Source organism: Neokomagataea anthophila (genome assembly GCF_018122595.1).
GTDB lineage: Bacteria > Pseudomonadota > Alphaproteobacteria > Acetobacterales > Acetobacteraceae > Gluconobacter > Gluconobacter anthophilus.
The window spans coordinates 1-57671 of the sequence record NZ_JAGRQH010000009.1; the positions used below are offsets into that span (position 1 = coordinate 1).

Below are 57671 nucleotides of genomic sequence, written 5' to 3' on the forward strand. Positions count from 1 at the left end.
CCTCTCCCCTCTCCCGCTGCGGGTGAGCCGTGACCCGTAAGGGCCAAGACCCGCGCGCGGGGCTTGGTGGAGCTTGGTGCCTTTGGCACCTAGCGCAAGAGAGCGATACGCACCCGAAGGGCCGCCCGTCCTCCTATGAAGGTTTCGCCAAGACGGTCCAAAATGGACACATCATGCGATTACGGCGCTATCGGCCAAGTTGAGCAGTGAGAGGCTAGCTTAGACGGTTCAGGCGCAGCCCCCCTTTGGGGGGCGAGCATTGGGGGGACAAGAGAGCGCCACGCCAAAGGCGTGCCCGTTTACTCTGCGCCGAACCCCGTGAACCTGACGCCCCTTCCCCTTAGAGCACGATGTGCAGAGCGCATCCCATCATAAAACACATCGCATTGAAGCACGCACTCAGGGTCATGAGTCGAGGAGGTGTCTGTCCTGAACGTAGGGCAAAGCGTATGCCTTCGGAGAGCAAGGTCAGACACAGTAACACCACGCCCCACCAGAGGATGCCCCCATGAAAATGGGCCTCGGCCCCCATCGTGATCATGTGCGCGTCCCGCACCTGATCATACGACAAATACCCACCCGCTGATGCGAGGAAACTCCCACTCCCCAATAAGAGCGGACGATAGGCTTGCGGGTTTGGTCGCCACGGTCGTTTCCGCAGACACCCAGACAATGCAGGGTGCACATAACGGATCTGTTTTGCCGTCACAGCATGGGTCCAGGACAAGCGAAAACGCTCCCGATAGCCTCGCGATGCGGCGCGCATAAAACCCTGATCCCGCGCCAGCATAGGATCATCGCGACGGTCAGCCTGCGGCATGTGCTCACATCCCTAAGGCGCGGCGATAGATATCGAGCAGTGTTTCCTGCTCTTCGATCTCTGCGGGTTGTTGTTTACGCATTTTGATAATCTGACGAATAATTTTCACGTCAAACCCTGCGGATTTCGCTTCGGAGAAAATATCTTTGATGTCACCCGCCAAGGCTTTGCGCTCTTCCTCTAAGCGCTCAACACGCTCAATCAGTGAACGCAAACGATCCGCTGCGATGCCCCCTGTAGCGGCGTCTTCGGGTGTGGTGTGTAGCGTGGTCATTCTCTTATCTTTCTTGTGTTAAATGTCGTAAATCGGGCATGGGGCGATCACGATGCCCTTGTGCCAAAAGCTCAACCCAGCGACTAAAGCGTAACGGAATACGCGCCTCTCCACTGAGCATCCGGCGTAATGTTGTGCGGTGTTCCAAAGCGCGCTCCGCCAACATACGCTCTGACCATCCAATGTCGATCATGCCCCGCATCACCCCATAGGGACATAATAACGGGCTATTGCCCAGTGTCAGAGAGGCGGCCAAAGGGTGCGGATAAACGTGATGGAGTTGTGCCAAGCTGCGCAACCATCCCATCAAAACGGGGTCATGCGCCAGCCGATCCAATTGACGATGACTGACCCCCATCCTACGGGCGAGAGGCCGTAAATTCCAGCCAATACGTTTCAATAAACGGCGTAATTCCTGATGGGCCGGCATTATGTCGCCTCCCGCAAGGGCGGCGGCATATCCGGCAGCGTGTCAGGAGAATGTGTCACATCCCATGACCACCATCCTTCATCGCCATAGGCCTGCGTGTAATACGTGATCTTTTCCTCCTTGCGCATTTGATACGCAGGCGTGTCCATCCCAAACACTTCCATCGGCAGCCCTCCGGGTACACCGGCATCGTGCAACAGAAAATCGGGATGCACAGGGGAAGCGTCCGGCTGGTAGCGCAATGGCTTTTCAAAGAGGCGCTTCTCACGCACTAAGGCCTGTGCCAAGCGGAGCTCATGCGCGCTCTCCACGGGAATAGACTCCAAGCTCACACGCATCAGCGCATAATCATCGGCTGCGAGATAAAAGCGGCCATCTTTCCCAATCTTCACCGCGCCTGAGACAATAGCGATGACGCGCGATGTCGGAAAACGACGCTTCTGGTCGCGCGCAATCGTATCATCATATCGGTCCGCACGCGCTTGTTGAAAGTGCTCTATGACGCGCATTTCAGACGTATAAGAACGCCGTAAATGTGCAAGTTTCTCATAAGGCGCTTCAATGGTGAGGATTGGCGCCCGCCCCGATGTTGGGCGGGGTTGATCCACCATAATCTTGGTGTACCGCTTTTCTCCTCTCCACGCCGCGGGGCGCTCTGCTGCCGCGATGGACTGGACCTGAGCAAGACACACACAGCGCAATGATTGCTCATGGCAAAACGTCAAACGTTCCCGCAACGCCTGCTCGTTCTCCCCATCGCGATAGCCGGGAGCAATGATACAGCGTTCCAACGGATACGTACCCACCATAATGTTCTGAGCGGCGCGCATTAAGTGCATACGGTTAAAGGACCAGTGTTGACGCTGTTCCGTATCAGCCGGATCCCACCGGTGTAATCCGGCCCTCTCCCATAAAAACTGCAACAACCCAAGCAAGCGCATCGCGGGTTGCTGCGCAGAACGCTGCGCACGCTGTGACCGATCTTGTGACGGAGTATCGGCCTCCTGAGCGGTTTTTACCGTCCCGAGACATTTCAGCCCATAGTCTAAGCGCAGTGCAACATGGCCATCTGCCCTATGCTGCACCACCGGTATCGCTTCCGTCAGATTAATCTGATGTGTTGTCTCACGCGCATAAAAAGGACAGGTCGCATCATGACGGGGCCCATCCTTCGGTAAACGCGCCAACCAATAACGATACACATCAGTTCCACGATGACGCACCGGGTGGCGCTTGACTACGAGGCCCAGACGCTGCCCGTGAGAACAACATGTGCAGACAGGACGCTCTGCCTGCCCCCAAGCGGCCTTCAGCAGAATTTGCCATTGGGGGTAAAAAGCAGCATTCCTGATCTGTGCATGAGAGACATGCCTTCCGTTAGGGAAATGGACGCCCTTAGACATGCGAGTCCTCATCATCACACCGTGGCGGCACCGCTAAATCCACGAATACACGTTCCGAGGCGCCTTTGCGGATCAAACGAGCGACGGCGGGCCGCGTTATCGTGTAGTCGTCACTCTTCCAATTGTAATGGACAAATCCTGTATCCCGCAGGGCTTCTAAAGTGCCGCGCACGGTCGGCTCAGGCAAACCAAGCCATGCAATAATCTGGCTGGCTTTCCGGTACAAAGCGACCGCATTAAACACCAAATCCGTCAACGGCTCGGCCGCAACGGGTTTGGCCGCCTGGCACCACGGTACCAGCGTATAGACGGAGTGACCGAGTGACGCGACTTCCCCTGCATTAACCATGAGCGTTAAGACTGACAACAACGCCGAGGCGTTTTGCGGGTCTAAGGCTGCACGGATTTCACCGAGTGTAATGGGTCCTTTGCGCAGAATGGCCATCACTTCTTGACGCACATCCCGGCACATCTCGTCACGCTGCGTTTGCGTCCGATCTTGCCAGGGTGTCACCGCCAAGGCGCCCTTACGGCTGCGCTGCGGCTCTTGTAACATGACACGCTCTCCTTCCTCTGCTTTGAGGATACGGAGCCTGCGTGTGAGTGCCGCACGGTTTCTGCGGTTTATCTGAAATTATTACTCTGCCCCACACACATGATCTCAAAAGCGTTTCCGTCATCATAAGGGGGGAAGCTTTCTTATGGGCGGGAAAAGGAGAAATGATGAAAAGGTTATATCAATAACCTTTAATAAGGATATAATGCGGTATCGTATGATAAAGGTTATTCCTCATGAAACGAACGGACCTCTCCGGCGGTGTGCGCGAACGTCTTGTGCGGCTCCCTCCGCCTTATGAGCATCATTATGGGGTCCGCCCACAACCACTTCCGGAAACAAGCATCCCGTTAGACGATGTCACGGCATTGCACGCGCAAGCCCAACGCGCCTTGGGACAAGCAGATGACATCGCTCAATCGCTACCGGACCCTTACCAGATCACCCGTATTCTCAGTCGCCGTGAGGCGGTCAGCAGTTCAGCAATGGAAGGGACACACAGCACACTCGATGAGTTGCTAATCGCCGATGAAAATGAGGACCATGCAGGGCATACCGTGCGGCAAGTCCGTGATTATGCTTTGGCTTTAGAACATTTTCTGCCTGCCGCTCGCCTCAGAGGGCGAGAGATCTTTCAAACGGATCTCATCCAGAGCTTGCACCGTCATGTCCTTGGCCATGATCCCTCTTATCGCGATGTTCCGGGCGCATTCCGCAACGATGTCGTTTGGATTGGCGGCAATGGGCACATTGCCTATTCCATTTATAATCCTCCCCCTCCCGCCGAGGTCCCTCACTGTTTAGACCATACTCTTGATTATATGCGCGAAGATGGGCTGCATATGATGACCCAGTCCCTGATCAGCCGAATGGCATTGGCCCATGCTCATTTTGAAGCTGTGCACCCTTTCCGGGATGGGAATGGCCGCGTGGGTCGACTGCTACTGCCGTTAATGATGGCCGCTGAGCATCATGTCCCTCTTTATCTCTCACCGTATATCGAACAACACAAAGACGCGTATTACGCGGCTCTCAAACACGCTCAACAGCGTGTTCATTGGCTGCCCCTAATCGGTTTTATTGCGCGCGCGATTATCGAGACTGTTCAGGAATTACGGGTAAGCCGTGAAGCGCTTCAAACACTACATCGCGTTTGGTTGACGCGTCGTTCCTTTCGCAAAGGGTCGGCATCACTACGAGCACTCGATGTTCTGACAGCGTATCCTGTCCTTACAGCACAACGTCTCGGTACGTTACTGGCCATTACGCCGCCAGCAGCTCTCACAGCAATTCATCAATTATGTCAGGCCGGTATATTAAGGGAACGCACCGGCTATGCCCGCAACAGAATCTATGCCGCAGATGACGTTCTGACCATTCTCAATCGGCCTTTTGCTGAAGAGCCTGTCCTGCCGGAAACATAGAGCATGAATAAATCAACGCGTAAGCCATCTGTCCTATTCACAAGAGACAGACGGCTTACGCCTCATTTCAGACAACCAAGGGTTACAGCCGTTGCCTGAAAGCCGACATTGCTAGAGGAGCCGCGATAGACCGAGTTCGGAACGGGTGCGATGATGCGTCCCCATCTCGTACGACCATCAGGGATCATAATGAACGGTTTCTCTATCGACCTCGCTGCCGATAGCATCATCGACACGCATAGCCGACTGTGCGAGCAGCGCGTTCTTTCCAAAATGCAGGCGACTGAAAAGTTTCTTAAATGTCATGACCCGAAAACCATCAATCACATAGCGTGGTATAGTCAGAAGGATACTGCCTGACGATATCCGTTGCCACCCCACTGATCCCAGCGATGAGATCGGTGATCCTCCTGCAATCGCTTCTGCCGCAGTCTCTCGAAGGAAAACTGTTTCGCCGCTAGGACCGTGGTATCGTTTCATTTGGCGTCCGCGGCACATGTCCATTGATATGGAGTCCTATGAAATCAGCGCAACGGGACTTGTGCTGGCTACTCCGTTTCGGCTGTGGCGGAAGCCAACCTTCATAAGATCCGCTATGGAGGCAGTTGCAAGCTACTGGCCAGCTATGTGGTCGTAATGCTAGATATATTTAGCATTCGGGCAGAGCATAGGCCATCTATTTCTGCCGACACACGCGGAGGGGCAATGATCGGTATAGGTTCGCAGTGGCAGCGTTGGGAGCCGCATATCCATGCGCCAGGGACGGTCCTCAACAATCAGTTCGGCGGTGGCGATCCCTGGGACGCTTACCTCACATCACTGGAAACTTGCACGCCCGCTATTGGTGCAATAGCGGTCACCGATTACTACGTTACGGACACCTATGAGGAGGTCCTGCGTCGCAAACAGGCCGGGCGCTTGCCCAACGTGCAGCTTATCTTCCCTAATGTCGAACTGCGGCTCGACATCGCCGCCAAGACCGGTTTCGTTAACCTACACCTGCTTGTCAGTCCGGAAGATAAAAACCATCTAAGTGAGTTGCATCGTATTCTCCATCGATTGCAATTCCAGGCACATGGCGACACGTACAACTGCACGCGCAAAGATCTGATCATTCTGGGCAAGCGCGCCGATAACACCATCGTTGATGATGGCGCGGCACTCCGCCATGGTGCCACGCAGGTCAAAGTGAACTTCGATCAATTGCGCCGCGTGCTGCGTGAAAGCAATTGGGCAAAGGCGAACATTTTGGTTGCTGTCGCGGGTGCCACAGGCGACGGGATGGCGGCTCTACGACAGGCAGCGGATGCGACGATGCGTCAGGAAATCGAGCGGTTCGCCCACATCATCTTTTCAAGCAGTCCGGCACAGCGCGCATTCTGGTTCGGCAAGAAAAGCGTGAGCGTCGAGCAGCTCCGCGAACGCTACGATGGCTGCAAGCCCTGCCTGCATGGAAGTGACGCCCACGATCAGAAGAGCGTAGGGAAACCCGTCGAGGGGCGCTTTTCTTGGATCAAGGGAGGCCTGGAGTTCGACGCCCTACGCCAAGCCTGCATCAACCCGGAAGGTCGGGCCTATGTCGGGACGGAACCGCCACGAACGGCAATTCCCTCGCAAGTGATCTCGCACATCTCCATTGCCGATGCAGATTGGGCGGCTACTCCAGAAATTCCGCTCAACCCCGGCTTGGTAGCTATCATCGGCGCCCGCGGTTCTGGCAAGACGGCCCTCGCCGATATGATTGCTGCCGGTTGTGATGCCATCACGCCATCTGGATGGAGAGCTAGCGAGAATGCTAGTCCCTCCTTTCTCGTCCGCGCTAGCAAGCTGCTCGGCGATGCGACCGCCACGTTGACCTGGGGAGGCGGCGCCACTGTTACGCGCGCGCTCGATGGTCGGGATACCAACGACCACCTGTCCTTCCCACGCGCCCGATATCTGTCGCAGCAATTCGTCGAAGAGCTCTGCTCGTCCGGCGGCTTCTCAGACGGCCTCATCGCCGAGATCGAACGGGTGATCTTCGCCTCTCATTCCGATGATCAACGAGACGGCGCAATCGACTTCGCCGAGTTACGCAGCCACAGCACCAGTCGCTTCCAGCAGTCCCGTAAGCGAGAAGCCGACGCCATCGCCGACATTTCCGATCGCATCGCCACAGAGATGGAAAAAGAGAGTTCGGTCTCACCCCTTACTGCTCAGGCGGACCAGAAGACCGGCTTGATCAAAAGCTACAACGAAGATCTCGCAAAACTCGTCGTCAAGGGAACCGAAGCACAGGCACTACGCCACAGCCAAATTAGTCAAGCAGTCCAGGCTATACGCGGCAGAATTCAGGGTTTCGGCAACCAGCGACGGACCTTCATCGCCCTGCAAGATGAAGTAAAAAGCACCCGTGCGACGAAGGCGCCCGAATTGTTGCGCCAAGCCAGGGAACGCTATCAGCAAAGCCATATGACCGATCAGCAGTGGGACGAATTTCTGCTGGTCTACAAAGGCGATGTCGACAAGAGTCTGGCGAATTATGTAGCATGGGCGGATCAACAGATCACCTCACTCAACGGCCCTCCTCTGCCACCGAGCATCCCCACACCACCCATTGCCGACAGCGCCAATCTATCGACATTAACCCTCAATGTTCTTCAAGCCGAGATGACGCGGCTCGAAGCCTTGGTCAGCGCGGACAAACTCGTCCGGGATCAATATTCCGCACTTTCACTCCGCATTGCGCAGGAAAACACCGCCCTTCAGAGCCTGCAAGCGCGTCTAACCGATGCGCAGGGTGCCACTGCCCGTAAGAAGGCGCTGCAAACCGAACGTGATGCCGCCTATGGCCGTGTGTTCGAAGCCATCATCAACGAACAGACGGCGCTCGCTAGTCTCTACGCGCCGCTTATGAGCCGTCTGGCAGCATCGTCGGGATCCCTGAAAAAGCTTAGTTTTTCAGTGCGCCGTATCGTTGACGTCGAAGCTTGGGGAACGATTGCCGAAGAGAAACTTCTCGACCGCAGAAAGACCGGCCCCTTCAATGGCCGTGGATCGCTAATCCAGTTGGCCAATACAGCGCTCAAACCGGCTTGGGAAAATGGAACGGCAGCGGATGTGCAGACCGCAATGGCCACTTTCATCTCAACCTACCTGAAAGACTTGCTCGGGCACGCCCCTATCGCTCCAACGCAACAGACGGAGTTTCGATCTTGGCTCAAAGAGTTTGCCCATTGGCTCTTTGCGACCGACCATATCTCAGTGCGCTACGAGATCGTCTATGACGGTATCGATATCCGCAAGCTCTCACCCGGTACGCGAGGCATCGTTCTCCTTCTTCTCTACCTAGCTTTGGACGATGCCGATGATCGCCCACTCATCATCGATCAGCCCGAGGAAAACCTCGATCCCAAGTCCGTCTTCGAAGAACTTGTCCCGCTATTCATAGCCGCGAAGTCCAAACGGCAGGTTATAATGGTCACCCACAATGCGAACCTTGTGATCAATACGGACGCAGATCAGATTATCGTTGCAGAAATAAGCCCGCATCAGATCGGCGGCTTGCCTCCAATCACCTATCGAGCTGGGGGGCTGGAAAATGCTGATATTAGGAAAGCAGTTTGTGACATCCTCGAAGGTGGCGAAGAGGCTTTTCGTGAGCGGGCGCGGCGCCTGCGCGTCAGACTGGAAAGATGAAATGTGTCTACCGGGTTTCCGGTTTTTAGGCACTGCACAAAACCGGCTTTGCGGGAAAACCTTCCTCCCGGCAGGCGCCGAGATCGTTGGCTATTCGCCGGACCGCATCCTCGCAGCCTAGCCGAACCTCGATGTCGAAAAGGTTGGGATCGCCTATCTACACGGAGGCCAGCCCGCTGCGCGGTCGTCCTTGCGAATCACCCGATCTTACAACGACGATGGACCGCAATGACGGTAACAACGAAAGATGGACATCCCATGACCGACGCGGTTCGACAGGATGAAATCGTGCAGAAAGCAATCCGAAACCTGTTCATCGGTTCCGTGCCGGAACGGGCGGACGAGCTTTCTTCACTCTGGGAAAACCTCGACCTGGTGTTTCAGCTCTTTCCTGATGACCACGAAGATGGTCGGCTTATCATGGACGCTGGCAGCTATCGTTACATCCGGTTCAATCACCGCGTTGTGCGATCTTTCTGGATCGGCGCTTTCGCTGCCTGGGAGGGCTACAGGGCGATCGCGGAGAGCAAGGACTTCCCTACGGTGGACCTGACCCGGTTTAAGGAACTGATCACGGCATTTGACGCTGCCCTTCAGAACGATCAGTCGGACGAATCTCCCTTGCCAGATGGCGTCCCCGAACCCGGCAAACTTCCCAACAAGAACGAATATCCTCAAGGCCGGGCAGCTTCGGAACTGTCCATCATCGCGGTGGCTTGGGCCTTGCTGCACGAGGCACGACACATCCGACACCAACGGGAAGCCACGAGTGCGAGTGTCCATGGAAACACACAGGAGGCGCAGCATGGGGAGGAATTCTCTTGCGATGAATTTGCGACCCGGTTCATTCTGGAGCACTCGCAGCGTTATTCCAATGAAAACGACGTTGACCTTGCCCTTGTCCGTCGCAAGCGAGAAACGGCGATCTATTTCGCCCTGTTCACGCTGACCCTTCTTGCTCAGAACCAGTGGTCAGCATCCAACACGCACCCTTCGGTTCAGGATCGTATCGTCGCGGTGTGCAGATTGATGGGAAATAACCGTGACGAATTGGCCGAGGCTATTGCTCATACCGCGTTTGCGGCGCTACGGACGTTGTGGCCGTCGGCACCAATGATCGTGGTGGGCGAGCATTCTGCTTAATTCACTTTGTGTCGTAGGTTGGTAAGCATCGGAGAATTGCACGACTGACGACTCTTACGTCTATTTTTAGACGTCCAAGCGCCTGTAGTTATAATCCCGAAAGTCTACTTTATCACAAGGGCTGCGATAGACCGTGCTTGATGCTTTCCTGCCGTTCAGGGGTGATAGACGGAACGACAGAGAAGAATTCTATATTCCCCCGGGCGGCATTGTATAGCGCCAGAAGAGAGGTCGTTGGTGAACTGGTAGCTTGTGGAGCGCAGGCTCAAAAACAGACTTTCTTTCAGAAAGCCAATGACACGCGCGCAGAATTGCGGTTGATTCCCAACTCAGGAAACCTTGTCACCGGCATCATACGTAGCGATGGAATTAATTGGCAGTCGCTTCGAGCCGGTGCGGACCGACTTTGACTTGACTGCTCTTTGTTCTCCTGCATCCTCTCTAAATTAAGAAATGGGGGCTGGGCGGACGATGCTTGAAATCACTGGTGATCAAATCGCCAACTTGAACGATACCGATCTACGGACGCTCGTCGCGCGCCTCGCTTTGGCAGAACTGCGTGCGCAGGGTTGCCCCAGTTCTTCGGTAACCGCTGGCGGCAATCAAGATGCAGCCGATGGCGGGCTTGATGTGAGGGTCGAATGCCCTTCTAGCCTGAATACGCCGGATTTCGTGCCGCGCCAGCACACCGGATTTCAAGTTAAAAAGCCCAATATGCCAGCAAGCGCGATCAAAGGTGAGATGCGTCCCGGCGGTGTATTGCGGCCGGTAATTGCCGATCTCGCCGCCCGCTCGGGCGCCTATATCATCGTCAGCGCACAAGGGTCAGTTGCGGACAAGCCGCTGAACGACCGCCGCGAAGCGATCCGTAAGCAGTTCGCCGACCTTCCTGATGCCAGTCAGCTGTATAGCGACTTCTACGACCGCCACCGGCTAGAAGCCTGGGTCCGTCACTATCCCGGAATTGCGGCCTGGATCCGCACTCGACTCGGCATCGGTATGTCAGGCTGGAGTAGCATCGGTGACTGGTACGGTGTCGAAGTGAAAGAGAAGACGCCCTACCTCTTCAACGACAAAGCCTGCCTGACGGATGAGCGAACGAGCGAACGCAGGCAACTCACGATCTGCGAGGGCATTGTTCAGCTTCGCGCTGCCCTGACTCAACCCCGTCAGTGTATCCGCCTTATCGGGTTGTCCGGCCTCGGAAAGACCCGTCTCGTGCATGCCTTGTTCGAGAATGATGTCGGCGAGAATCCGCTCGATCCGGGACTCACCGTCTATACCGACCATTCGGAGGAAACAGCCCCGACCGCCTGGGCAATGGCGCATCATCTGGTGAGCAAACGGCAGCGAGCGATTCTGATCGTCGATAACTGCAAGCCGGCAACGCATGGCGATCTCGCTCGCATCTGTTCAGAAGAGAAAAGCCAGGTCAGCCTCCTTACGGTCGAATATGACGTGCGCGATGACGAACCCGAGCGAACTGGGGTTTTCCGCTTGCAGTCCGCGTCATTCGAAATAGTGGCGCTGTGGCTGGAAAAAACTTTTCCTGATGTAACGCAGGTTGACCGACGCCGGATATCGGAGTTCAGCGACGGTAATTTTCGTGTGGCGCGCGCGCTCGCCGAGACGCTTGGAAAAGGCGAAACCCTGGGAAAGCTCAAAAACTGCGACCTCTTCGATCGAATCGTCCAGCAACGCAATGCACCAGACCCGGGTCTAATCTCCGCCGCTCAAGAGGTTGCCTTGCTTTATTCGATCAATGGGAAGGGGACCTCGGAAGATGATGACGAACTCGTTCTGGTTGCCGCAATTCGCGGAGTTGCTGTCACAACTATATATGCGGCGTTGGATACGCTCAGACAGCGTGGGATCGTGCAGTTGCGAGGACAGTGGCGCGCGATCTTGCCACATGCGATCGCTAATCACCTCGCCAGCTGTGCTCTCGCACGCATACCACCCTCAAATTTTGATCATTTCTGTGCGTCGCTGACGCCGAGGATGCAGAAGTCCCTCTCACGGCGCTTGGGTTATCTGCACGACAGCTCCGAGGCACAGGAAACGGTCGAGCGCTGGCTCCGGGCGGATGGGCTACTCGGCGATCTAACAGCATTAGAGGAGGACGGCCTTCAGATTATTACTAATATCGCACCGGTGGCGCCGGGTGCCGTGCTCGCAAGGATCGAGCAAGAAATAGACGGATCTCGCAGCGCCGAGATACTCGATCCGTATTCAAGTAACCGGAGGAAATGGATACGGCTGATCAAGCTTCTCGCCTACGATCAATCATTATTTGAGCAAGCGGCGACATTGCTTGCCAAGTTCCTCGCAGCCGAGCCACCCGACCATAATATTAATTCGGCGTCGGACATGTTCGCCGAGTTGTTTCACTTGCAGCTGTCGGGCACCCAGGCACTACCCGATCAGCGACGAGCGGTGGTGCGCCAACTCGCCCAATCCGGTGATCCGGCTTTGGCGCTCTGCGCCAGCGTCGCCCTCAATGCGCTGTTGAAGGACGAAAACTTCGCTTCATCGAGTTACTTCGATTTCGGCGCTCGGTCACGCGACGATGGCTGGCACCCGTCGAGTTGCAGCGACATTTTGGCCTGGCACAACGGCACGATCGACCTAGCCATCGAGCTTTCGCCGGTCATCGAAGAGGCGCGGGACCATCTTGCCCACAGCGTAGGAAGGTTGTGGCATTTTGACGCTTGTCACGATTCACTCGAACGTGCGGCAATCCAATTTTCGGCTGAACGACCCTGGATCAAAGGGTGGATCGGCTTCAGGACGTTACAGCTCTTGAAAGGCAGCACAATGTCTAATGACATGCGAGCGCGTCTTATAGCCCTCATCGAACGCCTGGAGCCAGCCAATCTTCTTAATAAAGCACGTGCGATCGTTATTGGATGTATCAATTTCGATATTTGTGGCGTTGACGGCGGTGCCGATGGTGTCATGCTAGCGAAAGAGATCGGAACTCAGCTCGCTCATGATCAGAATACGCGCGGCGCATTCATCGCCGAACTGCTTATCCAACCGTATCATAGTCGCGCGTATGAATGCGGTATCGGCTTGTCGGATGGTGCCGCAGATCTCGATGTGATGTGGCGGGAATTGCTGGGTCTCTTCTCCACAGCTAATGCCGACCGAGGGAATCCAAAGCTGCTAGGCGGATTCATCCATGGTGCGCACACCAAAGATTCGGCTTTTGCGGATACGGCGCTCGAGGACGTCATTCAAAATCCCGATCTGGCCGCAAAATTACCCTACCTTCAGGCCCAAGTTGCAGTAGATACTCAGGGTATAGCGCGCCTCCGACGGGCGATCGAACAGGGCGTACTTTCGGCGCAGGACTTTCACAGTATCGCCAATGTTTACTTCAGGGAGTCGCCTCCCGAGGCGCTCGGTCCGCTTCTCACTGATATTGCCAGCCTTTCCGACGGCGTGGAGATCGCACTCAATATACTGAATAGTCGCTTTCTCTGCGATCTTAAGGGCGGTCGCCAATGCGCGCCACCCTTGATTGTCATCGGGCAGGACTTGCTACCGCGCGGCACTTACTTCGGTGACCTGCAGTCTAAGTTTGATTTCCAACTGGATACTGTTATTCACGTGTGCTGCGCTGGCCCTGGTGGTGAGGCGACGTTGCGTGGAATATGCGCGCGCATCCGGGCCGATCTGGCAGACGTCTACCTCTCACCCTGTGGCGTCCCCGATGCTTCATTCAATGACTTCGCCAACGTCTTGGAAACGCTCTTCGAGACGTACTCGCTTATTGCGCTCGACGAATTCTTACTCCCCGAGCTTATGCCAACAAATAGCAAGTTTTTTGAAGGCAATTTCGACTTGGGCGAGCTGATGGAAAATGTCGGTGTCGAATCCCTTGTTCAATGGGCTGCTGTCGACCCGAACCAGCGTTATCCGTTGCTCGGCAAGAGCATCCCAATGTTCAAGATGACGGAGGGTGAAAGGGAGAACGATGTATCCAACCTTTTCAAAGAGATTTTAGTCCAGGCGCCGGATCAGCGCGCCTTCCTCGGCGATATTCGGTCACACCTACATCCCTTCATCTTGAGCGGCTCTCTTGTCGATGCTCTGGAGCAGAGACTTGTGGCGATCAGGAAGCTGGGGCAAGATCTCGGTGGCGATGTTCGGCAGTGGGTCGTCGAGATGACGCCCGAACTTAGCAACAGGATCCAGCGTGAAAGAGAACAGAGCTTCGAATAAGCGATGCATAAGTCAATGCAGAGATGGCCCCTAAAAACTAGACAATGAGCTAAGCTCGTTTTTCCTGCTGTAAGGAAGACGAACGAGATGAAAGTATCGCGCAAGAACCACTCGGCTGAGTTCAAGTCCCGCGTTGCGTTGGAGGCGTTGAAAGAGACGCGCACAACGGCAGAGTTGGGGTCGTTTGCGGTAGGGGGGGATGCGCTGTTCTATATTCCGGATGCTGCACACGTGTCTGCTGGGTTAGGGATCGCCGCAGAAACACTGGTGCTCATCAACGATCGAAGGCAGCAAAAGAGGAAGAGTGTTCCTCTGAAATAGGTGCCTTACAAACCGTGAGTCAGGACTTCGGGGATGTCTGCTATCTTGCGATTACTGTCAGATACCAGACTGTCGTCTGTCCCCCCATAGCAGCCCCCCACCGTGAAGCCCGCTATATCTTCAGGCCCACTAAAACCCCAAGGCTTCACGCTACGCCCGTCGGGTCTGTGCGTGATGATCGGCCGCGTACCCTCCGCCAAAAGCACGATAAGCACTGGCCGGAAAGTCACTCAAAAACGGTGACGGCGCAGTTTCCTGACCGTAGCGATACCCAACCCACGTGATCACAGCCCGACGTTTCGCGCGGGTCAACGCCACATAGGCTAAACGCCGTTCTTCGCCTTGATCCGTGTTGGTCGTGCTGGGGAAAGCACCATCTTCCCAGCCCATCAAATAAACATGCTCGAACTCCAGCCCCTTCGCCGCATGAATGGTGCTCAAACGCACACAGCCCAAACCTTGATCGGCTTTGGGCAATGACCCGAGCGCCGCATGATCTAAAAGCTCTTCAACGCTCTCAAACCCTTGCGCCAGATCATACAGCTCCGCCAAATTCTCAAAGGCAACCTGACCTTTTTCGCCCTCACTGCGTAGCTTCTCGGCATAGCCGGTCATCTCACACCCCATTTGCAAACGTGCCGCAAGGCGAATATCCGGATGACACTCGATCTCACGGATTGCATCCAAAAACGCACGTAATTTTTGCCCGGCTTTGCTGGTCGCTTTCTCCGTTAAGGCTTCCGCTGCGGCAAAGAGCGAAAACCCCGTCTCGGCGGCTTTCTCTTCAATCCGCGCCATGGCCTTAGGACCAACACCGCGCGTCGGCACATTCACCACACGCCGAAACGCATCATTGGATTGCCATTCATCCGGTCGGGTACTTAACGACAGAAAGGCTAAAGCATCCTTGATCGTCGCACGCTGCCAAAAGGCCGTATCATTGACCAGTTCATAGGGAATATGCGCGCGGATAAGTTCTTCTTCGACTTTGCGTGAGAGATAATTGTAGCGATAGAGCAGCGCCATGGAATCATAAGACATGCCCGCCATCGCACGCTGAGTGATCTGCGTCACAATCGTCTGTGCTTCATGCTCTGCGCCTGTGCAGCGGATAATATCGATAGGACGTCCCTGCCCGGATGTGGTATAAAGCTTTTTGTCCAGCCGCCCCGCATCGCGGGCAATCACGGCATTGGCCGCGTCCAGAATATGTCCCGTTGAACGAAAATTCTGTTCCAGAGCAATCATTCGGGCGTTGGGAAATTCCCGGCAGAAATTGCGGATAAACCCAATATTGGCCCCCCGCCAGCCGTAAATGCTTTGCGCATCATCACCCACAACAAAGAGTTCGTGATGATCACGGGTTAAGGCTTCCAGCCAAAGATACTGACACCGGTTCGTATCCTGAAATTCATCGGCCAGAAGACACGAAAACCGTTCCGCCCAGAGTTTACGATACGACTCATCATGACGCATGGTCCAGGTCGGCCAGAACAGAAGATCCCCAAAATCCGCCTTGTTTTCATCACGTAACATACGCTGATAGTGCGGATAGAGTGCTGCGGCTGCGTGCCACACATCGCGCTCATCCGGATCTTCGATCTGACGTTGATGGATAATGCCTTTGACAGCGGCCTGAGCCTCTTGGGGCAACACCAGATCATCTTTAAAATGCGCGATCGTGTCCGCGATACGTTTGACCCGTTTGCGCAACGCATCCGGGCTGGCATAGGCATCTTCATCCTGCGTGAGATGTGTTTTCAGCAAGCGTTTTACCAAAGACCGACTGTCTTCTGCGTCACAAATCTCAAACCCATCCATCAGCCCGGCAATTTCCGGATCGGTGCGCAGCATACGGCGACCATGACCGTGGAAGGTGCCCATCCAAGAAGGGGCCTGATCGGGGCCAAGCTCGGCCTGCACACGATCACGCATTTCGCCCGCCGCTTTATTAGTAAAGGTCACGGCCAAAATTCTGGACGCAGGCACCGCACGTGCTTGCAGGCGATGCACAATGCCTGCGACCAGAGTTTTCGTTTTTCCTGTCCCTGCCCCGGCCAACACTACCACCGGCCCCGTCGCCGTGGCCGCCTCATATTGAGCCGGCGTCAACGTGTTGAAAAGCGCGGACGTCGCTGTCGTGATATCCATCATAGAAAAGGCTTTCAAGCGTTCGTCACGTGCTGGGCACGCAACGCATCGTTAAAATCATTAAGGCGGTTCGGCGGGAAGAGACGATCGCTGTCTATATCGGCATCCATCGCCAGCGCATAAAGACGATCCGCATACCGATCACCCGCTTCATCCACATCCGTTGCCACCACCAGAACAGCACCGGGAACCGTCACCATCTCCGCCAGATGCGCTTTGATCGCTTTTTCCGTCTCCGGGCCAATCCCACCGCCTACGGAAACATACAGCGTGTCCGCACTCGGTTCTGGGTCCAGTGCCGCCACAGAGAGCGCATCAATCGCAGACTCTGCCACCACCAAACGGCGGATCACGGCGCTGACCTTGGGTTTGAAGCGAAATAATGTTTTGACCGTTCCGGTCAGATGCAGATGCGTGTCTGGCCCACGCAATTCAGCACCACAGACATTCCCGTGCGCATCACGATGACAAAACCACGCCGCATGGTAGCCATCGCGCAAACAATCGGTTGAAATCGCCCGACGGATGATCGCATCCGGAAGACCGCGCTCCTGTGCGAGATACGTCCAGACTTTGCCTTTCCGCCAAGGGGCTTTACGGCTCTCCCAACGTTCGGCAGGCGGGACAACAGGCGTTGTGACAGCGCGCTTTTGTGCCCAGAGCGCGCCTTCCGGGGTAACGCCCACGAGACCCGCTAATGCATCACACGTCTCGCGCCAAGACGCGCCCGGATTGAGCTTGCGGTACAAGTCGAACACATCACCTGCGCCGTCCTTGTCCTCTTTTGCAAAGCCGGTATCCCACCACCCTGCCCCGTTATGAACCACATTAATGGGATAAGAGATCCCATCGCGGTATTTGAGACATTTGGCGGTACTTTCACGCCGATCAAAGCCATACCCCGCCCGCTCCAACACTAAAGCGCAGGATACACCTCGTACAATGGCCATACGGTTTTCATTGGATAGATATGTTTGTGTGTATCCCACAATCCAGTTCCTTATTGGCTGCTTCGTTATAATTATTTATAGCAAATAAACCGCAATACTTAAAGTAAATAAGAACAAATACTCAAAATATATACTTCAAAAAAATAGAATAAAACCTGTTGTATTGATAAACTGTAAAGAACAGTGTTTTCTTAGACCCATTCTGCCCGTGCGGCGAGCACAAGAACGGTGATTGAGAGTGGAATGGGTGTGGTGTTTTCTTGAGCCCATCCTGCCACCGGCCAAGACGGCGTCAGGGTCTGGCCGTCAAGTTGCGGTGTATCCTGTAGAGAGGGGCGTTGGTCTGCGCCAGATGCGGGAGCGCGCCAGCGTGCCTGCAGCTGGGGCGGGCCAGCGACCTGAGAGAAGGATATGAGCGGCTTTACGGACGGAGCATGACGCTGTCAGACTGGACGCAGATGCGCCAAACAGACCCATGGAACGTGCCCCCTCTGTGCGGCCAAAGGCCGTGCAGAGGAGGCCGAAGAACCGTTACCGCGGTCGCGCCCGTCTCACGGATGACTGCCGTGTCGTGTAACGACCGCATCCGCACGCGCAAAACGTAAAACCGGCGACCAGGGCGCGTGATACGGCGTTGTGCGATACAGCGAGACCTCCGGATCATCGGGAGAGTCTTCGGGATCCGGCAACACATAACGCTGAATGTCTTCCACGTCAGACAGAGCCGGGAACGGGATAATCCCCACACGCTCACGAAAGGCTTCTAAGGTGACCTGAAGACAGCGTGGTGCGTGAGACCGGTTCTCACACACATAAACCCCAGCAGCGTGGCTGTGTGGAACCCACACGGCTTTCCACCAATACTCCGGTACGGGAAGATGATGCGGCCCGATGGTCAGAGGCGATGGCCGGGTAAAGAGCGGTCCCGTCGCCGTATAGACCACCCCCTGCGTGCGTGCGATGCCACGCACAGCGCGTTCAACCCCTTCGCCAATACCATAGAGTAGCGCTGGCCAGAGTGGCACAGTGTTGCTCAAAACATAGGTCGCCCGTTGCTGTGCAAGACTTGGCGCATCGACATGCGGCCTCAGCGCACCCGCGCGATAGGGCGTATCCATAAAATCAGCGTGATCGGCCCGCTCGTCTTCGGGCAGATCGTCCTCCGCAAAGAGGCCTGGATTCAAAGCAGGCTCCGGTTCGAGGTCCTCTCGGGTCAGTGTCTCTGACGACCAGAGCGGCGTATGACGCGTCCGATCATACCCCGTCGTAAAGCCGTTATGACACAAAATCTGGAGCGTATCCGTGCGGCTTTGCGGCACCAAAGGGGCTGACCCGGCTGGGAAGACAGCCTCACAGGATTGCGCGTGCGCCTGTCCTGACAGGGCGCCCCAACACAGCACGGCGCTCGCACTCGCGCATAGAACGTTCGTCCACACCGTGATCATGGCTTCTTATATCCTGCTCCGTGATAACAGTGCCTTTCTGCCCGACACATCCTAAAAAACGGTAAAGCCCAGCCCGGTACATGTCATCGCACGCATTGGTGTCGCCTGATAGCTCGCGATGCTCTGCCCCTTGCAGAACAGATTTGGGCCTGTAGCGAAGACGTCTCTCACCCTTTCGCTGCCCCCAACTAGGTCGTTTGTGTCTCCACGGACGGGTCATGATGCGGCTATATCCCCTTATCCATCCTGCCGCGTCTCACGCCTTGATCCGGCGGATCTTCATGTAAGACGCACGCAACCGTAGTCTTTATCCACGACCATGACATGACAAGAGCATGCAGTGAACACACTCGCCCGACCGTTACGAATGTATTGGTAACAGGGTGCGGGTGCTCACGCAGCGTTCGGGTGTGACCTGAACAACCCGTTGGGCGATCTGGACGACACGATGCGGCTCAGCCATATCGTCACAACGCGCCGCCATGAGTGCGGCAAAATGATGATAGGCCAATCGTGCCAGATCGGGATCGAAGGATACACCAGCCTCCTGATCAAGGAACGTTTTGACCGCGTGTGGGGTCCAGGCTTTTTTATAAGACCGTGCACACAGTAACGCATCCACAACGTCTAACAGGCCAATCATACGCGCAATCCAAGGGATCGCGGTGCCTGCAAGGCCTTGCGGATAGCCCGCACCATCATAACGTTCATGATGGCTCGCAATGGCCTCCATCACGCCGTGCGGCAAAACACACCGCATCGGGTGTAAAACCGTGCTGCCAAGCGTAGCATGGAGTTGCATCGCCTCGCGCTGCTCTGCGGAAAACCGCCCTTCAAAATGCACCAGACGATCCGGCAATAAAAGCTTACCCGCATCATGCAAACGACCGGCGAGTGAGAGGGTCTGCGCATCAAAGGGTGCTGCGATCAGAGCCCCAAAACACACCGCCATGCGTCCCACTCGGTCTCCATGGCCCTCATCGGTTTCAGCGATACGTGCAAGAAGACACTCCAAGGATAAACTCGCATGTTGTGTATTGCCGCCATAGACGTCAGACGGCGAAGCGCCTGTATAGGCTAACACCACACATCACCCACCTTCCGTAAGGTCACGCCCACGCCCCGTGGTTTACAGACGTCTTGCGTCAGTCTCTGTACGCATAAAAAGAGCGATTTTGGAAAAAGGCGGATATTATCCATCCAATAAGATGATAAAATCAGGGCATCAGAAGGCATATTTTTATTAAAGAGATGACCAACCATCACAATTCTTTCAATAAAACAGTATTTTGGTCATTTGACCCTCAATTCTCCATTCTTTTTGCGATAAAATGAAAAACTATTCTTAAACTATACGGAGTGTGTCACGGATTGTAACGTATGAAAATGTTTTTATTTAATGACATGGAAACTTTTTATAAATCTTTGATCAGCAATAATATTGCCCCGAAAGATGACTTTGGTTCTTTCAGGGCCATAAGTGTTTTTATTCTGGGCTAATCGTCACATCATAAGCGCGCTGCGGATCGACCGTCAGGACCGCACCCGTGTCGCAGAAAACCGTCAGATCATGCGCTAAAGACCAGGCGCCTTTCGGGGTCAATTGCCCGCCAATCACCAAGCCTTCAATCACCTCATCACCATAATCCAGCGACGCGATATGCTGCGGAAAGGCCGGAAGGTTGTGCACACAGGCGCGCTGATGCCAGTCGGCAACACGCTGCGGGTCAGACGCCCAGAGCCGGGTCAGGGCGGTGATTCTGTGTAAGGTTTCGATGCGCCGCTCCGCTCGGTCCGCAGCGGTTGCGATGGCATAGTCACCCAACACACACATTTCTGTCCGCCCAGGCAGCACAGACCGAAAATACCCCATGCCCTCTTCCTGGAAGCTCAACACTGTGAGCCTCTTGGTCAAATCCCACCCCCCTTCTGCGCGCGTTCCATCGACCACCAACCCCACATCCTCTTCCGTCCCAAGTCGAACAAGGAACCAGGGCACACCGGATCCCAAATCCGGGTGTGCCTGCAAAAACGTGCGGCTCTCGGGATGCTGAAAAAACGCCTCAACATGGCGCATGATCTGACTATAGTGTGGAAAGAGCGCATCCATTTCCCTCTGTTCTTGTGTCGTCATAGCGATGTCTCTCCATTTTCAATGACATGCTCACGCGGCACGCCGTTCTGTTCTGCATGAAGCCAGAGGTAGCCTCATGGTCACTTTATCGTCGTGTTCTTTACAGGTTCTTCATACAGTCCTGCGCTTATCGATTTGTGTACTCTTTTGATTGTTTCAGGGATCTTCTTGCTTTTTGCCATCTGCAACACTACATCATCGCCTGTTTATAATAACGAGCATGTTCAAAAACTTTTTTTTCCTTGAAGACGTTGAAGCTTTACGTCCTCCTTCTGTGAAGGAAGACGGATCACCCCCTTTTTTGTGATTTCCGTGAGAGAAACATATGACCGATACCATCACGTCTCCCGACCCCAAGCTGCTTCTTGCACACACAACAACCATTATCGCCGCCCAAGCCGGACATGGTGGGGTCACAACCGAGCAACTGCCGACACTCATCCAACAAGTCTATACGGCATTGGCGACAGCTCAGAGCGTTACGCAGCCCGAAACAAAGGCCGAGCAACCCGTCCCCGCCGTGCCGGTCAAACGCTCTGTCTTCCCCGATTATATTATCTGTCTCGAAGACGGCAAAAAGCTCAAAATGCTCAAGCGCCACCTCAAAACCGCGTATAATATGACCCCAGAAGAGTACCGCGCACGCTGGGGTCTGCCAGGCGATTACCCACTCGTGGCTCCCAATTACGCCAAGCGGCGCTCAGCACTCGCCAAAGAAATCGGCCTCGGCAGCACGGTGAAAGCCACAACGCGCTAAAGACAAGCGGCTTTCACCCCTCTTTTCGCCCGAAGGAGACTGAGTTTTTCCGGTATCGGAAAAACTCATCCTCTCCCGTTCCAACCCGCTCTCTGCACTCAGTGCATCACATGCAAGAGTAACCGAGACGCGTCTTTGCGGATCTGTTGGCGTGTACGGTGCAACTTGGCATAATACGCTTCTGGCAAACTTGGATGACATCCATCCTCTTCCAAACTATGGGCATGTCGCAAACACTGGCGCACCTGCCCGATACGGGCATTGCGCGCTAATGTTTTACGCAGCGCGCAGACGCGCATAGCCGCGCTAGAATGATCGATACCGTCCACGGGTCGAGTACCGTATGACATCGTCTTTATCCTTATTGAAGATGTTATGAAGCTGTGGCACCGCGCTTTGGCGTGTGCCTTACTGTGGTGCTGGACGGCGTTTTACGGGCTGTGTGCGCTGGATGTAACACAGCCATCCTTGGTGCTGATAACGGGCTTTACGCTTTTTCTGATACACAGCACCGTGTTCATCACCCGCAAAACAAAACCAGTCCTCTAACGCCAAATCGTCGAAGAGCAGCGTGTCTGGGCCAAAGAGACGTTGGACATGCGCGCGGTGTTGCGCGCGTCGGTCTTGGGTCATAACCCGTCCTTTACGGAGAGCGACCAAACACGAACAAGCACATAAGCTATTGTTTTTATTGACTTATTTTTCTGGGCGGCGTAATGTGTGTCACACCACCACATCAGGAGGCCGCTCATGACCGCATCACATACAGGCGCGATAATTATCCGCTTTCCATGGGAGAGACGCAGCCCACTCACACTTGATGGCGTGTACAGTGTGCTGTCCTCTTATGACGCATTGCACCACTGGGCGGAGTTTCGGGAGGTCGCTGGACCGCGCGATGAAGCGGTCTTACAGGCGCAGGGCAGCGCCATGATGCAGCCCATCATGGCCAAAGCCGAACAACAGGCCCCGTTTATGACGCCGCAAGCCTTGCTCTATGATGTGCAAAAGCGCAGCCTTGCGCGGGCCCTCAAGCTCATCGCACGGGCAAACCGTTTTAAAGAGCGTGCAGAGGACCGTGAAGTCGAGGATCCGGATGGTCCACGGATTTATGAGGATTTAGCGGATTCACACAGAGCCTGCATTGTCGCATGGGAAAAAGCGCATATCCTCATCGGCCTGTGGCGTGCGCTTGCTGTGTTTGATCGTGTTTATTTTCAAGCCGTGTCTGCCTAGCACACACGGCGGAAACTGCGGCACGTCATGAGAGGACACGCCGCAGACGGTACTTCTTAGAAACGATAACCAAGAGAGAACGCGATCACCGGATAGAACTTGGTGTAACGCATCGCCTTATGAATATCCTTCATATAGTGGTCCATATCGCTGTGGAACTGTGCCGTTTGCGCTGCAAGCCCCGTACCGCCATAGGTCAAACGGCCCGTGCCTTGATACAGCGCCCCAAAATCGCTCGAAAACACAAAATGTCCCCCAAAGGCATGGCTATACCCAAACCCAACATAAGGGGTCACACGGTTCCATTTCACCCGTGCATTGAGTTGCCCAACCTGCTGGGGCGTATAATAGTTATTGCCAATATACACGACATCCTGCGGGGATGCCGTTGCGTTGAGTTGGTTCAGATTGGCTTTCAGACCCGCAGAAATACGCAGTCCTGAGCCGAACGGATACAGATCTGCAATCGCACCAACACTGCGCCATTTGGCACTGGCCCGGAAGTTATCGATGTCCCGATAGGTGAAATTGTGGCTGATCCCGAAAAAATCCCCTTCGGCGCGAACCCCCACCAGGGCATGACCCGGATGGTAGCCAATCACCGGACCGATCCCCAAAGTGCCCACATTCGCACCAACCTCAATCCCCGAGATGATCGGCACGTGTGGTGTCACCTGTGCTGAAGCAACACCCATGGTTGAAAGCACAGAAAGCGCGGCAAGAAAAAATCGTTTCATGGTAATATCCTAGAATAAAAAATGTTCTGTGCCGTATAATACGGCACAGGACTTAATCAGTGATGAACAGAAACGACGGATTTAGTGCGTTTCGTGTCGTGATGACCGTCAAGGAGCGTCGGAAGACATAAAATCCCGAACACCATGACCACAAAGGCACAGGGTCCAAGGATTAAACCGGCGAGGTCGCGAAGATCGTGTTTGCTCAGCGTATGATGACGCATGGGTGGTTTCTCCATTCTGTCACCGGCTGTTGCGTTCTTTTCTCTCCCGTGACCCTTTCCACGCAAGCGCAGCGCGGGTCTGAGGGCACAGGCGCCGTGTAACGGCGGGATTTTCACGACCCGCAGCGCAGCGAGGACACGGGAAAACCCACCCTTTGCCCTCAGACCCGCGCTGTGCTGCGCCCCTTCCTGTCTTTCCTTTCCTCTTGTCTCGTCTTCCCTTTTCCTCCCCCCCCCCTTTTTTTATTCCCCCGCATCTGCGGCGAACCGGGGCACTCACGCGCAGGAGGACAATACTCGGGGACACAGATCAGGCCGCTTGTCGTGCAACCACTGCGCAAGATCAGAACGGTCTGGACGGCGGACACACCGCAACACGCGCGCCACATCGTCAGCACGCAGAGCGTGTACGGTCGGGGCGACGGTCGATACCGCCGCCTGCCACACCGCATCATCATCGGGATTCGTATCGGCCATACCTTTTAAAAACGTTATGCCCATCGTTTTTGCCTTATATGGCGCGTAAGACGCAGGCAGAAAGCCTGCCAGACTGGCACACAAGGCTTCGCGGTTTTGTCCTCGTCTTCTTCCACCAACTCATAAGGCGTTAGTGTCAAAAGACCCGTCCAAGGATGGCGGTAACACAGCATGGGCACGTCATTGACCCGCCCATGCTGTCCTGAGCGTTTGGCGCGAGCGATCTCTGAGGCGCGTATCCGCGGCAAAGAATGCCGCTGTCGGAAGTGGTTCAGCGCGTCTTGTTCATCTTTAAACGGGCCATGCCATGCTTGCGCGGCATGGGGAGCGTAGAATGTTGTCACACGCAAGAACACCTCATGCGCTGCTGTGACCACCAGTTCCAAGATATGGCCATCACAGCGTTCGGTTTTGCGGAGCCCTTGCGGGGTTGATGCATTATCCATGGGGATCATCCTGTCGGGAGGCGCACAGAGCGCCTTCGCCATCACACATCGCTGCGCCCTCGTTCAGGAGAGAGCGCAAACACACTCAGAAAACGTACTGCACACCACCAAACACCGTGCTCCACGGTGTGTCGGTCGTGCTGTGACAATCGGACAGATGGTTATATGAGCCGGTTTTGAAGCGCTGCGTGATAGCTTTAACCAACTCATCCTGCGCTTCGCCCTCATAGGACACAGTGACATAGCCATAGCTTTGCTTGCGGATCCGAAATTTGGCGTTCGGAAATGCGGCCTTCAGCAAAATCCGCATATTTTTGCCCGCTAAAACACCTGACCTATCATCGCCTTGATGCAGATGGGCGTAATCCGGGTTCACCCGCAATGCAGCGACCTCAGCGGCAAAGCGGTCTTTTCGTTCACGCTCAGCGTGTTCTTTCGCAAGGCGGAGTTGTTCGGCTTTTTCGAGCATGACCTGACGGCTGGCCGCATCCACTAAGGGACGATCATCATGGATCGTCCATTGACATCCAAGTAAAATGGCTTCCGGTAAACGGCGCGACAAGCTGCCATCATAGAACACGATGTCATAAAAGGCCGATCCACCCGTCACCATGGCCCCCGACAACACGCGGCGGACGCTCTGTGGTGATGGCGTCCCATGAACAGCGTAGACGACACCCAAACCGCGATTATACAGCGTCGTGCTCACCGTGGTTCCAGCGACGATAACAGGAGTATCCGACATGGTCTTTCCTCTTCAGGTTTTTGCTTTTGACCTGATCTGAGGGCCCTGCGCCGCGCCTCGGGGCAAAGGCGGCGCGTGCGCCGGCACCGCAGGCATCAGCCGAGGAGCCACCCTTTGCGGCGAGGCGCGGCGCAGGGCACGTCCCCCCTCCCTACCTGTTGTTTCTGTTTGTCTTCTTCCTTTTCCCTTATCTTTTGCTTTACGCGGCCGCTCCCACCGTTTCAGGCGGTGTGAGCTGTAAAACCATCAGAGTTTCTTGCTGTGTCAGGCACTCGAAGAGCGCCAAAGGCGCCGAGAAATCGACCTCCTCAAGATTAGGATCTTTCGCGCGGTCAGACTGCTCCAACACCAACGCATCTCGCGCAGCAGAGACGACATGCGGGTCTAGTCTGCACACCACATCGGGGTCTTCCACTAACGTTTCGGACCACTGTGTGAGATTAAGCGTGTGCATGATCTCACCTGTGGCCAAATCCATCAGGCATAACCCGCCACCAAACCCATCAGGACGGGCGCTTGAGCACGTCTCACTCCAACGTGCCACCCAACGCTGCGGGGCACACCATCCTTGGCGGGCGCAATGCTGCACAAACGCAAGAGCCGCATCGATGTTATTGGCACCATCATCGGATAAACGCGCCCAGACATACGGGCTGTCTTGTCGTTCAATCGGCTCCAAAGCGCAATAATACGGCTCATCGGCCCCCGGTTCATCACACTCAAAGCGCAGATTATGGTCGATTTGATAAAAAGTAGCGTTCTCCAGTGACGCCTGATCTTTAAACGGCAGATCAACCGCAAATTTGGTAAAATAATCGGCCATCATGGACCTCAACTTTCTTTGATTATCGCGTGTTATATGATTATCCCTGAAAGAAATGATTCACTTTTTCAGGGCACTGTGCTGTGCGAGGTTATGAGGCCGATGGTCGTTCGACCAACGCGTCTCATGTTGAGCAAAGCTTCTGTTCTTTTTTGCAAAAAAGAACCAAAAAACTCTTGTTTATAAGGGGAGTGCGTGTGCGGCACAGACGACGCCAAACGATCAGACGTCTTTTTGCTTCTTTTTCTTCCAGAAAAAGAAGACCCTCGGCCCCGCCCACAGCACTGTCTCGCGTGAGAGGGGTTAGACCGTTACGATCTCAAAACGATCACCCATTACCGCTTTCATCGCTGCCAACGCCCCCGGGACAAACGGGATCTGGTCATCGGCCTCTTGTAGCGCATCTGCGGCCTCATCCTCTGCCCCGCTCACGCACACAGCGTCCCCACCGTCTTCGTCGTCACACGCTTCGTCGTCACAGGGTGCCAGCGCGTCGTCAGGGTCCAGCGCATCTTCCTCCAGAATGTCTTCTGGAGCGCCTGTCTCAGATCCGCACACACCCGCGTCACGGGCCGCGCGCTCAGCGTCGGCGCGCAGCGCGTCGCTCCATGCTGTTTTCGTGGACGCAAAACGCGCCACCTCCGGCACCCAATACCCGCCGCCTACCGCGTTGAGGACGGCAGCACGGGTCGCTTTGCCCGTATCCTGTGGTTCGAGAGTCAAAGCTTCAGCAACCGCCGTAATCCCGGCCTTGCTATAGGCTTTCAGAAAATCCTCATGGGCCATATGCGGCATGACGCGATCAGCCTCGAACAGACAGCCCAGCAACAACGCGGCTTTGCCTGATCCAGAATGCGCGCTCACCTCGCAATTCATAAAGGACGCCAGCACAGCGCCAACCTGCGCACGGATGATGGTTTCATCCCGCACCAGATCACCCTCGGGGAAAAGCGTTTTCACCGCTGTTTTAACAGTGGTGTCTTGTCTCCATGATGTGCCCTCATCCCTAATATGAACATTATCGGCGTTTAGCGCCAAGAGAAGTGCTGCAATCAAAGTCCACGGGTCTTGCGCGACACACTGGCTGCGAATGGCTTCACGCAAGGCCGCACTGCGATACGTGCCTATCATCGCATGGCCCTTTTTCGTTAGCTCTGGGCGGGTTTTGGGCGCGTCAGTGTCCGAGAGAGACGGATAACCGGTACGGCTGTGTTGCTCGGTAGGCGACACGTTATAAGCGCGTAGACGTTGCTCGATGATCGTCAAATCGCGCGGATTGAGGGCGTAGCCTACACAATCGCCGTCTTCAGATGGCTGCCAGCTCTGAACGAGACGATAGCCCTCGGGGGCTGTCGCATGCCCATAGTCATCAACCCCCAATGCGGGAATACCTTCGGCATCGCGCTGCGCGAGCCACGCTCTTTGCGCTGCTTCATACGCCTCACCATCCAGCGTGTAGCGGCTTTCCGCCCCTGCGGGTGCAAAGAGATCCTCGCGCCACACAACACCATGCTTCTGGGCCAATACCTCATCAAAACGGGCATCTTCAGCACGGTATTCCTGACATTCCAACGCACGCGCCACCTGCCACCAACTCACGCTCTCATCGGGATCATCCGGGTTCAAACGGTACTGTGCCGGATCCTCGCCCTCTTCCACACTTTCGCTGAACAAATCACCCCAGATGTGAGCCTGCTCCTCCAACGAGGCCTGCGCGATAATTTTGCGCTGGCGTTGATCCGGGCCTCGCCCGATCTCAATGGCGTGCAAAATCGGTGGGTGCAAACGGGCCAGCAAGCATAAGCGTTTGAGATACGTCGGTGTGACCATCAGCGCGCTGCATAATTGCTGGTCGCTATAGCCCAACTCTTCACGCATCCGGCGCACACAACGCCACTGATCCGTCTCCGACATCCCTTCGCGGATCATATTCTCACTGACCGCTACCAAGACATCCTCCGCCCCTGTGGGGCGCACCATCACATCAATGGCTTCCAAACCAGCATAAATCGCGGCATCCACGCGACGATGACCGGCCAATATCCTTAAGGTTCCATCAGGCATTTCGCGGACAACCGGCGGATGGATAATCCCCACACGGGAAATATTCATGGCCAAGCGGCGACGGCTCTCTTGGGTAATCGCCGTTTTACGGGGGTTTTCAGGGTCGATCAGCAGATCTTTGGGATGAACGCGACGGATCTCGGTCATAAGTGTAGCCTTTAAAGTAGAGGGGGGAGGAGCGTGTTCGCGCTTTAATCACGCCAGCTAGCTGGACGCGGGGTGATGTGGCGTCGGTAATGCTCCACGTTCAGATTTTGCGTTGTAACGTGTAAGGACATCGTCCCTGTCGCGTGCTGCGTATCCGTGGCAAACGATGGTTCTTGTTGTGCCAGCACCATCTTGAGCAGGGTCATGACCACAGGATGCACATGGACCAGCGCGGCATTGTCCGCTGACACCGGCATCATGGGCGTGCAGGACGGCACAGGGGCCAGAGTGACCTCAGCATCAAGAAAATTGCCCTGCAGGGCCGTATACGTGACGTCGACCTTTTGAACGCCTAACGCTGTCAGGCTTGTGCAGAGATGCACTAACACAGCGCGCAAGCGTGTCTCGGTCGGGTTCAGAGGAATGGAAGTGTTCATGGGGTCGTCTCTTCTTTTGTGACCCCTTCCGGCGACCGCGGCGTCGCCGTGCTGTGCAAGGGCGGCGCCTGCGCCGGGACCGCCCGGCCCGCAGCGCAGCGAGGACACGGACGGACCCACCCCTTGCACGGCACGGTGATCCCGTGGTGCCCCCTCCTTTTTCCTGTCCTGTTGTGTTTTCCTATTGTCTTTCTAGGAAGCGTTTACGCGCGCCTTTTCACAGTTTGCACGGGCGGTTTCGGTGCATTGGCGACGGTAAACGCCACCAGATGCGTAGCACCCGTCCAACCGTCACAGCACAACAGGCGCTCAACACCATCGGAACAGCGCGCAATACGTCCATCAGCGCGGCCACGAGCCACGTCATCCTGCGTGAGGATGGGCTGCGCTTTTTTGGCCGTAAAATCAGCGATGGCCGCGTCTTTAGACGCATAGGGGCCGTGCCAGTCATTCCCATTGACAGGATACAGACCCACAGTCCGCAGCAAAGCCGTGCCATCCTCATAGGTGACGACTTCAACGGGTAGGCCGCACAGGGTCATGGATTGAAGGGTGTTCATCACGCAGCCTCATGGTGTTTTTTAAGGAGACAGACAGGCGGATCCGTCATACGAAACCCGCCTTCAAGCGGGTCTTAGGCCGCAAAAGACAATTGCGAAGGCACACGCTTTAAAAGCGGTGCCGCCTCATGACAGGGCCCGGTGACATAGGCGCAATTGTAAATGGGCGCCTGACTCAAGCCGCGATAGGTCAAAAACAGCGCCGCCTCACGTACAGACCCTAACAGATCAAACCCGGTCCATTTGGGGGGCACAATCCCCTCTTGCGGCGGGTGCAGCGCCGTAAGGCGCGCAATACGCTCCTGACGCCACGCGCCATGCGGTTCTTCGTGCGCAACAATCGTGCCTGAACACGCTATGCCAAGCGCGCGCGCCGCGTCAGGAGACACCGCCTTGGCTAAGGACGTGCGGCATTTGCGGATATAGGTTTCAGCCTGCGTGCGCGTCTCGCCAGAAAAGCGCATCCCGCCGCCCTCACACGACGCGGCCCATCCGACAATCTCGCGCATCACCTCCCAGTCTTGACCGGCCCCTATCAGGCTCCAATCCCGTGCACGGCGGCGACCTTGGCCTTCATAGACGTTGTTATCGCCGCCTAACTCGAACAGCAAAAAGACGTCGTCGAAAAAATGCAGATCCTCATACCCGTCACCCTGCACGCTTTGCAGCTGTGTTAAATCCCAACGCACGGCAATCAGGTCATAAATGATGCGATACGACATGGCGTCGCCTCCTTTTTATGCGTGTTATCCTTTTGGCGACGGCCTGCGCGGTGTGCTGGGGCAAGGCCGCGCGCAGCGCGCCCGGCCTGAGCCTTGCCGCAGCGCACCGCGCAGGCCAGCCCCGCCCTCCCTTTTCCGTGTTTTTGAGTCTGTCTTGTTATCTCTCCTGTCTTGTGGGGGCGCTTAGGCTGCCATGGTCTTGATCTGATCCTCGTGATCGACTGTTTCGTCCGTGTCACGGGTCGCATCTGCCGCCATATCGGCTTCTAAATCGGCCAGTTCCTGCTCTTTTTCAGCCAGCAAATCCGCCTCACGGAACGCCAACCCCAAACGGGATTGATAACCGGGTAATTTGGCCGTTGCCTCAGCCCGCAAACGCTCAGCATCCGCCAGTTCCACCTCAAAACGCAGCAGCATGTTTTCGATACGCGCCATTAAACCTAATGGTGTTGTCTCACGGTCATAATCGACACCCAACATCCGCTCCCCTGCGGCGACAGCCAGTGTGGCCTCCCAGCTCTCTTCCCCATGAAAGCGGGTCTTCCAAGTCTCACAGACCAGATCAAACCCACCCATCTGTCCGAGCACCCACGCGCCCTTCTCCCCCGCCTTCGCGGCTTTACGCAGTTCGCGCAGGACCCATGTCCCGGCATCACTGCGCTCAGACAGCGCGCCCACGCTCCGCTCCAAACGAAACGCCTCACCACGGGTCGGCTGACGCTGCGCTATGGCCGCTGTGATCTGCGGGATCACCGTCTCTGCGGTGCGCTGATCACGCTCGGCGCGCTCAATCGCACGGCGAATATTGAACTGGTCATCATAATGCGCGGCTTTCAGACGATGCAGACGGGCCACTTCACTTTCCAGCCCTGATTTTTGCATCAAGCGCTCATCGCCTGACGCCAGAGCTTTGGCGAGGGCAAACTGATTGCCATTCTCGCCAATATCATCCAGACGGCGGATCGTTCGATCTCCACGCATCGCCAGTCCCAAGAACCGTTGCTTGCGCTCCAAAAGCTGCCAATTCGTCGCATCCACTGAGCCTTGGAGCGCATAGGCATAAATCTGAATCTCGGGGTTCTGATTGCCCTGTCGTTCAATCCGGCCTTCACGTTGGATGATGTCCGCCACCAGCCACGGCACGTCCAGATGGTGCAACGCAATCAAACGTTGCTGCGCATTCACCCCGGTCCCCATCGTCGCACTGGAGCCAATCAAGATCCGCTTACGGCCACTGTTCAACTCTTTGAACAAGGCCTGCTTGGCCGCACTCTTTTTGAAATGCTGCATAAACGCGATCTCATCACGCGGCACGCCCAGACGGATCAGTTCATCGCGGATCCAGTTATAGGCGGAAAACCCGCGCTTGCTCTGGGCGGCTTCCGTGCCCAGATCCGAGAAAATCATCTGCACCGCACCCGGCAACGCGTAGGGTTTTTGAGTTTCGGGGTCGGTATAACGCTGCGCGGAGGTGTCGCGCCAAATCCCGTACACGTTTTGGATTAGCAGATTAAGCTTATTGGTGGGGTCGTTCTCCCCCCATGGCTCCACAAAGCGCAGATCAATGGCCGCATGGCGCGCATCATTAATCACAGAGAGGATAATATCATCCCCTTTCTTGGGCTTGCCAGAGCGTTCTTCAATCGCCGTGATCCGGCGTTGCAAATCCTTCTGGTAAAACCGGAAATCCGCCCCACTCTCGGCCACCAAGATCTGCCGCTGTCCACCGCGTATCGCGGGCAGGGACACGTACTGGCGCAGATCGTCTTGTTGGACCACATCGGCAAAACTACGATACAGCGCCATCAGATCCGCGACATTCACAAACTCAGCAAAGCGACTGACCGGTTTATACAACCCACTGGGCTGCAATTCGAGTTCAGTGCGGGTTTCACCGAAATTGGCTGCCCATGCGTCAAACTCATGCAATCCGCGTTGTGTGAGCGCGATCAGATCCATGTAACGTTGCACATTGAACATCTCGCCCAAGGTGTTCGTAATCGGTGAGCCTGACGCCATCACCAACGCGCGGCCGGGATTGCGTTGGTCCAGATAGCGGGTTTTGACGTAGAGATCCCATGCGCGCCCGCTCCCATTGGGGTCGATCCCTTTGAGGTCAGACTGATTGGTCGCAAAGGTGAGCTTGCGGAATTGCTGCGCCTCATCGACCAAGATCTGATCCACGCCCAGCTCACCCAGATGCACCAGATCATCCTTGCGGGCTTCCAAGCCGGATAACTTAGCCTCCAACCCTTCTTTGAGCCGCTCAATGCGCTTGCGTGAGAAGCGATCGGAACTATCCACCTTCTCCATCATGGTCTCAAAGCTGGCAATCTGATCGGCGATCATCTGGCGCTCAAACGCGCTCTCAACCGGAATAAACTTGAACGCATCATGGGTGATGATAATCGCGTCCCACTGCCCTGTGGCGGCCCGTGCCAGAAAGCGTCGGCGTTTGGCTTTGACGAAATTGGTCTCATCTGCGACCAAAATCTTGGCGGTGGGGTAGAGCATGAGAAACTCACGCGCCATCTGCGCCAGACAATGCCCCGGCACCACAACCATCGCTTTCTGGATCAGCCCCAGACGCTTTTGCTCCATGACGGCCGCGCACATGGAGAAGGTTTTGCCGGAGCCTACGGCATGCGCCATATAAGTGCTGCCTGCGGTAATGATCCGCCACACCACGCGTTTTTGATGGTCGCGCAGACGAATAACGCTGCTCGCCCCCGGCAATTGCAAATGTCGGCCATCAAACTGACGCGGGACAAGATTGTTATACGTGTCGTTATACAGCCGCACCAAACGCTGTGCCCGCTCACCGTCTTCCCAGACCCACTGGCTAAACGCCTCACGCAACGCCATCAGCTTTTCTTTGGCGGCTTCGGTTTCACGGGCGTTCAGAATACGACGTTCACCATCTGCGTCGCGGATCGTATCGAAGATTTTGGGCGTGCTCTGGTTAAGCGCATCTTCCAGAAGGTCTTGTGCAGGGCGTCGTTGTGTTCCCCACGTCGAGGTCGCCTCGGCCTTGCCGTAAAACGGCGCTTTCTCCACGCTCCAGGCCGCGACTTCGGCAGTGTGCCAAACCTGGGCTTCAACCCCAATTTTTTCAGCAATGAAGGCTTCCACATCCGAGGCTGGCACCCACGGCGCACCCAAACGCGCGGTAATATCACTGGGGCGCAAATCCGCAGGCTGCGCGTCTTCTAACGCACGCACCAAGCTTGTGTAGGCCGGATCCGTCTCTGCGGCCTCGCGGGCTTGGGCCAGCTTGGTACGGACCGCGCCTGATAACGCCTCATCGGCCATCACCCAGAGCGGACGTTCCGGCGTGCTGCGCACAGGGTCACGATACACCGCCTCCCCAAGCTCGGCCTGTGCCGCCTCCTCACTGCACCCCAGCAACTCCGCAATCCGAGGCATATCCACCCCACCCACTTCATGCAGGCAGACCGCAAGCGCGTCATGGGCGCTGGCAATCTCTGGCTCGCTTGGCGCATGGATAATCCGCTCTGAGAAGATCGGACCAGGACGCCCCTCGTCACGGTCTTCGTCATACTCTTCAATCGCACTGACCAGCCAGACATCCGGGTCATCATAGAACGGTTGCAAATGCGGACGGCGTTGTGTGCTGCTCTCCTCGCCTGTTTCCGGGTCAACCCGCACACTGGTTTTCACCCGATTAATCGGACCAAAATCTTTGACGAACGCGGCGTAGGCCCGTTTTAAATCCCCTTGGAACACGGCATAAGGCGCATTCTCCATCTGCGCACGCAGCACAGAGCGCGCCGCATCACGCACGGGGATCAACCCTTTGATGATGCTGGCGTGTTTTTGGAAAATCCCCTCTTTCTGCTCCCCCTTTCGGACCAGAACCGAGGTCGTCTCGCCATCGATGATCTGGTGGAGGTCCCCCTTCATCAGGACATAACTGCCCTCACGCAGCACACTCCCCTGCCCGGCACTGGCTAACGCGGCACGCGCCTCTTGAGCGCTGTGCGGCGTCACAGCTTGCGGCTCTGGGAACCGCACCTGACCTTTGAGACGGCTCAACGCATTGGGCAATGCCTCGTCCAAAGCCTGCATCGCAGGGGCGGTGCAGGTATATTCCGGTCCATATTGGCCCGTTGTCCATCCATGCTGACCCAGCACCTGTTCAGGGTGGTTCAGAAAATACTGGTTGATCTGAAGCGCACCATCGCCCTGATCACTCTGCGGCACCGTGCCCACATCTTGCCAGACGGTATCCGTTGTGTCTTCGCCGGGGACATGGCGGCGCAGCACCAGAAGATCCACCACCACCTCGGTGCCCGCATCATCGCGCATCGCCCCTGCGGGCAGGCGCACGGCCCCGACCAAATCGGCCATCTCCGCAATATGCGCACGCGCTTTGTGGTCGGTTTTATCCATCGTCCAACGCGAGGTCACAAACACGGCCAGCGCACCGGGGCGCAAACGGCTGACAGCACGCGCGATGAAGTAATCATGCAAGGACAGACCCATCTTGCCCAACGCATCTGTCCCACGCACGGTACGGTTGCTAAAGGGCGGGTTGCCCACCGCCAGATCATAGCGGTCGGCCAAACGGGCTTTGGTAAAATCTTCCTGGCGCACCCATTGATTAGGGAAGAGCTTTTGCGTGATCCGCGCGGTCAGCGGGTCGTTTTCAATAGCGGTCCAGGCGGTGTTCTCTGCAAGCGTTTCAGGCATCGCTGCCACGAACAATCCGGTCCCACACCCCGGCTCCAGCGCCTTACCGCCCTTGAACCCCATTTGCAGGATCACATCCCACACAGCATGGATGATCACTTCGGGGGTGTAATGCGCGTATTGGGTCGCCCGTGCCAAGCCCGCGCGCTCCTGCACACTGGTTGCTTGTTCCAACTGCTGGCCGAGATCTTCCCAGCCCTCACGGAATGCTTCGCCAGCACGCGGAAAGAGGCTATTGGCCAGCTCGCCTGCTCCGAAGCCGGTAAAGCGCGCCAATTGCGCTTGTTCATCGATTGTGGCCGGACGGTTTGCGGTCTCCAGCTGTGTGAGCACACGAATGGCGTTCAGATTATCGCGCCCGCGCGCTTTCCAGCCTGCGGCGAGGCCGCGCGTACCGCTCAGGCGGAAATCGCGCTTGACGACGTCCACCACCTCTTGCGCCACTTGGCGGGCTTCGGCGACGGCATTGTCACCGGGCAAACTCCCCCAGAACAAAGACGGGGCATCATTCAGGGCGGACGTTTCGAAAAAGCTCAGCTGGGTCGTACGCATGGCACACTCCGGACAAGCGCCAACACCCGGTTCCTGCGCGGGGCAGACCGGGGGTGTTAGCGCTCAGTATTAAGGGGCAGGACGGGATTGGTGCGGGGTGAGCCGCAAAATGTCAGAAAGGGCCGAAACGCAAGGCGATCTGCTCACGCTCAGCGGCCGAAATCAGGGCGAGAGCGCTGAGATGATAGCGCGAGCCAAGGCGGGCTTTGCTGGCCACGCGCCACCAGGCTTGCTGATCGCCACAATCCAGACCACGCAGCTGTGTTTCACCCTCAGGGCCGTTTTGCGGATGGGGCAGAGTGTGCAGGGTCCAACCCTCGCGATGGGCTTGGATTAACGAAAAACCAGCGGGAATGGGTTGGCTTTGGCGGGTCATGCCTGTCTTCTCCTCTCTTGACCCTTTCCGGCAACCACGGCGTCGTTGGGCCGTGCACGGGCGGCGCTTGCGCCGGGACCGCCCGGCCCGCAGCGCAGCGAGGACACGGACGGACCCACCCCTTGCACGGCACAGCGATCCCGTGGTGCCTCCCTTCCCTGTTCTACTTTCTGTCTTCTGTTCTCCCTTCTTTTTCCCTTTCCCTTTTGCTTTTGTGCTGGCGTCTCTTTGTGTGTCTTTTTCCTGTGGATGTGGGAACGCGGTGGTGTCACGGGCATGACGTGACACGTTGTTGGCTGAGGTGGCTGTTCGTCACATTTCAGAACACCGCTCTGCTAACCCGCTCAGTAGCGCACAAGCGCGTCTGTGGGCTGCGGCGAAGGCGCAGTTTACAGACACCGTTTCAGCGCACGCAGCGCGGGCGCCTCGCGCAAGGCGCGCATCCCCGCCATCACTCAAGAGCGTTGTGATAGCGGGGGGCTGTTGCTCTATCGCTTACCCCCATCGGCTAATGGGGGCACCGGTACGCACAGCACGGCACATCAAGGCGGAAGGCACAGGCTCAGCCCGCAGACGCAGTGGCTTTTCGTGGCGGCCATCCCATGTCAGCCCCTCGCAAGGCTCTAAAATCCCCAAACGCACCGCATCCTCATCACGGCACGCACAGACCCGCTCATTCCCCCCTTTTGAGCGACGGCATGGCTCGGAGGGCCCTGCCCCACAGCCACGGCATGGCACGCGCAAAGCAGGATCACCCTCCTCCCAAACCGCCGAACACCGACGGCAGGACAGAGGAGCAAAGGTGTCGGTCCAGCGTTGCGGGACGCGGACAGGGCGGTTCGGAATGTAAGGGAAAGCATATCGGCGCATGAGGCTCGTTCCAGTCTTGTGGATTTCAAGCATCAAGCCGGGCAGGCGGGCTCTCGGGGTGCAACAGTGCCGCGCAGCGGCAGGATCACCGGCCCACCGCAGTCACGCACAAGCGCCAGCGGCGCTGAGCATGGCGAGGAGGGCGGGTGACCCACCTGTTGCAGCGCGGGAGACCGGCTGGCAGGGGGATTTAGTCATTATCTCTTTGTTTTCCTGCTCAGCTCAATTTTTAGATTTATCTTGTTGACAGCTGTCAACTCACATCATTAAATGCGTTTAATATTAATAAATGCGATACAAACCGCACTTATTGAAATTAATATTCATTAGAAAGGTTTTAAGATGACAGTGTCACCCCATACAGACCATCAACTTACCAACGGTGTTGACGAGTTACTTTCACAACAAGCACAAGCTCTCTCTGAAAGACTTCAAGCCCATCGCCTTGAACTATTTCCACCCAATGCTTCAAAGAAGCTCCGATCATTCCAAATCGGAGAAGTCGCTAAATTGCTAGGCTTGGCACCTGGTTACTTGCGCAATTTGGCATTAGAAGGAAAAGGACCTATTCCAGCCCTAGAAGCAGGCGGTCGACGCCAATATACAGCAGAGCAAATATCTAATTTACGCAAATACTTAGACCAAAATGCACGAGGCAATAAGAAATATATTCCTTCTCGCAGCGGTAACGAAGGCCTCCAAGTTATCTCGGTTGTTAATTTCAAAGGAGGAAGCGGCAAGACAACTTCTGCTGCTCATCTTGCTCAAGGTCTTGCTCTGAATGGATTGAGAGTGCTCGCAATTGATCTTGATCCTCAGGCCAGCCTTTCAGCTCTACATGGATTTCAACCTGAGTTTGACGTTCACGCCAATGAAACATTGTATGGTGCCATTCGATACGACGACCAAAGACGTTCTCTAACAGAGCTTATCCGTCACACTAATTTTCCAGGATTAGATATTGTTCCCGGCAACATCGAACTCATGGAATTCGAATACGAAACTCCTCGGCTATTGGCGTCGTCAGATCAAGCTGGTGCAATCTTTTTCTCTCGCGTGGATGAGGCACTTCAAGACGTCGAAGATAAATACGATGTGATTGTGATCGACTGCCCTCCGCAGCTTGGATATCTAACTATGTCGGCTGTATGTGCCGCAACAGGCCTCCTCGTAACTGTCCACCCTCAAATGTTGGACGTTATGTCGATGTGTCAATTCTTGCTAATGATGGGGGATGTCATGACACATCTGCGAGATGCGGGAGCAAACGTATCCTATGATTGGGTCAGATATCTTCTTACGCGCTACGAACCTTCTGACGGCCCTCAAGCGCAAATGTCCGGCTTTATGAGGACAGTATTTGGGGGACATGTCCTAACCCATCCAATGTTAAAAAGTACTGCAGTCTCTGACGCTGCAATCACAAAACAAACCTTATTCGAGATAGAGCGAAAGCAATTCACTGGTTCGACTTACGACCGCGCTATAGAATCAGTAACTGCCGTAAATACTGAAATTCAGAAACTTATTTTCAGCGCGTGGGGACGAGACGTGTAACTCCATTGGCATGAAGTGGAGTTGACAGCTGTCAACAAATGAACACCGCAATGGCTCATCAAACATGGGATCAATAAGATCATCATCTCAGGGGTAGTATAATGGCTAGAAAACACAGTTTGGGTAGTTTGATCGCAACGCAATCTACAAGTGAAAACAATAAGCAATCGACACCACCCACGTCTCTGTCGGGATCATATCGTAGTAGTGGCGCACTCGGATCAGTAGCTAAAAGCTTGGGTTCTCTACGTCAAAAAGCTGACGAAGCCGCTGAACTTGAAAACCTCTTAAAGAGCGGGAATACCGTCATTGAGCTATCACCAGACTTGATCGAAACATCATTTATTTCAGATCGCATGAGAGGCGGCGAAGAAGCCTACCAGCAATTAAAAGAAGCCATTAAAGATACTGGTCAGCTTTCACCAATTCTAGTCCGCCCCCACCCCTCTAAAAATGGCATGTATCAGACAGCATATGGGCATCGACGCCTACGCGCTTGTCGTGAACTGGGGCTGAATATCAAAGCAACAGTTCGGGAGCTTTCAAACCACGATCTCATTATAGCTCAAGGACAAGAAAATAGCGCACGGGCAGACCTCTCATATATTGAGAGAGCAACATTTGCACACAGACTTTTAGAGCAAGATTATGACCGAACAACAATAATGAAGGCTTTGAGCATCGACAAAACAACGCTATCACGAATGCTTACTGTTTCTCAAAATGTACCGCCAATTCTTATCGAGTGGTTAGGCCCTTGCCCAAACATCGGTCGACCTCGTTGGCAAGAGCTAGCAGAGAATATTAGAGAGATGAAAAATAAATCATCATGGGATTTACTAGTAGCGAACAATAACCAATCAAAAGACGAAGAAAAATTTAATGAAATTCTAAAACACATTTACACTGAAAATGGAAAGTCACATTTTGAGAAAAAACCCAAGGCAAGGGAAAGCCAAAAGATTAACACACCGTCTTGGAAATCTACTGACCAAGTGTTCACTATATCATTAGAAGAAAAAAAACATTCCACAAATCTTGTATTTAAGGCAGGCAACAAGAGTGACTTTGCAAGTTTCGTTATGAACGCTGTTCCAAGTCTTTACGATGATTTCAAAGCTCAGTTGGATAAAGAAGACAAGGCTGAAAATTGATAGGGGAGGGGAGGCACGTCATGAATACGTCCCTCCCTACGGTCCGCAGGAAACGCAAGTACTCGGCCCGGTTTCGCCTCATTTCAGACATTGAATGCGGTCCGTAATTAAGGAAACAGACATGAGCGAGGCCATGCTCAGCATTAAAATAACTCGTGGATTGGCGATGCCAAAAATTTAAGGATAGGATGTCAAAGCAGTAATTATTGAAAGGTATTTTTTAGATGGTTAGCCGTAGAACCTTATCACATTCTGATAGTAAGCTTCTTCACAGTAGATCTGCGGGTCGCTGCAATATTTGCAGGCTAGATACGACTGAAGTTCGACGGAAATTCGGTGAAAATGCCCATATAGAGCCAAAAGAAATCAGAGGTCCCAGAGGAACTGATAATCGCACGTTAGAGGTCTCCAGCATCGAAAACCATATTCTTCTGTGCTCAAATCATCATACCGAAGTGGATACCAATCCACAGAACTACCCTGTTGAATCCCTACTCAATTTGAAGAGAAACCACGAGAATTGGGTGGCAGCCTCACTTAGTCAGGAGCCGTGGCGTCCACTTTTGGTGGATTTTCTTAAAAATTACGTGGAATATTCTGGATTTCGTACACACGGGAATCTCTTCTCTCGTAGCCCAAGAATTTTTGAATTTTCAATTAATAGAATCCCAGTGGTTTTTCAAGAAGCACTCGATGGTTACGGGAATATATTCCCGACCCGAGACGAGGATCTGAATCAAAGATTTAGATTTGTTTTGCAGTATTTCGAAGAACTGCTATTTTTGATAAATGGAGGCGAAAATAGAAATAAAAAATATATCTATAATTATACTTTCATACCAGAATCACGTTTGATAGTGATGAATGAACGCGAAATGGATGCTGACCATGCATATTCTTTAAGAGAAAGAGTATCATTTGTCGTCAATAATTGCTCAACGGCTTGTTTTGATCTGGAGCGGTATATAAGATATCGTTATCCTGAGGTTTTATAGAGTAATTTTTATCTCTGTTTGAAATAAATAATTTATTTTATTCATGATACTCTAATATCACGAAGCAAACGTTATCTTACCTGCTAGAAATACTTTGTCCCGTTAATAATTCGCGCAGACAATAGCCGAAGTGAGTCGATAATCCAACATCTGGCCATCAAGCGGGATCGAGAACTACGATACTGCCTTCCTTGAACTCGTTATTGAGCAAGGCGTTTAGCGGCAAAGAAGCTCTTGTGCAGCGATCTGAAAATTCGTCCACTGCTTCTATGGTCCAAGGAACACCACTCCGAAATAACCTCTGGTCTCCATTTGGTAGTGAACCAGGTTTTCCATGGAGTATCCCGTTACGATCAAGTACTATTTTTTTAAACTCAAGCGAAAATGGTTCTATTTTTGAACGAATATTGGGATCTGTTACACGAGAAAATAACTTTATTAGGTCTGATGCAATTCGCCCAGCTGTCTTTTTCTCAGCATCTATAGTATCTATGTAGCCCAATTCTAACCGCTCACAGCACCAAACGGCATCCCATTCCAACCGTGCAAAGGCAACAGCAGCTAATCCTATTGCCTGAAAGTAGGTTGGGTCTTGGGGAATTCGACGTCTATCGTCGGGCATTGAATTCAAATCCTCATACAATCTTCCTTAAGTCTACAAAACGTACCCTATAAGGACAATTTTAAATTTCCAAACCCGTCTGTCCACTTTCCCCCCATAGCAGCCTTCGGCTAAACTCCATGCCTTAGCTGGTGACTGAGGCACCCTCATTTTGGTAGCCAATCCTCTGAGCGAAGACCATGTACTCTTGTAAACTCTCGAAGGTTTCCGGTTACGACGATGAGTCCTCGTCTGCGAGCATGGCCAGCGATCATGAGATCATACGGCCCAATGACACAGCCCCTGTTTTCTAAATCAGCCCGAATTTCTGCCGTGTGGGCAGCAGCATCGTCGTCAAAAGGCAAAACATCGGCCCTGTTGCAAAGTTAAGTCTGGGTTGAGTGCATCCCATTTGTTTTGATTTTCAAACGGCTTAGAAGCTGAATAGTCTTTCGATGAGATGCACTTCTCCCATGATACACTTTTGGAATTGGAAGAGTTCAGCTTGTCCCTTTTTTAAGGCGCGCATGACCTAAAACCCCTTAACCGTCGCATAAGCCGTTTTCAGGCTTTTCAAGCCACGAACCGGCCTGATCAGTTGTTTGAGTTTGCCATGATCAGCCTCAATCACATTGTTCAGATACTTGATTTGACGGTGTTTCACCGTGTCGGGGAGCTTACCGTTCTTCTTGAGTTCGTTGATGGCTATGCCGTAGGTTGGGGCTTTATCCGTATTGATTGTCTCAGGTTTCTCCCAGTCCCTCAGGCCGTTCAAGGCTTTGCCCAGGAAGCGTTTAGCGGACTTAGTGTTCCGGGTCGGTGAGAGGAAGAAATCAATCGTATCACCACCTTTGCCGACAGCCCGGTACAGATGCGCCCATTTCCCTTTGACCTTGATGTAAGTCTCATCAACCCGCCAGCTGCTGGAAAACCCCGGACGTTTCCAATACCAGCGTAAGCGTTTTTCCATCTCGGGTGCATACCTCTGAACCCAGCGGTAGATCGTTGAATGATCCTCGCTCACACCGCGCTCGGCCAGCATGGTTTCAAGGTCGCGGCAGCTATCCCGTAGAGGCAATACCAGCGCACCGCCCCTAGGATCACTTCACCACCAAAATGACGACCCTTGAAATCACGCATCTGCCAAACCACTACGCTAACACCAGCAGTGGTTTCCAACAGGATATTCAACTTTGCAACAGGGCCTTTGCGATCTCTTGGCCAGATCAGGCCTGCAATATTGCTCTCGCAAATTCAACGCCGCGTCTTGCTACTCAGAGCTTCTAGATACGGTGTGAGCCATTGTTCGAGGTCCGATTGCAAACCCGCTTCTAATGCCAACCTACTTCTACGAGGAGTTCTAGTTGCTAGATTTGAGATCGCGTTCATTATCAAATAAATCATTTGAGACACCGAACCGAGCAGGGTCTCTTAGATCTAGTATTATAGTATTCCTGAAAAAAGCAGCGTTTCCAATCAAGCCGTCGGCCCCACGATTAGCGATTACATCTGCTAATGCATCAGAGCTCTGGTAGACCACGGGTCTACGCAAAGTGATAGGGCCAATGGTAACGCCGTCATTCGCGATTTTGCTTACTATTACAGAACTTTTACCGTCGTATGTACCACCTACAATGGCTGGTGCGCCTGCGGTGTCGCCCGGAATGCTAGCCCATATAACAGGTGGAATCTGAATCGTGAAAAGGCTGGATCCTGTGTCGAACAACAGGTGGTGGAAGTTCTTACTTCCGACATTCCCGGTTATGTAAAATGTATTGTTTTCTAAAATAGCACTTGACCAAGAAAAAGACTTAACGTCTTCTTCGTTTTTCAATATACACACATTTTTTTTCGGATAGTCTATAAGTACAATATGACCACTGAATACATTCAGCCCTATATGTCCAATAACTTTAGTACCATTAATTTTCTTCTTACGGTCTATACCTAAAGATAGGTCACTCCAACATACATTTCCCGCACAAAAAGAATTCGGAACAAGGCTGTTTTGACCTCCAGCGGTCAAATGCAGCTGATCAGAAACTTCCCCGTACAATACAGTGGTAGGAGCACCTGTATCTAACTGCAAATACCCATGCTGTCCGTTGACTTCCACAGGAACCATCATACCTACCTTCTTTCGAGGTAATTCACGCGAGCCAACCCAGCTGAAGTCAAAACATCCCGGACGCACATTAGATGTAGGCTCCGCGGAAAACGCCGGCCTGAACAAGAAAAGACAACAGAAAGCGCTTACCATACTTAGATAATTCTTTTTGGTCACCCTAAGGTCCAATGCACCATCACCAATACGGAAGCATAGTATTTTCTTATATTCGCTCAACACAAACACTCCATATATGAACGTTATTAGTAAATAGAAAAGTCAGTTTTTGTGTGCACCACAAGTTAGCGCAGGAATTATCGATCCTTCAATGCTAGATGTCGAACATTCTGAGGGGCCTTCCGTAACTGGGTTTTTTAACCAACCATTGATTGTAAGACGGTTACTATCTTGGATGATAGGAACAACAGTGGTTACTTGATGCAATACATCTGGATCAAAAAATACGACGCTATTTTTAATAGGATGCAACACCAATTCGGCCCCCTCGGGATCGCCTGTGGAGCGGTTTCGCGCGCGATAAAATGCTATTTGGCCACCACAGAAAGTCGTGTCGTCCCCGAGATATAAAACAAATGTCAGTTTGCGAGACCTTACCTTGCTATGTCCATTGTCGACATGTGCAGAGAAAAAGCCGCCTGCAGGAGTGTTAGTAACTTGTATCTCTAACACATCATCTTGCGAGCACGGTATACGCAATAGTTGGGCTGCTCGCTCCAGAACCACCCTAAATTTACTCTCCAAGACCTCAAAGAGGTCAGAAGACAAAGAGCTTACATTCGCAACACGAATATCGTTCGTGTTTGAGCCGAGACGAAGCCCTAAAAGGCCCGCAGCACGGAACGACGGAAGGTCTGAGCGGACAGCAGCCATAACGACCTGCATTTCATCATCAGTAAGAAAATTTCTGATGCGTAGGACTCGACAAAATGTTGAGCATAGCTCTTCAATAGGAGAGGGCTGCAACATCAGAGCAGAAGCTTCAAATGGAGCTGAAGTCAAAAGATGCGCAAACAGTCGTATATCACCTAAACCCGCTGCCCAAGAGGCGACATAGCGCTGTGATCGATTTACGGGGCAGATGGCGTATGTGGATTGTGAAGTCGGCCAACCTAAAGAGGCAACCGCGTCAACTAATCGTCCGTTCCCATCAGTGAACGGATGTATACCATTTAAATCCGACAGGAGGCGGGCAAAGTAATCTCTGCTATTTGTTTGATCGTAAGAGATTTTTGAATCATTGTATAAAACACACCACGCCTTCAGGTACAGGGACACCAATCCGTGATCCACAAATTCAGCAGTGCCTCTCCGAAGCGGCTTCTCCCGAATTCTACCGCCCCAAGCATGGTCTCGGATGTAGCTAGACCGGTGAATTTCACATATTCGTTCCACCGTCATGTTATCTGGATGGAGCTGGTATGTTCTGGTTTCGTAAAGTGTAACCAGAGAGGAGAGCTCCGCAGAAACTTCATTGAATTGGTCTTTAATTAAATTATGCTGTGGCAACAAATAAAGTTTATAAGGTTTGATAAATATTCTCTCTCTTACAGGAAAGCAAGACTTGATAGAAATGTAATATCCACTGAGTCCGCCATAATTTTGAGACAGGACAGCGTATGTTTCCCCCGTACACGGATCGTAGATGAGATTAGGCGCACCAAAAGAAATTTTCGCCAGAAAACGACCGCTTTCATGATGCAAAATTGCCGGCCCATCGGGCAAAATATTTTGATTACCTTGTTGTGCTACAGCAACAAAGCCAACTCTTCTACATACCGCCAATAGGTCGCTAAAGCTATGGCCTGAAGCCGGAGGACAAAACTCCGCTAGCAACGATGGAAAATCACAGTATCCAGCGTGTGCCCTCAAAAGACGAAGGATGCAAAATAAGCCATCGTGTTCGGGAGAATGTATCTTCTCGGATAATCTTTTTGTCAAAAGATACGTCACGGCGAAGGGCACTCATTTCACTTAGTAAAAGCGGGGCAACTAAGCTGTTCCGGGCGGCCAGACGCAAGGCCTCTAAGCCAATAATTCATCTTCTGATCACTGATCTCTACGGTTCCGTCGTCATTCAGAAACCCGACATCATTTTTCGGATCATTTAGGGTAACGGTACATTTGTTAATTCTGCCATTGGCACGGATAACAAGGGAGGTTGGCTGTGCAGCATAACACGAATTGCAACTACCTCCTGCTGCGGGTCCGTGCCCTACAGGGACGTGAAGACCGAGCGCCTGCTGCACTTTCGATAGCGCCTCAGCGGCATTCTCGCGTCCAGGAATAGACCCAATATCAAAATGTGCACCTCCGTAGTTGTTTACAATTTTAGGAAAAAATTTAAATCTGCCATCGCTACCGAATTCAGCACGTAGAACGTCTGCAAATTCAATTATGGACTCGATATTTTGGGCAGTAACATGTAAACGCAATAAAAAATTCGCAGTTATTTGAGAATCACGCGCCTTTATAAGGTTTTCCCATATTCTTTCGAATGAACCAGAACCATTTCTTCGTATCCTAGTAAGATTATGAATTGAACTTGGACCATCCAACGTTATTTGATAAGATTTTATGCCGACGTTATAATTTTTTTTTAGCTGCTCTTCTGTTAACAAATAACCATTTGTAGTCATTCCAGCTAAATAACTACAGTCAGTGTTTTCTGTAACATCTAGAGCGTGGCGACTAATGTCCTCCACGATGCTTCTTGCTAAGAGTGGCTCCCCTCCAAACCAGTTGATCTGTAATTTTCTAAGACCACTCGCTACACGTCGCGAAATAAGAGCCTTAACAGCCGATATAGTATCGCTCTTCATGTTGCCAATCTCGAAGTCTTCATAGCAATACTTACATCTGAAATTACATTGCTCCGTCGGCATAATAATCATAAAGAGTAGCCGCGGGTCAGTAGCAAAAGCTATACTTCTTCTAATGTCCATAGCCACCCACTCATTTAACAACAAATTATGTTTTGATAACGAACTCGGCACTTAAATATTATTTAGGCCGGTGTAGTACAGGCTGTATCCACAGGTGTGACACATGAATAATCTGCACACTGCAAAAGATCAGGTATTCCAGTGTCAGATGGAGCGATGTCATTGCTATCGACAGCGTCCAATGCCTCAACTTGAGTATTTTTTTGTGCTGTTGCTGCCTTTCCGCCAGAAATAGCCATTAAAATTTCCGGATCGGTAATTACAAACCTTCCCGTATTATCAAACGACGCAATTGGTGTTTCCACCGAGGAGGCATCTGTATCGGGATCACGGTTTTCTTTTTTGATCATGGGATAACTCTCCTAGAATTGAGGCCACTTAGAAGCTACGATTACCGAAGAGTTCTTCAACCAGAGAAACACTTCGCAATAATTAATAAGGCCTAAATGACTCGATTCGGCAATTAAAATCGGTTAAAGGGTATCAAGTTTCCGTGATAATTAGCCCGATGGCGTGTAGGTATTTTTTCGACCCCTCCTGCGACCTTAGGTCACGTTGACAAAAGACCTGATCCAGAGGCTTGCGGCAGCGAGGTTGAGGAAACTCATGAAGGACAAGGCGGTCTTGTCATAGCGGGTTGCAATGCTGCGCATCTGCTTAAGCCTGTTGAACATCCGCTTGATGCGATTGCGGTCCCGATATCGTTGCCAGTCTGTTTGCTGAGGAGCTTTACGGCCTTTGCGTGATGGAATAACCGGCAAAATCCCGTGGATCAGAAGTTCCTGACGGAAACGGTCACTGTCATAACCCCAATCAGCCAGCATTGCTCTGGGGTTTGGAACTGGCAATTTCATCAGGGCGTCTGTGGCTTTATAGTCTGAGACCTGGCCTCCGGTGAGGACAAACCCGAGAGGACGCCCATGATTGTCGCATCAGGCGTGGGTTTTGCTCGTAAAGCCGCCGCGTGATCGACCAAAAGCTTCCGAATGAACCCCTCTTTTGCGCCAGCGGCCTGTGAATGGGCACGGACTACGGTGCTGTCGACCATATGCTGCCAGTCATCAGTCAGTCCCAGGTCTACAAGGGTTTGCGGCAGGCCATCCCAGACACCCTGTTCAGCCCAACGCCGGAACCTGACATAGACCTAGTTCCACTTTCCGTAGCGCACATGCATGTCCCGCCAAGGGCGGCCTGTGCTGCAGAACATGCAACATGCCATTGAGAAACAGGCGGTTATCTCCGGCTGGACGAGCCCAACGCCCGCGCTCAGGTGGCAGGAGCGGCCCAATCACCAACCATTCCTGATCCGTCAGATCGCCCCGCGCCATGCCTGTTTTCTCTGCCCGTTACCCCACAGCCAGAAAGTGAATCAGATCTCAGCCAAATCGTCTAGATCTTTTGTCAACGTGCCCCATATTTCTAAGATCAAATCTTTGTAAATAGAACTTTACCATTGAGAAACGAAAAACTGTGTGTAGCGTATTGATCGAGGCTACGGCGATGGGTAACATAAAGCAAAGTTTTTTTGATATCGCAAAAATATCTCATAATTGCCTCTTCTGAAGCATGATCCAAGTTACTAGTTGCTTCATCTAAAAATAATATCGGAGCGTCAAGGTATATCGCCCTCGCTAGTAAAATTCGCTGACGTTGCCCTCCGGAAAGGGTGCTCGCTGAGGCCGAGACGAATGTTTGCAAGCCCATCGTCATCTTTCTAATATCATCAAGTATTCTTGCCGAGTGAGCGGCGGCTTCAACCCGAGAAATGTCCGGCCGTGGGTCAAAACAACTAATATTCTCAAGTATACTTCCCGAAAATAAGGAATCATCCTGTAATACACCAGAAAAATATGACCTGTATTTATGGAGGCTTTCTGGACTTCTGGTGCAGTTATTTATTTCTAAGGACCCACCTGTAGGATCGATTAATCCAATAATTGTCTTAAGTAATGTACTCTTTCCACAGCCCGAAACACCTTTAAAAATAACACGACTTCCGGGAAATATAGTTGCATCAACGTTATCGAAAATCGCCTCAGAGGTATTTGAATATTTTTTGCTGATGCCAGAAACGAAGATACTGTTGCTATTTATACTAGAGAATTGTTTTCCACTCATTCGATCACTGATCTGAGCTCCTTCGGGGGCTGTCGCTACGATATCTCTCAGGCGCTCGGTCTGGACAGACAAAGATCTCAAGCTAAATAATGCACTTGTTAAGCTCGCAATTCGACGGTCTGTTTGTTCTTTGTATGAGAGAAACGCAATCAGGGAGCCCACTGTCATATGATGACTCAGCACTGCAGATCCTCCTAGATACAAGACAATGGAACGATCGATGCCTGCAGCCAGTTCTTGAATGGCGGAACAAACGAATTCAATGCGCTGTTGAATCGTCCGGACATTTGAAAGATCGTAGTTCTTATTAGCCCAAATTCCAGTCCTCTTGTTGAGCATCCCAGTCATCTTGACAGAGGCAATATTTCGAATCGACTCAAGGAAATGGGTTTGTTGCTGTGCATCTAACCTAGCACCACTAACGGTGATAGATCGATATTTCGCATACATAGTTAATTTCATAATAACGTCTACTAGAACAGAAATACAAGCTATTACACCTATCCAACCTCCATATATAATAACCATTATACCGGTTATTATAGCCATAATTCCGTCCAATATGTTTTGCATCGACGTCGTAGTAAAGGCATTTTGGATAGTCGATATTCCGGAAAACCGATTAACAATATCCCCTACTTGACGCTTACCAAACCACTCTACAGGCAGTTCAACAAGATGCCTCAATACTGTAATCTTAAGCCGGTTCGCGCTTCGCTGTTTGAACCTTACGGACATCTCATCTCGTGTCAGTGAAATACCAAATTGGATAATGGCAAGGGCAGAAACTACTACTACGACACTAAACATTAGACTTGTATCGTTTGTTCTAATAACTTCGTCAACAACCACTTGAGTTAACATAGGATATAACAAAACTATTAATTCTAATCCAAAAGAAAGAACTAAAAGCTTTGAAAACGATGTAAATATATTAGGTATAACCGATAATAGCTTAGGCAAAACTGACGGAGACTTATAGCGGCGGATACTGAACTCAGCGTTCGGAGACATCTCCATAGCAAATCCAGTAAACGAGCTGCAAAACTCTTGGTCGGTTATCCGCCTAGCGCCGACAGCAGGATCGATAATTCGATAGTGGCCAAATCTATAAGAGATGAAGACCACAAAATGGTCCCCGGCCCAATGTAAAATTGTACCTTTTTTTAGAGTTCGCGCTTCCTGAGCACCGAGCCTTACAGGGCGTGCATCGAGTTTAAAGTGAGCCGCAGTATCAATTAATGAGCGGAAAGACATGCCACGTTCAAAACCGACAGAGCGTCGTCTCATGTGTGGTAGGTCAGTTGGATACCCAAATAAGCATAAAACCATCGCCAGGCAAGCCAATCCACATTCACAATCGTCGTCCTGAAGTATGGGCTTTATTTTCTTCATAATTTTGTCTTTTGGCGAAATTTTAAAGAAGGGGATACTATTATCAGTGTTGTTTCAAAGTGAGCGAGAAATCAACGCCTGTCGTGTCAATTGTCCGGAGAGGATCCATTACCCACGAATACAGCGGTCGTGTGTCAACAGATAAATGTGCCAAAACATGACTACCTGCAGGAATTCCGAGTCCATCGCCTAATCTGCGAATATCTTTTGGGTCTAGCGATATCCACGCTCTGTACTTTGAACTGACTACTGGAGTTTCCGAGTTGTCTTCTGTTTGTTTCCGTTGCTCGATAGCGATACGATCAGATGTTACAGGAGCAGAAGGAGCAGTCGAAACGGCAATGACTGTACCGTGAATCAGACCATATTCTTGAATAGGAAAGGCTGATAGCTCCAGTTCTGCGGAAGTCCCTTTATGTACCAATGGGGCGGCAGCATCATCAAGATAGACTTCGGCAACGAGAGTGGTATCTGGGCGAAGAATCACTGCAATTTGCTGCCCTTTCTCGACTGGCTCTCCGTCGTGAACGCTGAAGCCACTTACTACACCAGAGGTTGTGGAGATAATTTCGACGTTATCTTTGGGCTCATTATTGACAATTCTTTGCCTTACATCCGACAGTTGAGAGCTTATTTTAGTTAAATCACTTTCAAGTGTGCTGGGACCATCCTTTAATTTCTCTTGAACTGACAATTGTTGTCCGAATGTTTGTGACTCAGAATTTAATAGCTGGGACCGGGCAAGTGAAATCTGAGATATACTATACAGTTGATCCTGAACTTGTTGATTTGTTGCGAGGCCAAGACGTCTTTCCTGCTGGATTATCTTGAACTCGTTCTGCATTACGGAAAGCACGATTTCTTCTTTTTTGGCAGCCTGTCTCTCATGGTCGAGCTCCTCTGTAAGAAGAATATTTTGTTGTGTTAGCGTTTGCCTTTCTGTTTCATATTGTATTTTCCGAAGAGCCTGCTCTCGAAGAAGGTCTTCTTCCTCGGCGTAAAGTTCTGCTGCAACAAGCTTTGGAGTGGGTCCAGATTTAGAGTGTGTTTCTACATCTATGGTGAGTAATGAACTATTCTTAGATACTTTTGATCCGTCTTGAACTAGAATGTTTGAAGCGATTCCTGTGACCGGAGATAGTATAATTGCCATACCAGAGTTAGGGACGATTTGACCTCCGGCGGTTAGGTGTCTAGAGTAGTTAGTGAATATTACAACGGTAGCAATGCTTAAGAGCCCCACGGCCACGGCGAAAGATGACACCGTAAAACCGGTAGATGCGGTATCTTGTATTTTACCGATGTCATTTTCGGAATTATTTTCATTGTACTCTCGCGTGTATAGGTCTTTTAACATTATGATCCTGCAATCGCATATTCCGTTAAAGTAGCAAAATTTAGCTCATCATAGAATTTGTACACTTCAAAGACTAGATGGGTTAGCTCATATTTCACCCCCTTCTCAAGAAAAACGGTAGAGTATCGTTATTTAACAGGGCGTGGTAACCGCCTGATTTATTTAGATCATATAAAAACCTATCTTTCCAAATATGATTTATTTCATCGCCCTGCTTCATAACGAAGGAGAACATATTAGGGACATAATCCGGAGAATATTCTAAATTAAGTTCTTCTATAATATTCATGATATATGAATCAGACCTGACGGCATCTTCGTACTTTATAACGTGGGGATTCACAGAGAGAGATATGAAAATACGTTCCCACAACTTGTTGTTCTGCAATATTATTTGGAGAAGCTTTTTAATTCTATAGAAGTCGTACTCGATATTAGAGCTTATATTTTGATGCTCCTTGTCAGTTTTGAACCATACCCGTGTCTGAGTTGCTCGATAGTAGGAAACTGCTTGGGCGACGATATCTTCGCGATAGATAAAGACAACATCATCGAAACGGAACGCTTCGATTGCCCCGTGATATTTCTGCATTGCGCGAGAGAGTATTGGTATGAACATCTTAAATGAAAAAATACCGTTCGGTGATGTTCTTCTTTTTTGTATATCTTGCCAATATTCAGAAAATGTCCGATCGCCAATATTTTGTTTTAAATCGTGGTTAATTCCATCATTGGCGTACTCCAAAGGGGCGCCTAGTAGACCTGTGCGCCAGAATTTCTGGCAGATGAAGGTGCTACCCGACCGTGGTGTTCCAGCAAACATTACCACGCGCTTTGGGGGAGAACTCCGGTACGGAAAATCGTTATTTGCTGAGAAGTTATCCTTGATATCTTTCACTATCGAGCCCTCGTATACGAATGAAGAAGCTGATTTATATATGATCCATATGCGTGAATATCGCAGTATGCAAACCCAACTCTACGCGGTCTTAGTCTAGATTGTCATTTTTTCTTTTCCGGGATGAAGAGAAAGCTGGTCTTCGTTTTTAAGGTGGGTGATTAACGATCATCTGATATGAAAGGAGGGGGCTGGATAACCATCTGTTTGAAAATGGATGTTTTTGGGTATTGCGCCCGTTGGGGCTATCAGCCGGCACACTCTAGAAACTGAAAGACGTCTCATTGGCGTTTTAGCCGTTGCTTCCATGCCGGGCCCTGTTGCAAAGTTGAATATCCTGTTGGAAACCGCTGCCGGTGTTAGCGTAGGGCTTGGTAGATGAGTGATTTCAAGGGTCGTCATTTTGGTGGTGAGGTGATCCTATGGGCAGTGCGTTGGTATTGCCGCTATGGGATTAGTTACCGGGATTTGGAAACCATGTTGGCCGAGCGGGGCGTGAGCGTTGATCATTCAATGATCTACCGCTGGGTTCAGAGGTATGCACCCGAGATGGAAAAACGCTTACGCTGGCATTGGAAACGTCCGGGGTTTTCCAGCAGCTGGCGAGTTGATGAGACCTACATTATGGTCAAAGGAAAATGGACCTATCTGTACCGTGCTATCGGCAAAGGCGGTGATACGATTGATTTCTTCCTCTCGCCGACCCGGAGCGCTAAGGCGGCCAAACGCTTTCTGGGCAAAGCTCTAAACGGCCCGAGGGACTGGGAAAAGCCCGAGACAATCAACACGGATAAAGCCCCAACCTACGGCATAGCCATCAGCGAACTCAAGAAGAACGGTAAGCTTCCCGACACGGTGAAACACCGTCAGATCAAGTATCTGAACAACGTGATTGAGGCCGATCACGGCAAACTCAAACAACTGATCAGGCCGGTCCGTGGCTTCAAAAGCCTGAAAACCGCTTATGCAACCATTAAAGGCTTCGAGGTTATGCGCGCCTTGAAAAAGGGACAAGCTGAACTCTTCCAGTTCCAAGAGGGTATCATGGGAGAAGTGCGTCTCATCGAAAGACAATTCAGCTTCTAAGCCGTTTGAAAATCAAAACAAATGGGATGCACTCAACCCGGACTTAACTTTGCAACAGGGCCACTTAGGGCCCTTTTCCACTGGGAGGATTAACAAAAATGGAAAATAAAAAATATAAGATAGAACTGAAAATTATCCCTGATTTTGAAGGAGAGGTCGTTAAGCCTCCTATAACGGTCAGAACAGACAAGAGAAAGAAAGCGCCTGTTGCCAAGGGAAACCCATTTCAGATTACTAGGAACCAGCACCTTCTCCCAAAAAAGATATTGGATAGAATTTCAGGAAACAGAAAATTACTGGACGTTGTGAGTCTTCGTCACAAAATCAAAACGCACGTCTCGACAGACAATCCATTATTTTGTGTAAATAGGTGCTGGGACGAGAACTGTGAAACGAAAATATCAAAACCAATAGAAGATGATTTTCAGAGACTATGTGATAAAATAGAATCGAACACAGAAATGTCTTTCAGTAAGGATCAGAATGATATATGCAATAGATTATATAATCTTTGGTATCTGCGCGGTAATTTTTCCAAAAATCCACTAAATGATATTTATCTTTCTAAGATAAAAACATTCTCGACAATAGAACAAATGAAAAAAGATGAATTAGAAAAAAATAATATTATTTACGGTGAAAATGGTAAAATAGATAGTAGATTTATTCATGGTCTTATAATTAATCATGAATTGAAAACACTAATGGATAAATCTTATAAGTATTGGTATATATGGGTATTTGAAGAGGGTGATTATATATTCTCAATTATTCCATTATTTCAGGCTATTCCTGTCACAAGAAACATAGTTTTAATGCCTATTCCTCAGAACAAGTCAAGAAATGAAAACAGAACAACTAAATCATTTAATAGACAAATTATTGAGAAATCATACAAATATTCTGATATATTTGCATCTTATAATATAGATAACTGCTTGGGTATCAGGGCTGATATATGAAATTTTAGACCGATTTGTAATCGAAAGTCTTTGAGGCCATCGTGTGGACGGTACGCCACCCAGACGTTCTTCTATTGTTCATGACAAACGTTTTTAGCGTACCGTCCACACGATGGCCTCTTTGAGAAATACGATTTCCGAGGCATCCTCATTTTGATAGCCAATCCTCTGAGCGAAGACCATGTACTCTTGTAAACTCACGAAGGTTTCCGGTTACGACAATAAGCCCTCGGCTGCGCGCGTGGCCAGCGATCATGAGATCATACGGCCCAATGACACAGCCCCTGTTTTCTAAATCGGCCCGAATTTCTGCCGTGTGGGCAGCAGCATCGTCATCAAAAGGCAAAACATCCAACCGGGCGGCGAAAAGCTCGACTTGGCGGCGGTGCCTTACGGGATCCTGAGACTTCTCTGCACCGTAAAGGAGTTCATACAATACGACGTCAGAGATGCAGAGTGCTTCCGCATTATCATTGAAGCGTTCTCTCAACCCTTGTGGTCGATCACGCAGCACACGAATACAGAAATTCGTATCAAGTAAGAAGCGGAGCATCAGAAGCTTTCTCGCTCCTGCATCTCGGGCTGAGTGCGGGGCGCCAGTTCAACACCGGGAGAGGCAAAGAAATCATCCCAAGCAGCATTGGCCGGCGCAATGATCCGACGTGCGCCATCGGAGATGATGACCACGTCTTTCAGATCTGGCGCGAAGGCAACAGCCTTGGGCAGGCGTACCGCCTGAGTGCGGTTCGAGAGAAAAAGTGTCGTGCGGGTCAACATCATGAATCTCCAATGTATATTCATATAGTATATACATTAAGCATCTTCTACGCCACGAAAAATTCCAAAAAGAAGAAATTCGTACTGTGTCATTTTGGGGTATATCCCAGAATGGCGTCATGGCACTTGCTCAGAATCCGTCAGTATAAAACGGTTTTACTATATTCATGACATTCGTCCCCAAACCTCTTAGAGACTAACATGACATTTAGGGGAGAAGAGGGCGTTGAAGGGGCAAAGAGTCGGTTATGTCCGTGTGAGTACATTCGATCAAAACGTTGATCGTCAATTGGATGGCGAAATACTGGATCGGGTTTTCACCGATAAAGCGTCCGGCAAAGATGTTCAGCGGGCTCAGCTCGATGAGCTTCTGGCCTTCGTGCGTGAAGGCGACATCGTCGTCGTGCATAGTATGGACCGATTAGCGCGTAATCTCGATGACCTCCGCAACTTGGTGCACACGCTGACGCGAAAAGGCGTTTGTGTTGAGTTTGTCAAAGAGCGTCTTATTTTCTCAGACAAAGATGAATCTTTGCCCAAACTGATGCTTTCGGTAATGGGCGCTTTTGCAGAGTTTGAACGCTCTCTTATTCGAGAAAGACAGCGCGAGGGTATTGCATTAGCTAAAAAGCGTGGTGCCTATCGCGGCCGAAAGCGGGTTTTGTCTCACGAACAGGTTGCAGACATTCTCCAGCGTATCAGTGACGGTGAGACAAAAGCTGCGATTGCCCGTGAGTACGGAATAAGCCGGGAAACCCTCTATCAATATCTAAGATCTTATCCAAATGGCGGTGTTCGCATACGGCCAGCAAAAGCGGTTGTTCAAGACGTACCTGTGGGCGCAAAGCCCTTCATTGCGACCCTTACTCTGACCGTTCAGAGCCAGTCCGCCTTCAGACTAAACCTCTCTTCGCTGCACGCTGAAATTGAGGACATGCTGGCGGAAGATTACGATGTGCAGAAGAACGAGAAGGGCGAGTATAGATTAGCTATTCCTGCTGAGTACACGCGCACAGAGCATGATCTCACTGCTGAGATAGCGGATCTCTTTGACGAAATTGACGCCATTGCTGAAGAGTATGTCTGTACGGCGGTCGCAACGCTTCGTGAAGTGGAAGGGCAGGAGCGTGTTTGGTAAGCTTTTGACCACAATCACTCAAACAGCCCTTGGCTCGACCGAGCAGCCCAGCCAAGGGCTGTTTATTGGGGAAATCGGAAGGTCGGCTCACAAGACGACTCAAACGAGAAAGCTAACATACTCGTACCTGAACTGCCTCCCTTGGTTTTTCGCCCCATATTACACGGAATGATCTATTCTATACTTTGTAAACTTACATTCTTACCAGTGTGGTAGGCGAAATATATAAGACACTCCAAAGTCATGGTAAGGAAATGTAGCTAAGTACCATTTTAAATAATCGCGGCAAAAACCCCTAAATTTCTGGTCGTTCCACAATACCCTCATTTCACGCTTTGTTAGACGCATCGACTTATTTTCATTATGTTTGTCCGCGAAAACACGACCAGTATAGGGATTAAGCTTTGGCCATGGTCGGTTTTGGTTCTGCCAATGACCATGGGGAGTTGATGGATATGGATCGGGATCTGCCTTAGTAAAGATCCAGCCCTGAAATAGAAAGCATAAATAATCCTCATCGTCTGGTTCATCTGGATTAGCTGGAGCTCCCGTTACGGTAGCATCATCGGGAGGGAAGTCGTCTTTTTCCTCCTGATCTTCACCGCTTTCACCTCGTGGGTCACCATACGTAGCATGGTCGTTATAGAGCCATCTAGCAATCGTTACACGTTCAATATACTCATCGAGTCCAATCAACCCATATCTATAATGGTCCTTAGCAAACTCAATAAGGATGTTCTGTGGCATGAGTTTTATCTTTCCACTGCAATGGGCACTTTAAAAAGCCTTAGAATACATATCTGTTTAAAAGTAAAACCTAATTAACGCTGGGTTCAAACCTTCTGATATCGACGCTTAGAGTGAAAGTCCGCTATTAGGCGTAAGCAGTAGGTCTGCTTACGCCGTCTTTTCAGACATATCCAGCAAATTTCTTTATCTAAAAGCCGACATAAAAGAGAAGTTCATTTATTATACTTCATGCAGAATTCAATGTTATAATTAAATATAGTATCAAGCATTAATCCTTTTTTTTCCATCAGCCCTTCGGTAGTCATCCTTCTATTATATAATATAACGTAATTTTTAATAGTTTCACTTGTTCTGTAAGGACCATAATTATATATTATATTATGTATAGAGTGAGTTCTCTGCCGAGAAGCTGATAATAAAAGAAACTCATAAGTATCAACTCCTACTGAAAACATAGCTCTTGAGACATCTTGTTCTTCATTTTTAATTTCTATTTTTTGGGGCAAATAAGGAATTTCGTTCATAGAAACTGCAAGAAATAAATAATCTCTTTTTGCGTTTATTTTTTCACTCCATCCCTTATGCACAATATCACTAATGGTTTTGTAGCTTTGCAAGAGTGGGTTATATTGCGTTTTTTTTAAGCTACTATTTACACATTGAGTATCATCATCTGAAGAAATAACTCCATCCAAATACCTTGCTGATTTAACTTCTATTACCAAAACAGATTTCCTTTCCTGGTCCAAAATCATTGCGTCGGGAGATAAAATCCGTGATTTTCTAGGGCCTGCAGCAAATTCCGGAATATACTCGTAATTCATACTTGAGCTCATTTCGCAAAATAATTTTGTTATATTTTGCACATATTCTTCGAAGCATTTTCCAAAATCTGAGAAAAATTTTATATCTTTGTTATTTTCGTAATGAATTTTATGGAACAAATTTTCGAAAAGAAGGTCCTTTGC

The 57671-nt window shown here is 51.8% G+C and carries 53 protein-coding genes and 4 pseudogenes (1 of these 57 running past the window's edge); 16 read left to right on the forward strand and 41 right to left on the reverse strand.

Going from position 1 to position 57671, the window contains the following annotated elements; translation table 11 throughout:
• The first annotated feature begins 29 nt into the window (after window positions 1–29).
• Entirely contained in the window at window positions 30–203 is a 174-nt protein-coding gene (locus tag KB213_RS10375) for a hypothetical protein (protein ID WP_211682890.1), read from the forward strand.
• Window positions 204–340: 137 nt separating this feature from the next.
• On the opposite strand, the gene KB213_RS10380 is transcribed toward KB213_RS10375, so the two are convergent.
• From KB213_RS10380 to KB213_RS10400, 5 genes are read right to left on the reverse strand one after another with little or no spacing between them, the layout of a single operon-like run.
• Entirely contained in the window at window positions 341–820 is a 480-nt protein-coding gene (locus KB213_RS10380; RefSeq protein WP_211682892.1) for a hypothetical protein, read from the reverse strand.
• A gap of 4 nt (window positions 821–824) precedes the next feature.
• Entirely contained in the window at window positions 825–1094 is a 270-nt protein-coding gene (locus KB213_RS10385) for a DUF2312 domain-containing protein (RefSeq protein WP_068173600.1), read from the reverse strand.
• Between the two features lie 4 nt (window positions 1095–1098).
• Entirely contained in the window at window positions 1099–1524 is a 426-nt protein-coding gene (locus KB213_RS10390; protein WP_068173598.1) for a hypothetical protein, read from the reverse strand.
• On the reverse strand, window positions 1524–2927 hold the full coding sequence (locus tag KB213_RS10395; RefSeq protein ID WP_211682894.1) for a DUF1173 family protein: 1404 nt from the start codon (window positions 2925–2927) through the stop codon (window positions 1524–1526). Before KB213_RS10395 ends, KB213_RS10390 begins: the two co-directional genes overlap by 1 nt.
• Complete coding sequence (locus KB213_RS10400) at window positions 2920–3483, reverse strand: hypothetical protein (protein WP_211682897.1); 564 nt, start codon at window positions 3481–3483, stop codon at window positions 2920–2922. Before KB213_RS10400 ends, KB213_RS10395 begins: the two co-directional genes overlap by 8 nt.
• A 236-nt stretch (window positions 3484–3719) precedes the next feature.
• On the opposite strand from KB213_RS10400, the gene KB213_RS10405 reads away from it, so the two are divergent.
• The 6 genes from KB213_RS10405 to KB213_RS10430 all read left to right on the forward strand — a co-directional run bounded on the left by KB213_RS10405 (window position 3720) and on the right by KB213_RS10430 (window position 14279).
• The gene (locus KB213_RS10405) at window positions 3720–4907 is read left to right on the forward strand and encodes a Fic family protein (RefSeq protein WP_211682899.1); all 1188 of its coding nucleotides are present in this window, start codon (window positions 3720–3722) and stop codon (window positions 4905–4907) included.
• A 189-nt stretch (window positions 4908–5096) separates the two neighbouring features.
• A complete protein-coding gene (locus KB213_RS10410) occupies window positions 5097–5267 on the forward strand; it encodes a hypothetical protein (RefSeq protein WP_211682901.1) in 171 nt (56 codons plus the stop codon).
• Window positions 5268–5612: 345 nt separating this feature from the next.
• Entirely contained in the window at window positions 5613–8585 is a 2973-nt protein-coding gene (locus KB213_RS10415) for a TrlF family AAA-like ATPase (RefSeq protein WP_211682903.1), read from the forward strand.
• 258 nt (window positions 8586–8843) lie between these two features.
• Complete coding sequence (locus tag KB213_RS10420) at window positions 8844–9728, forward strand: phage exclusion protein Lit family protein (protein ID WP_211682905.1); 885 nt, start codon at window positions 8844–8846, stop codon at window positions 9726–9728.
• 471 nt (window positions 9729–10199) lie between these two features.
• The gene (locus tag KB213_RS10425) at window positions 10200–13958 is read left to right on the forward strand and encodes a hypothetical protein (protein WP_211682907.1); all 3759 of its coding nucleotides are present in this window, start codon (window positions 10200–10202) and stop codon (window positions 13956–13958) included.
• 87 nt (window positions 13959–14045) lie between these two features.
• Complete coding sequence (locus KB213_RS10430) at window positions 14046–14279, forward strand: hypothetical protein (RefSeq protein ID WP_211682909.1); 234 nt, start codon at window positions 14046–14048, stop codon at window positions 14277–14279.
• Window positions 14280–14429: 150 nt separating this feature from the next.
• Here KB213_RS10430 and KB213_RS10435 read toward each other — a convergent pair whose 3' ends face one another.
• From KB213_RS10435 to KB213_RS10460, 6 genes are all read right to left on the reverse strand, one after another.
• A complete protein-coding gene (locus KB213_RS10435; protein ID WP_211682911.1) occupies window positions 14430–16433 on the reverse strand; it encodes an ATP-dependent helicase in 2004 nt (667 codons plus the stop codon).
• Between the two features lie 11 nt (window positions 16434–16444).
• Window positions 16445–17380, reverse strand: a complete 936-nt coding sequence (locus tag KB213_RS10440; protein WP_211682914.1) for a DUF3991 and TOPRIM domain-containing protein — start codon at window positions 17378–17380, stop codon at window positions 16445–16447.
• 306 nt (window positions 17381–17686) lie between these two features.
• Window positions 17687–17857 carry a hypothetical protein gene (locus KB213_RS10445; protein ID WP_157070963.1) on the reverse strand — a complete coding sequence of 57 codons (171 nt, stop codon included), beginning with the start codon at window positions 17855–17857 and terminating at the stop codon, window positions 17687–17689.
• Window positions 17858–17931: 74 nt separating this feature from the next.
• Window positions 17932–18825 carry a DNA/RNA non-specific endonuclease gene (locus tag KB213_RS10450; protein ID WP_211682916.1) on the reverse strand — a complete coding sequence of 298 codons (894 nt, stop codon included), beginning with the start codon at window positions 18823–18825 and terminating at the stop codon, window positions 17932–17934.
• A gap of 361 nt (window positions 18826–19186) precedes the next feature.
• The gene (locus KB213_RS10455; protein WP_211682918.1) at window positions 19187–19912 is read right to left on the reverse strand and encodes an HD-GYP domain-containing protein; all 726 of its coding nucleotides are present in this window, start codon (window positions 19910–19912) and stop codon (window positions 19187–19189) included.
• Between the two features lie 399 nt (window positions 19913–20311).
• The gene (locus tag KB213_RS10460) at window positions 20312–20959 is read right to left on the reverse strand and encodes a hypothetical protein (protein WP_211682920.1); all 648 of its coding nucleotides are present in this window, start codon (window positions 20957–20959) and stop codon (window positions 20312–20314) included.
• 325 nt (window positions 20960–21284) lie between these two features.
• On the opposite strand from KB213_RS10460, the gene KB213_RS10465 reads away from it, so the two are divergent.
• Window positions 21285–21716: a MucR family transcriptional regulator gene (locus KB213_RS10465; RefSeq protein ID WP_068173546.1), complete on the forward strand. Its 432-nt coding sequence runs from the start codon at window positions 21285–21287 to the stop codon at window positions 21714–21716.
• 98 nt (window positions 21717–21814) lie between these two features.
• On the opposite strand, the gene KB213_RS10470 is transcribed toward KB213_RS10465, so the two are convergent.
• On the reverse strand, window positions 21815–22066 hold the full coding sequence (locus KB213_RS10470; RefSeq protein ID WP_157070958.1) for a hypothetical protein: 252 nt from the start codon (window positions 22064–22066) through the stop codon (window positions 21815–21817).
• 58 nt (window positions 22067–22124) lie between these two features.
• Entirely contained in the window at window positions 22125–22349 is a 225-nt protein-coding gene (locus KB213_RS10475) for a hypothetical protein (RefSeq protein ID WP_157070957.1), read from the reverse strand.
• Window positions 22350–22466: 117 nt separating this feature from the next.
• On the opposite strand from KB213_RS10475, the gene KB213_RS10480 reads away from it, so the two are divergent.
• Window positions 22467–22952, forward strand: a complete 486-nt coding sequence (locus KB213_RS10480; protein WP_211682921.1) for a hypothetical protein — start codon at window positions 22467–22469, stop codon at window positions 22950–22952.
• A gap of 56 nt (window positions 22953–23008) precedes the next feature.
• Here KB213_RS10480 and KB213_RS10485 read toward each other — a convergent pair whose 3' ends face one another.
• From KB213_RS10485 to KB213_RS10540, 12 genes are all read right to left on the reverse strand, one after another.
• On the reverse strand, window positions 23009–23689 hold the full coding sequence (locus tag KB213_RS10485) for a hypothetical protein (protein ID WP_211682923.1): 681 nt from the start codon (window positions 23687–23689) through the stop codon (window positions 23009–23011).
• A gap of 500 nt (window positions 23690–24189) precedes the next feature.
• Window positions 24190–24414, reverse strand: coding sequence for a hypothetical protein (locus KB213_RS10490; RefSeq protein WP_211682925.1), 225 nt, complete (start codon window positions 24412–24414; stop codon window positions 24190–24192).
• Window positions 24405–24836 (reverse strand): hypothetical protein, encoded by a 432-nt coding sequence (locus KB213_RS10495; protein WP_211682927.1) that lies wholly within the window; start codon window positions 24834–24836, stop codon window positions 24405–24407. The genes KB213_RS10490 and KB213_RS10495 overlap by 10 nt, the downstream gene beginning before the upstream one ends.
• 85 nt (window positions 24837–24921) lie before the next feature.
• Window positions 24922–25581, reverse strand: a complete 660-nt coding sequence (locus KB213_RS10500; protein WP_211682929.1) for an LPD29 domain-containing protein — start codon at window positions 25579–25581, stop codon at window positions 24922–24924.
• Between the two features lie 199 nt (window positions 25582–25780).
• Window positions 25781–26407 (reverse strand): hypothetical protein, encoded by a 627-nt coding sequence (locus KB213_RS10505; protein ID WP_211682931.1) that lies wholly within the window; start codon window positions 26405–26407, stop codon window positions 25781–25783.
• A gap of 300 nt (window positions 26408–26707) precedes the next feature.
• Entirely contained in the window at window positions 26708–28615 is a 1908-nt protein-coding gene (locus tag KB213_RS10510; RefSeq protein ID WP_211682932.1) for a ParB/RepB/Spo0J family partition protein, read from the reverse strand.
• A 44-nt stretch (window positions 28616–28659) separates the two neighbouring features.
• Window positions 28660–29052: a hypothetical protein gene (locus tag KB213_RS10515; RefSeq protein ID WP_211682933.1), complete on the reverse strand. Its 393-nt coding sequence runs from the start codon at window positions 29050–29052 to the stop codon at window positions 28660–28662.
• A gap of 203 nt (window positions 29053–29255) precedes the next feature.
• Complete coding sequence (locus KB213_RS10520) at window positions 29256–29612, reverse strand: hypothetical protein (protein ID WP_249110503.1); 357 nt, start codon at window positions 29610–29612, stop codon at window positions 29256–29258.
• A gap of 74 nt (window positions 29613–29686) precedes the next feature.
• Window positions 29687–30334, reverse strand: a complete 648-nt coding sequence (locus KB213_RS10525) for a hypothetical protein (RefSeq protein WP_211682935.1) — start codon at window positions 30332–30334, stop codon at window positions 29687–29689.
• 183 nt (window positions 30335–30517) lie between these two features.
• Complete coding sequence (locus tag KB213_RS10530) at window positions 30518–35599, reverse strand: DEAD/DEAH box helicase family protein (protein WP_211682936.1); 5082 nt, start codon at window positions 35597–35599, stop codon at window positions 30518–30520.
• A 112-nt stretch (window positions 35600–35711) separates the two neighbouring features.
• On the reverse strand, window positions 35712–35975 hold the full coding sequence (locus tag KB213_RS10535; protein ID WP_141494017.1) for a hypothetical protein: 264 nt from the start codon (window positions 35973–35975) through the stop codon (window positions 35712–35714).
• Between the two features lie 495 nt (window positions 35976–36470).
• Entirely contained in the window at window positions 36471–36845 is a 375-nt protein-coding gene (locus KB213_RS10540) for a hypothetical protein (RefSeq protein WP_211683023.1), read from the reverse strand.
• Window positions 36846–37187: 342 nt separating this feature from the next.
• On the opposite strand from KB213_RS10540, the gene repA reads away from it, so the two are divergent.
• The 4 genes and pseudogenes from repA to KB213_RS10555 all read left to right on the forward strand — a co-directional run bounded on the left by repA (window position 37188) and on the right by KB213_RS10555 (window position 40551).
• The gene (gene repA, locus KB213_RS10545; RefSeq protein ID WP_211682937.1) at window positions 37188–38402 is read left to right on the forward strand and encodes a plasmid partitioning protein RepA; all 1215 of its coding nucleotides are present in this window, start codon (window positions 37188–37190) and stop codon (window positions 38400–38402) included.
• Window positions 38403–38503: 101 nt separating this feature from the next.
• The gene (gene repB, locus KB213_RS10550; protein WP_211682939.1) at window positions 38504–39556 is read left to right on the forward strand and encodes a plasmid partitioning protein RepB; all 1053 of its coding nucleotides are present in this window, start codon (window positions 38504–38506) and stop codon (window positions 39554–39556) included.
• 224 nt (window positions 39557–39780) lie between these two features.
• Window positions 39781–39996, forward strand: a pseudogene (locus KB213_RS13180) (HNH endonuclease); the annotation flags it as partial.
• An 84-nt stretch (window positions 39997–40080) separates the two neighbouring features.
• Window positions 40081–40551, forward strand: a complete 471-nt coding sequence (locus KB213_RS10555; RefSeq protein WP_211682941.1) for a hypothetical protein — start codon at window positions 40081–40083, stop codon at window positions 40549–40551.
• Between the two features lie 157 nt (window positions 40552–40708).
• Here KB213_RS10555 and KB213_RS10560 read toward each other — a convergent pair whose 3' ends face one another.
• The 12 genes and pseudogenes from KB213_RS10560 to KB213_RS10615 all read right to left on the reverse strand — a co-directional run bounded on the left by KB213_RS10560 (window position 40709) and on the right by KB213_RS10615 (window position 51990).
• Window positions 40709–41173, reverse strand: coding sequence for a hypothetical protein (locus tag KB213_RS10560; protein WP_211682943.1), 465 nt, complete (start codon window positions 41171–41173; stop codon window positions 40709–40711).
• Between the two features lie 146 nt (window positions 41174–41319).
• Window positions 41320–41529, reverse strand: a pseudogene (locus KB213_RS10565) (PIN domain-containing protein); the annotation flags it as partial.
• A 56-nt stretch (window positions 41530–41585) separates the two neighbouring features.
• Window positions 41586–42292: pseudogene (locus KB213_RS10570) on the reverse strand (IS6 family transposase).
• 220 nt (window positions 42293–42512) lie between these two features.
• The gene (locus tag KB213_RS10575) at window positions 42513–43280 is read right to left on the reverse strand and encodes a pepsin/retropepsin-like aspartic protease family protein (protein WP_211682946.1); all 768 of its coding nucleotides are present in this window, start codon (window positions 43278–43280) and stop codon (window positions 42513–42515) included.
• Between the two features lie 258 nt (window positions 43281–43538).
• Window positions 43539–45230 carry a 2OG-Fe(II) oxygenase gene (locus tag KB213_RS10580; RefSeq protein ID WP_211682948.1) on the reverse strand — a complete coding sequence of 564 codons (1692 nt, stop codon included), beginning with the start codon at window positions 45228–45230 and terminating at the stop codon, window positions 43539–43541.
• A 17-nt stretch (window positions 45231–45247) separates the two neighbouring features.
• Complete coding sequence (locus tag KB213_RS10585) at window positions 45248–46222, reverse strand: radical SAM protein (protein ID WP_346266707.1); 975 nt, start codon at window positions 46220–46222, stop codon at window positions 45248–45250.
• Window positions 46223–46284: 62 nt separating this feature from the next.
• Entirely contained in the window at window positions 46285–46572 is a 288-nt protein-coding gene (locus tag KB213_RS10590) for a hypothetical protein (RefSeq protein ID WP_211682952.1), read from the reverse strand.
• Between the two features lie 195 nt (window positions 46573–46767).
• Window positions 46768–47094 (reverse strand): annotated as a pseudogene (locus tag KB213_RS10595) (transposase); the annotation flags it as partial.
• Between the two features lie 243 nt (window positions 47095–47337).
• The gene (locus KB213_RS10600) at window positions 47338–47550 is read right to left on the reverse strand and encodes a transposase (RefSeq protein WP_211682954.1); all 213 of its coding nucleotides are present in this window, start codon (window positions 47548–47550) and stop codon (window positions 47338–47340) included.
• Between the two features lie 97 nt (window positions 47551–47647).
• A complete protein-coding gene (locus KB213_RS10605; RefSeq protein ID WP_211682956.1) occupies window positions 47648–49735 on the reverse strand; it encodes a peptidase domain-containing ABC transporter in 2088 nt (695 codons plus the stop codon).
• 43 nt (window positions 49736–49778) lie between these two features.
• Complete coding sequence (locus tag KB213_RS10610; RefSeq protein ID WP_211682958.1) at window positions 49779–51092, reverse strand: HlyD family secretion protein; 1314 nt, start codon at window positions 51090–51092, stop codon at window positions 49779–49781.
• A 94-nt stretch (window positions 51093–51186) separates the two neighbouring features.
• The gene (locus KB213_RS10615) at window positions 51187–51990 is read right to left on the reverse strand and encodes a Stf0 family sulfotransferase (protein WP_211682960.1); all 804 of its coding nucleotides are present in this window, start codon (window positions 51988–51990) and stop codon (window positions 51187–51189) included.
• 378 nt (window positions 51991–52368) lie between these two features.
• On the opposite strand from KB213_RS10615, the gene KB213_RS10620 reads away from it, so the two are divergent.
• A complete protein-coding gene (locus KB213_RS10620) occupies window positions 52369–53076 on the forward strand; it encodes an IS6 family transposase (RefSeq protein WP_211682962.1) in 708 nt (235 codons plus the stop codon).
• Between the two features lie 98 nt (window positions 53077–53174).
• Entirely contained in the window at window positions 53175–54038 is an 864-nt protein-coding gene (locus tag KB213_RS10625) for a hypothetical protein (protein WP_211682964.1), read from the forward strand.
• Between the two features lie 148 nt (window positions 54039–54186).
• Here KB213_RS10625 and vapC read toward each other — a convergent pair whose 3' ends face one another.
• Window positions 54187–54591, reverse strand: a complete 405-nt coding sequence (vapC, locus tag KB213_RS10630; protein ID WP_211682966.1) for a type II toxin-antitoxin system tRNA(fMet)-specific endonuclease VapC — start codon at window positions 54589–54591, stop codon at window positions 54187–54189.
• On the reverse strand, window positions 54591–54818 hold the full coding sequence (gene vapB, locus KB213_RS10635) for a type II toxin-antitoxin system VapB family antitoxin (RefSeq protein WP_456306878.1): 228 nt from the start codon (window positions 54816–54818) through the stop codon (window positions 54591–54593). Before vapB ends, vapC begins: the two co-directional genes overlap by 1 nt.
• Window positions 54819–55041: 223 nt before the next feature.
• Here vapB and KB213_RS13020 point away from each other — a divergent pair, with 223 nt between their 5' ends.
• A complete protein-coding gene (locus tag KB213_RS13020; protein ID WP_211682967.1) occupies window positions 55042–55953 on the forward strand; it encodes a recombinase family protein in 912 nt (303 codons plus the stop codon).
• A 201-nt stretch (window positions 55954–56154) separates the two neighbouring features.
• Here KB213_RS13020 and KB213_RS10645 read toward each other — a convergent pair whose 3' ends face one another.
• Together KB213_RS10645 and KB213_RS10650 are read right to left on the reverse strand one after the other, a co-directional pair.
• Complete coding sequence (locus tag KB213_RS10645) at window positions 56155–56700, reverse strand: hypothetical protein (protein ID WP_211682969.1); 546 nt, start codon at window positions 56698–56700, stop codon at window positions 56155–56157.
• A 215-nt stretch (window positions 56701–56915) separates the two neighbouring features.
• Window positions 56916–57671, reverse strand: partial view of a hypothetical protein gene (locus KB213_RS10650; protein WP_211682972.1) — the 3' end only. The gene runs 831 nt beyond the window's last position; only the last 756 of its 1587 coding nucleotides appear in the window; its start codon lies beyond the right edge, outside the window; it ends in the stop codon at window positions 56916–56918.

Excerpts from the sequence above, each read along its gene's own strand:
- KB213_RS10395 (WP_211682894.1), bottom strand. The coding sequence starts at position 2,927 with ATGTCTAAGGGCGTCCATTTCCCTAACGGAAGGCATGTCTCTCATGCA.
- KB213_RS10435 (WP_211682911.1), bottom strand. The coding sequence starts at position 16,433 with ATGATGGATATCACGACAGCGACGTCCGCGCTTTTCAACACGTTGACG.
- KB213_RS10600 (WP_211682954.1), bottom strand. The coding sequence starts at position 47,550 with ATGGCGCGGGGCGATCTGACGGATCAGGAATGGTTGGTGATTGGGCCG.
- KB213_RS10475 (WP_157070957.1), bottom strand. The coding sequence starts at position 22,349 with ATGACCCAAGACCGACGCGCGCAACACCGCGCGCATGTCCAACGTCTC.
- KB213_RS10470 (WP_157070958.1), bottom strand. The coding sequence starts at position 22,066 with ATGTCATACGGTACTCGACCCGTGGACGGTATCGATCATTCTAGCGCG.
- KB213_RS10620 (WP_211682962.1), top strand. The coding sequence starts at position 52,369 with ATGAGTGATTTCAAGGGTCGTCATTTTGGTGGTGAGGTGATCCTATGG.
- KB213_RS10530 (WP_211682936.1), bottom strand. The coding sequence starts at position 35,599 with ATGCGTACGACCCAGCTGAGCTTTTTCGAAACGTCCGCCCTGAATGAT.
- KB213_RS10535 (WP_141494017.1), bottom strand. The coding sequence starts at position 35,975 with ATGACCCGCCAAAGCCAACCCATTCCCGCTGGTTTTTCGTTAATCCAA.
- KB213_RS10540 (WP_211683023.1), bottom strand. The coding sequence starts at position 36,845 with ATGCGCCGATATGCTTTCCCTTACATTCCGAACCGCCCTGTCCGCGTC.
- KB213_RS10485 (WP_211682923.1), bottom strand. The coding sequence starts at position 23,689 with ATGAAACGATTTTTTCTTGCCGCGCTTTCTGTGCTTTCAACCATGGGT.
- KB213_RS10465 (WP_068173546.1), top strand. The coding sequence starts at position 21,285 with ATGACCGATACCATCACGTCTCCCGACCCCAAGCTGCTTCTTGCACAC.
- KB213_RS10585 (WP_346266707.1), bottom strand. The coding sequence starts at position 46,222 with ATGGACATTAGAAGAAGTATAGCTTTTGCTACTGACCCGCGGCTACTC.
- KB213_RS10495 (WP_211682927.1), bottom strand. The coding sequence starts at position 24,836 with ATGGATAATGCATCAACCCCGCAAGGGCTCCGCAAAACCGAACGCTGT.
- KB213_RS10645 (WP_211682969.1), bottom strand. The coding sequence starts at position 56,700 with ATGCCACAGAACATCCTTATTGAGTTTGCTAAGGACCATTATAGATAT.
- vapC (WP_211682966.1), bottom strand. The coding sequence starts at position 54,591 with ATGCTCCGCTTCTTACTTGATACGAATTTCTGTATTCGTGTGCTGCGT.
- repA (WP_211682937.1), top strand. The coding sequence starts at position 37,188 with ATGACAGTGTCACCCCATACAGACCATCAACTTACCAACGGTGTTGAC.
- KB213_RS10520 (WP_249110503.1), bottom strand. The coding sequence starts at position 29,612 with ATGAACACCCTTCAATCCATGACCCTGTGCGGCCTACCCGTTGAAGTC.
- KB213_RS10515 (WP_211682933.1), bottom strand. The coding sequence starts at position 29,052 with ATGAACACTTCCATTCCTCTGAACCCGACCGAGACACGCTTGCGCGCT.
- KB213_RS10420 (WP_211682905.1), top strand. The coding sequence starts at position 8,844 with ATGACCGACGCGGTTCGACAGGATGAAATCGTGCAGAAAGCAATCCGA.
- KB213_RS10450 (WP_211682916.1), bottom strand. The coding sequence starts at position 18,825 with ATGATCACGGTGTGGACGAACGTTCTATGCGCGAGTGCGAGCGCCGTG.
- KB213_RS10400 (WP_211682897.1), bottom strand. The coding sequence starts at position 3,483 with ATGTTACAAGAGCCGCAGCGCAGCCGTAAGGGCGCCTTGGCGGTGACA.
- KB213_RS10490 (WP_211682925.1), bottom strand. The coding sequence starts at position 24,414 with ATGGGCATAACGTTTTTAAAAGGTATGGCCGATACGAATCCCGATGAT.
- KB213_RS10625 (WP_211682964.1), top strand. The coding sequence starts at position 53,175 with ATGGAAAATAAAAAATATAAGATAGAACTGAAAATTATCCCTGATTTT.
- KB213_RS10430 (WP_211682909.1), top strand. The coding sequence starts at position 14,046 with ATGAAAGTATCGCGCAAGAACCACTCGGCTGAGTTCAAGTCCCGCGTT.
- KB213_RS10590 (WP_211682952.1), bottom strand. The coding sequence starts at position 46,572 with ATGATCAAAAAAGAAAACCGTGATCCCGATACAGATGCCTCCTCGGTG.
- KB213_RS10505 (WP_211682931.1), bottom strand. The coding sequence starts at position 26,407 with ATGATGGCCGATTATTTTACCAAATTTGCGGTTGATCTGCCGTTTAAA.
- KB213_RS10575 (WP_211682946.1), bottom strand. The coding sequence starts at position 43,280 with ATGATGGTTCCTGTGGAAGTCAACGGACAGCATGGGTATTTGCAGTTA.
- KB213_RS10385 (WP_068173600.1), bottom strand. The coding sequence starts at position 1,094 with ATGACCACGCTACACACCACACCCGAAGACGCCGCTACAGGGGGCATC.
- vapB (WP_456306878.1), bottom strand. The coding sequence starts at position 54,818 with ATGATGTTGACCCGCACGACACTTTTTCTCTCGAACCGCACTCAGGCG.
- KB213_RS10510 (WP_211682932.1), bottom strand. The coding sequence starts at position 28,615 with ATGACCGAGATCCGTCGCGTTCATCCCAAAGATCTGCTGATCGACCCT.
- KB213_RS10425 (WP_211682907.1), top strand. The coding sequence starts at position 10,200 with ATGCTTGAAATCACTGGTGATCAAATCGCCAACTTGAACGATACCGAT.
- KB213_RS10445 (WP_157070963.1), bottom strand. The coding sequence starts at position 17,857 with ATGGGTCTGTTTGGCGCATCTGCGTCCAGTCTGACAGCGTCATGCTCC.
- KB213_RS10525 (WP_211682935.1), bottom strand. The coding sequence starts at position 30,334 with ATGTCGTATCGCATCATTTATGACCTGATTGCCGTGCGTTGGGATTTA.
- KB213_RS10460 (WP_211682920.1), bottom strand. The coding sequence starts at position 20,959 with ATGACGACACAAGAACAGAGGGAAATGGATGCGCTCTTTCCACACTAT.
- KB213_RS10560 (WP_211682943.1), bottom strand. The coding sequence starts at position 41,173 with ATGCCCGACGATAGACGTCGAATTCCCCAAGACCCAACCTACTTTCAG.
- KB213_RS10480 (WP_211682921.1), top strand. The coding sequence starts at position 22,467 with ATGACCGCATCACATACAGGCGCGATAATTATCCGCTTTCCATGGGAG.
- KB213_RS10605 (WP_211682956.1), bottom strand. The coding sequence starts at position 49,735 with ATGAAGAAAATAAAGCCCATACTTCAGGACGACGATTGTGAATGTGGA.
- KB213_RS10405 (WP_211682899.1), top strand. The coding sequence starts at position 3,720 with ATGAAACGAACGGACCTCTCCGGCGGTGTGCGCGAACGTCTTGTGCGG.
- KB213_RS10380 (WP_211682892.1), bottom strand. The coding sequence starts at position 820 with ATGCCGCAGGCTGACCGTCGCGATGATCCTATGCTGGCGCGGGATCAG.
- KB213_RS10390 (WP_068173598.1), bottom strand. The coding sequence starts at position 1,524 with ATGCCGGCCCATCAGGAATTACGCCGTTTATTGAAACGTATTGGCTGG.
- repB (WP_211682939.1), top strand. The coding sequence starts at position 38,504 with ATGGCTAGAAAACACAGTTTGGGTAGTTTGATCGCAACGCAATCTACA.
- KB213_RS10410 (WP_211682901.1), top strand. The coding sequence starts at position 5,097 with ATGAACGGTTTCTCTATCGACCTCGCTGCCGATAGCATCATCGACACG.
- KB213_RS10415 (WP_211682903.1), top strand. The coding sequence starts at position 5,613 with ATGATCGGTATAGGTTCGCAGTGGCAGCGTTGGGAGCCGCATATCCAT.
- KB213_RS10500 (WP_211682929.1), bottom strand. The coding sequence starts at position 25,581 with ATGTCGGATACTCCTGTTATCGTCGCTGGAACCACGGTGAGCACGACG.
- KB213_RS10610 (WP_211682958.1), bottom strand. The coding sequence starts at position 51,092 with ATGTTAAAAGACCTATACACGCGAGAGTACAATGAAAATAATTCCGAA.
- KB213_RS10440 (WP_211682914.1), bottom strand. The coding sequence starts at position 17,380 with ATGGCCATTGTACGAGGTGTATCCTGCGCTTTAGTGTTGGAGCGGGCG.